53 protein-coding genes (1 of these 53 running past the window's edge) are annotated in these 56,133 nt (G+C 70.1%); 13 read left to right on the top strand and 40 right to left on the bottom strand.

The annotated features are described in order from the left end of the window. Positions 1-85: 85 nt before the first annotated feature. The 15 genes from QSK39_RS35610 to ddaH all read right to left on the bottom strand — a co-directional run bounded on the left by QSK39_RS35610 (position 86) and on the right by ddaH (position 19,477). Positions 86-733: a phosphatase PAP2 family protein gene (locus tag QSK39_RS35610; RefSeq protein ID WP_502873337.1), complete on the bottom strand. Its 648-nt coding sequence runs from the start codon at positions 731-733 to the stop codon at positions 86-88. Then, a complete protein-coding gene (locus QSK39_RS35605) occupies positions 730-1,905 on the bottom strand; it encodes a glycosyltransferase (RefSeq protein ID WP_285482247.1) in 1,176 nt (391 codons plus the stop codon). Before QSK39_RS35605 ends, QSK39_RS35610 begins: the two co-directional genes overlap by 4 nt. Next, entirely contained in the window at positions 1,902-3,155 is a 1,254-nt protein-coding gene (locus QSK39_RS35600) for an O-antigen ligase family protein (protein WP_285482246.1), read from the bottom strand. The genes QSK39_RS35605 and QSK39_RS35600 overlap by 4 nt, the downstream gene beginning before the upstream one ends. A gap of 1 nt (position 3,156) precedes the next feature. After that, a complete protein-coding gene (locus tag QSK39_RS35595) occupies positions 3,157-4,680 on the bottom strand; it encodes a right-handed parallel beta-helix repeat-containing protein (RefSeq protein ID WP_285482245.1) in 1,524 nt (507 codons plus the stop codon). A gap of 9 nt (positions 4,681-4,689) precedes the next feature. After that, the gene (locus tag QSK39_RS35590; protein WP_285482244.1) at positions 4,690-6,636 is read right to left on the bottom strand and encodes a heparinase II/III family protein; all 1,947 of its coding nucleotides are present in this window, start codon (positions 6,634-6,636) and stop codon (positions 4,690-4,692) included. After that, the gene (locus QSK39_RS35585) at positions 6,633-8,810 is read right to left on the bottom strand and encodes a bi-domain-containing oxidoreductase (RefSeq protein ID WP_285482243.1); all 2,178 of its coding nucleotides are present in this window, start codon (positions 8,808-8,810) and stop codon (positions 6,633-6,635) included. The genes QSK39_RS35590 and QSK39_RS35585 overlap by 4 nt, the downstream gene beginning before the upstream one ends. Beyond that, positions 8,807-10,717: an asparagine synthase (glutamine-hydrolyzing) gene (gene asnB / locus QSK39_RS35580; protein WP_285482242.1), complete on the bottom strand. Its 1,911-nt coding sequence runs from the start codon at positions 10,715-10,717 to the stop codon at positions 8,807-8,809. The genes QSK39_RS35585 and asnB overlap by 4 nt, the downstream gene beginning before the upstream one ends. 34 nt (positions 10,718-10,751) lie before the next feature. After that, a complete protein-coding gene (locus QSK39_RS35575) occupies positions 10,752-12,515 on the bottom strand; it encodes a Wzz/FepE/Etk N-terminal domain-containing protein (protein WP_285482241.1) in 1,764 nt (587 codons plus the stop codon). After that, positions 12,512-13,870 (bottom strand): GumC domain-containing protein, encoded by a 1,359-nt coding sequence (locus tag QSK39_RS35570; RefSeq protein WP_285482240.1) that lies wholly within the window; start codon positions 13,868-13,870, stop codon positions 12,512-12,514. Before QSK39_RS35570 ends, QSK39_RS35575 begins: the two co-directional genes overlap by 4 nt. A gap of 108 nt (positions 13,871-13,978) precedes the next feature. Then, entirely contained in the window at positions 13,979-15,160 is a 1,182-nt protein-coding gene (locus QSK39_RS35565; protein WP_285482239.1) for a glycosyltransferase family 4 protein, read from the bottom strand. Next, a complete protein-coding gene (locus QSK39_RS35560; protein ID WP_285482238.1) occupies positions 15,150-16,460 on the bottom strand; it encodes a nucleotide sugar dehydrogenase in 1,311 nt (436 codons plus the stop codon). Before QSK39_RS35560 ends, QSK39_RS35565 begins: the two co-directional genes overlap by 11 nt. Positions 16,461-16,644: 184 nt before the next feature. Further along, on the bottom strand, positions 16,645-16,908 hold the full coding sequence (locus tag QSK39_RS35555) for a helix-hairpin-helix domain-containing protein (protein WP_285482237.1): 264 nt from the start codon (positions 16,906-16,908) through the stop codon (positions 16,645-16,647). 64 nt (positions 16,909-16,972) lie between these two features. Next, a complete protein-coding gene (locus tag QSK39_RS35550; protein ID WP_285482236.1) occupies positions 16,973-17,668 on the bottom strand; it encodes a glycoside hydrolase family 75 protein in 696 nt (231 codons plus the stop codon). Between the two features lie 222 nt (positions 17,669-17,890). Then, a complete protein-coding gene (locus QSK39_RS35545; RefSeq protein ID WP_285482235.1) occupies positions 17,891-18,544 on the bottom strand; it encodes a polysaccharide deacetylase family protein in 654 nt (217 codons plus the stop codon). 87 nt (positions 18,545-18,631) lie between these two features. Further along, entirely contained in the window at positions 18,632-19,477 is an 846-nt protein-coding gene (gene ddaH / locus QSK39_RS35540; protein WP_353051104.1) for a dimethylargininase, read from the bottom strand. Positions 19,478-19,551: 74 nt separating this feature from the next. Between ddaH and QSK39_RS35535 the strand changes: the two genes are divergently transcribed. Beyond that, complete coding sequence (locus QSK39_RS35535) at positions 19,552-19,998, top strand: Lrp/AsnC family transcriptional regulator (protein ID WP_026468878.1); 447 nt, start codon at positions 19,552-19,554, stop codon at positions 19,996-19,998. A 54-nt stretch (positions 19,999-20,052) separates the two neighbouring features. On the opposite strand, the gene QSK39_RS35530 is transcribed toward QSK39_RS35535, so the two are convergent. Next, complete coding sequence (locus QSK39_RS35530) at positions 20,053-20,421, bottom strand: hypothetical protein (RefSeq protein WP_285482233.1); 369 nt, start codon at positions 20,419-20,421, stop codon at positions 20,053-20,055. A 22-nt stretch (positions 20,422-20,443) separates the two neighbouring features. On the opposite strand from QSK39_RS35530, the gene QSK39_RS35525 reads away from it, so the two are divergent. The 4 genes from QSK39_RS35525 to QSK39_RS35510 all read left to right on the top strand — a co-directional run bounded on the left by QSK39_RS35525 (position 20,444) and on the right by QSK39_RS35510 (position 24,865). Further along, the gene (locus QSK39_RS35525; RefSeq protein WP_285482232.1) at positions 20,444-21,199 is read left to right on the top strand and encodes an enoyl-CoA hydratase; all 756 of its coding nucleotides are present in this window, start codon (positions 20,444-20,446) and stop codon (positions 21,197-21,199) included. A gap of 262 nt (positions 21,200-21,461) precedes the next feature. Continuing rightward, positions 21,462-23,378, top strand: coding sequence for a 2-oxoacid:acceptor oxidoreductase subunit alpha (locus tag QSK39_RS35520; protein WP_285482231.1), 1,917 nt, complete (start codon positions 21,462-21,464; stop codon positions 23,376-23,378). Next, entirely contained in the window at positions 23,375-24,439 is a 1,065-nt protein-coding gene (locus tag QSK39_RS35515; RefSeq protein WP_285482230.1) for a 2-oxoacid:ferredoxin oxidoreductase subunit beta, read from the top strand. Before QSK39_RS35520 ends, QSK39_RS35515 begins: the two co-directional genes overlap by 4 nt. A gap of 96 nt (positions 24,440-24,535) precedes the next feature. Continuing rightward, entirely contained in the window at positions 24,536-24,865 is a 330-nt protein-coding gene (locus QSK39_RS35510) for a VOC family protein (RefSeq protein WP_285482229.1), read from the top strand. A 45-nt stretch (positions 24,866-24,910) separates the two neighbouring features. Here QSK39_RS35510 and QSK39_RS35505 read toward each other — a convergent pair whose 3' ends face one another. The 3 genes from QSK39_RS35505 to QSK39_RS35495 form a co-directional block, all read right to left on the bottom strand. After that, positions 24,911-26,170 (bottom strand): sunset domain-containing protein, encoded by a 1,260-nt coding sequence (locus QSK39_RS35505; RefSeq protein ID WP_285482228.1) that lies wholly within the window; start codon positions 26,168-26,170, stop codon positions 24,911-24,913. A 16-nt stretch (positions 26,171-26,186) separates the two neighbouring features. Continuing rightward, positions 26,187-27,239: a polyprenyl synthetase family protein gene (locus QSK39_RS35500; RefSeq protein WP_284747852.1), complete on the bottom strand. Its 1,053-nt coding sequence runs from the start codon at positions 27,237-27,239 to the stop codon at positions 26,187-26,189. A 116-nt stretch (positions 27,240-27,355) separates the two neighbouring features. Continuing rightward, the gene (locus QSK39_RS35495; RefSeq protein ID WP_285482227.1) at positions 27,356-27,679 is read right to left on the bottom strand and encodes a DUF6204 family protein; all 324 of its coding nucleotides are present in this window, start codon (positions 27,677-27,679) and stop codon (positions 27,356-27,358) included. Positions 27,680-27,850: 171 nt separating this feature from the next. Between QSK39_RS35495 and QSK39_RS35490 the strand changes: the two genes are divergently transcribed. The 5 genes from QSK39_RS35490 to QSK39_RS35470 all read left to right on the top strand — a co-directional run bounded on the left by QSK39_RS35490 (position 27,851) and on the right by QSK39_RS35470 (position 31,663). Further along, on the top strand, positions 27,851-28,507 hold the full coding sequence (locus tag QSK39_RS35490; RefSeq protein ID WP_285482226.1) for a hypothetical protein: 657 nt from the start codon (positions 27,851-27,853) through the stop codon (positions 28,505-28,507). Positions 28,508-28,723: 216 nt separating this feature from the next. Beyond that, a complete protein-coding gene (locus QSK39_RS35485; protein ID WP_502873336.1) occupies positions 28,724-29,086 on the top strand; it encodes a hypothetical protein in 363 nt (120 codons plus the stop codon). Then, a complete protein-coding gene (locus QSK39_RS35480; RefSeq protein WP_285482224.1) occupies positions 29,086-29,706 on the top strand; it encodes a DUF3558 domain-containing protein in 621 nt (206 codons plus the stop codon). The genes QSK39_RS35485 and QSK39_RS35480 overlap by 1 nt, the downstream gene beginning before the upstream one ends. A gap of 17 nt (positions 29,707-29,723) precedes the next feature. Next, the gene (locus tag QSK39_RS35475; protein ID WP_285482223.1) at positions 29,724-30,971 is read left to right on the top strand and encodes a PPE domain-containing protein; all 1,248 of its coding nucleotides are present in this window, start codon (positions 29,724-29,726) and stop codon (positions 30,969-30,971) included. A 2-nt stretch (positions 30,972-30,973) separates the two neighbouring features. Next, complete coding sequence (locus QSK39_RS35470) at positions 30,974-31,663, top strand: ESX secretion-associated protein EspG (RefSeq protein WP_285482222.1); 690 nt, start codon at positions 30,974-30,976, stop codon at positions 31,661-31,663. 30 nt (positions 31,664-31,693) lie between these two features. On the opposite strand, the gene nuoN is transcribed toward QSK39_RS35470, so the two are convergent. From nuoN to QSK39_RS35385, 17 genes are all read right to left on the bottom strand, one after another. Next, on the bottom strand, positions 31,694-33,265 hold the full coding sequence (nuoN, locus tag QSK39_RS35465) for an NADH-quinone oxidoreductase subunit NuoN (protein ID WP_285482221.1): 1,572 nt from the start codon (positions 33,263-33,265) through the stop codon (positions 31,694-31,696). Positions 33,266-33,267: 2 nt separating this feature from the next. After that, on the bottom strand, positions 33,268-34,818 hold the full coding sequence (locus QSK39_RS35460; protein WP_285482220.1) for an NADH-quinone oxidoreductase subunit M: 1,551 nt from the start codon (positions 34,816-34,818) through the stop codon (positions 33,268-33,270). Then, positions 34,818-36,719 carry an NADH-quinone oxidoreductase subunit L gene (gene nuoL / locus QSK39_RS35455; RefSeq protein ID WP_285482219.1) on the bottom strand — a complete coding sequence of 634 codons (1,902 nt, stop codon included), beginning with the start codon at positions 36,717-36,719 and terminating at the stop codon, positions 34,818-34,820. Before nuoL ends, QSK39_RS35460 begins: the two co-directional genes overlap by 1 nt. A gap of 10 nt (positions 36,720-36,729) precedes the next feature. Continuing rightward, positions 36,730-37,029: an NADH-quinone oxidoreductase subunit NuoK gene (gene nuoK, locus QSK39_RS35450; RefSeq protein ID WP_003081840.1), complete on the bottom strand. Its 300-nt coding sequence runs from the start codon at positions 37,027-37,029 to the stop codon at positions 36,730-36,732. Continuing rightward, the gene (locus QSK39_RS35445; RefSeq protein WP_285482218.1) at positions 37,026-37,886 is read right to left on the bottom strand and encodes an NADH-quinone oxidoreductase subunit J; all 861 of its coding nucleotides are present in this window, start codon (positions 37,884-37,886) and stop codon (positions 37,026-37,028) included. Before QSK39_RS35445 ends, nuoK begins: the two co-directional genes overlap by 4 nt. Beyond that, a complete protein-coding gene (gene nuoI, locus QSK39_RS35440; RefSeq protein ID WP_086863135.1) occupies positions 37,883-38,407 on the bottom strand; it encodes an NADH-quinone oxidoreductase subunit NuoI in 525 nt (174 codons plus the stop codon). Before nuoI ends, QSK39_RS35445 begins: the two co-directional genes overlap by 4 nt. Beyond that, entirely contained in the window at positions 38,394-39,743 is a 1,350-nt protein-coding gene (gene nuoH, locus QSK39_RS35435; protein WP_285482217.1) for an NADH-quinone oxidoreductase subunit NuoH, read from the bottom strand. The genes nuoI and nuoH overlap by 14 nt, the downstream gene beginning before the upstream one ends. Then, positions 39,740-42,223 (bottom strand): NADH-quinone oxidoreductase subunit G, encoded by a 2,484-nt coding sequence (locus QSK39_RS35430; RefSeq protein WP_285482216.1) that lies wholly within the window; start codon positions 42,221-42,223, stop codon positions 39,740-39,742. The genes nuoH and QSK39_RS35430 overlap by 4 nt, the downstream gene beginning before the upstream one ends. After that, a complete protein-coding gene (gene nuoF, locus QSK39_RS35425; RefSeq protein ID WP_285482215.1) occupies positions 42,220-43,515 on the bottom strand; it encodes an NADH-quinone oxidoreductase subunit NuoF in 1,296 nt (431 codons plus the stop codon). The genes QSK39_RS35430 and nuoF overlap by 4 nt, the downstream gene beginning before the upstream one ends. Next, positions 43,515-44,393: an NADH-quinone oxidoreductase subunit NuoE gene (nuoE, locus tag QSK39_RS35420; RefSeq protein ID WP_285482214.1), complete on the bottom strand. Its 879-nt coding sequence runs from the start codon at positions 44,391-44,393 to the stop codon at positions 43,515-43,517. Before nuoE ends, nuoF begins: the two co-directional genes overlap by 1 nt. Further along, entirely contained in the window at positions 44,390-45,721 is a 1,332-nt protein-coding gene (locus QSK39_RS35415) for an NADH-quinone oxidoreductase subunit D (protein WP_285482213.1), read from the bottom strand. Before QSK39_RS35415 ends, nuoE begins: the two co-directional genes overlap by 4 nt. Next, positions 45,718-46,467: an NADH-quinone oxidoreductase subunit C gene (locus QSK39_RS35410; RefSeq protein ID WP_285482212.1), complete on the bottom strand. Its 750-nt coding sequence runs from the start codon at positions 46,465-46,467 to the stop codon at positions 45,718-45,720. The genes QSK39_RS35415 and QSK39_RS35410 overlap by 4 nt, the downstream gene beginning before the upstream one ends. Positions 46,468-46,471: 4 nt before the next feature. Then, complete coding sequence (locus QSK39_RS35405; RefSeq protein WP_020643101.1) at positions 46,472-47,020, bottom strand: NuoB/complex I 20 kDa subunit family protein; 549 nt, start codon at positions 47,018-47,020, stop codon at positions 46,472-46,474. A 4-nt stretch (positions 47,021-47,024) separates the two neighbouring features. After that, positions 47,025-47,444 carry an NADH-quinone oxidoreductase subunit A gene (locus QSK39_RS35400; RefSeq protein ID WP_284750520.1) on the bottom strand — a complete coding sequence of 140 codons (420 nt, stop codon included), beginning with the start codon at positions 47,442-47,444 and terminating at the stop codon, positions 47,025-47,027. A gap of 478 nt (positions 47,445-47,922) precedes the next feature. Continuing rightward, positions 47,923-49,209, bottom strand: coding sequence for a geranylgeranyl reductase family protein (locus tag QSK39_RS35395; protein ID WP_285482211.1), 1,287 nt, complete (start codon positions 49,207-49,209; stop codon positions 47,923-47,925). 10 nt (positions 49,210-49,219) lie between these two features. Beyond that, complete coding sequence (locus QSK39_RS35390; RefSeq protein WP_086838659.1) at positions 49,220-49,909, bottom strand: demethylmenaquinone methyltransferase; 690 nt, start codon at positions 49,907-49,909, stop codon at positions 49,220-49,222. 9 nt (positions 49,910-49,918) lie between these two features. Further along, positions 49,919-50,464: a DUF4386 domain-containing protein gene (locus tag QSK39_RS35385; RefSeq protein WP_285482210.1), complete on the bottom strand. Its 546-nt coding sequence runs from the start codon at positions 50,462-50,464 to the stop codon at positions 49,919-49,921. A gap of 53 nt (positions 50,465-50,517) precedes the next feature. Between QSK39_RS35385 and QSK39_RS35380 the strand changes: the two genes are divergently transcribed. Next, a complete protein-coding gene (locus QSK39_RS35380; protein ID WP_285482209.1) occupies positions 50,518-50,985 on the top strand; it encodes a MarR family winged helix-turn-helix transcriptional regulator in 468 nt (155 codons plus the stop codon). On the opposite strand, the gene QSK39_RS35375 is transcribed toward QSK39_RS35380, so the two are convergent. Next, on the bottom strand, positions 50,972-52,081 hold the full coding sequence (locus tag QSK39_RS35375; RefSeq protein ID WP_285482208.1) for a glycosyltransferase family 4 protein: 1,110 nt from the start codon (positions 52,079-52,081) through the stop codon (positions 50,972-50,974). The genes QSK39_RS35380 and QSK39_RS35375 overlap by 14 nt on opposite strands. 1 nt (position 52,082) lies before the next feature. Then, entirely contained in the window at positions 52,083-53,153 is a 1,071-nt protein-coding gene (locus QSK39_RS35370; RefSeq protein WP_285482207.1) for a glycosyltransferase family 4 protein, read from the bottom strand. Between the two features lie 176 nt (positions 53,154-53,329). On the opposite strand from QSK39_RS35370, the gene QSK39_RS35365 reads away from it, so the two are divergent. Together QSK39_RS35365 and QSK39_RS35360 are read left to right on the top strand one after the other, a co-directional pair. Beyond that, positions 53,330-54,166, top strand: a complete 837-nt coding sequence (locus tag QSK39_RS35365; RefSeq protein ID WP_285482206.1) for an inositol monophosphatase family protein — start codon at positions 53,330-53,332, stop codon at positions 54,164-54,166. Between the two features lie 30 nt (positions 54,167-54,196). Next, complete coding sequence (locus QSK39_RS35360; protein ID WP_285482205.1) at positions 54,197-54,748, top strand: GNAT family N-acetyltransferase; 552 nt, start codon at positions 54,197-54,199, stop codon at positions 54,746-54,748. Here QSK39_RS35360 and QSK39_RS35355 read toward each other — a convergent pair. Together QSK39_RS35355 and QSK39_RS35350 are read right to left on the bottom strand one after the other, a co-directional pair. Continuing rightward, positions 54,720-55,169, bottom strand: coding sequence for a DUF3592 domain-containing protein (locus QSK39_RS35355; RefSeq protein ID WP_285482204.1), 450 nt, complete (start codon positions 55,167-55,169; stop codon positions 54,720-54,722). The two genes, QSK39_RS35360 and QSK39_RS35355, sit on opposite strands and share 29 nt — an antisense overlap. A 22-nt stretch (positions 55,170-55,191) precedes the next feature. After that, positions 55,192-56,133, bottom strand: the 3' portion of a protein-coding gene (locus QSK39_RS35350) for a M1 family metallopeptidase (RefSeq protein ID WP_285482203.1). The gene runs 579 nt beyond the window's last position; 942 of the gene's 1,521 nt are visible here — the last part of the coding sequence; its start codon lies off the right edge, out of view; it ends in the stop codon at positions 55,192-55,194.

The following is a 56,133-nucleotide window of genomic DNA, read 5'->3' as shown; positions in this document are numbered from 1 at the left end:
CCCGACCCACCGGGAGCCCCGCCGAACCCCGGCATCACAGCCGCTCAGCCACCCGACCCACCAGAAGCCCCGCCGAACCCCGGCATCACAGCCGCTCGGCCACCCGGTCCACCAGCCAAGCCGTCGCCGGGACCGCTGCCAGCGCGGCGCAGAACCCACCCACCGCATCCGTCGGGTAGTGCGCCCCCAACGCCACCTCGGCCCATCCCATCGCCACCCCGGCCACCACAGCCAACCCGAGGACCACCACCACCGCCGCGACCCGGCCGAGCCCCAGACGGTCGGCCAGCAGCAAAGCGATCACCAACGCCAGCGCCGTCGCCAATGCCGTGTGGCCACTCGGATACGAAAGGAACTCGCCATGAATCGTGCGGCCGATGGTCGGCTTCAGCAGTGTTGTCACCGCCACCGTGACCACCACGCCGAGCACCGTCAACACCGCCGCGCGGATGCGGTGGACCAGAAAGCACACCACCGCGAGCACCGCGACCAGGATCGTCGACCCCACCGGCTCGCCGCCGAAGTCGAACACCAGCGCCACGTACCGCCAGGGCGGCTGGACCCCGTCGATCGACGGGAGCACCGCCGCGTCGATTCCCGTCAACCCCGAGTCGTGGAAATGGAGGATGCCGAGCGCGATCAGCACCGCCGTCGCCAGGGCGGACGTCATGGCCAAGGGGGCACGCAACGCGGCCGGCAGAGCCGCGGGTGCCGTCCGGACCAGCTGCCTCACCCGCGCGCCTCGATCGCCGCTTCGTACCCGGCGATCAACCGATCGAGCCCGACCGCCGGGGTGAAGTCCTTCTCGTACCGGACCCGGGCCGCGTCGCCCATCTCGTGGTTGCGGTCGCCGACCACCTCCCGCAGCCGGTCCGCCAGCGAGGCCGGGTCGTTCGGTGCGTGCAGGAGGCCGGTGACGCCGTCGTCCACCAGCTCCGGGAACGCGCCGTGGGACGCCGCCACCGTCGGGACCCCCGCGGCCATCGCCTCGACGACCACCAGGCCGAACGCCTCCAGCCACGTCGACGGCGCCACCACCGCCACCGCGTCGGCCGTCATGGCGCGGCACTCCGCCTTGTTCTGCAGGCCCACGTACGACACGTCGGCGCGGCCGGCCGCCCAGGTCGCGACCTCGTCCTGCATCGGGCCGGTGCCCGCGATGACCAGCGGCACGCCCAGGGCTCCGCCGAGGCGGTCCCACGCCCGCATCAGCAGGCCGACCCCCTTCTCCTCGGTGACGCGGCCGAGGAAAAGCACGTGCTTGCCGTCGCCGGTGCGGCGGACGCCGGGGTCGGTGACGAAGTTGTGTTTCACCGCCATCCGTTCGCCGGGCATCCCGGCCGACACCAGGAGGTCACGTTGGGCCGCCGAAATGCAGAAGAACCGGGCGATGCCCGTCCACCACCGGCGCCGGTTCGCGGCCGTGCTCGCCGCCATCGGGAGCGTCGCCACGCGTGAACCGCGGTAGCAGCCGTGCTGCACCGCCGGCAGCGGTGCGCCGCCGACGCACTCGGTGCAGATGTGGCCGTCGCGGTGGAGCGTCCCGGGTGGGCAGACCATCCCGTAGTTGTGCAGCGTCGCGACCGCGGGCACCCCCGCGTCCGCGCACGCCGCGACCACCGACGGCGACAGCAGCGGGAACGTGTTGTGGATGTGCACGACGTCCGGGCGGGACGCGCGCAGCCGGGCGGCGAGTTCCTTCCGCACCGCCGGGTTCCACGGCACCGTCAGCGGCACCAGGGCCTTGCGGGGCGCCGGCATCGACGCGATGTCGTCGCTGCGGCGTTCGAACAGCGACACCTGGTGCCCACCCTCGGAAAGGAGCGTCACCTCGGCGTCGACGACGTTGTTCTCGCCGCTCGGCTGCTCGGACCGGTACCGATTGTGCACCACGAGCACCTTCACGTGCCTATCCCCTTCGCCGGGATGAATGCTTGTTCGTCGGACTGCGGCACCCCGCGGACCAGCAACGACGCGGCCAAGGCCAGGTGCAGCAGGTACGGCGACGCGTCGCCGAGACCGGCTTCGGTGTAGGAGGCCGAAAGGCAGTAGGTGATCAGGAAGATCGCGCACGCGCGAGCCAGCGACGGCGGCCGCAGCACGGCCACCACGACCAACGTGAGGAGGAACCCCGCCACCAGCGCGATCCCGACGAATCCCTGCTCGTGGTAGATCGCGAGCCAGCTGTTGTCGATCGGCAGGCCATCGTAGGACTTGTCCGTCAGCCCGACCCCGAAGATGTACTCCGACGTCGTCCGCGGGGCCTCCAGCAGCGCGTCCCACACCTTCGCGCGGCCGGTCAGGCTGGAGAAGTTGTCGGCGCTCTGCCCGCGGAGGAACCACGCCTGCAGGGCGCCCGCCAGCACCACGCCGGCGACCCCGCCGACGCCGACCGTCCAGGCGAACACCTTCCGCGCGCGGGCGCTGGTCAGCAGCATGGACAGGAACGCCACGGCCAGCCCGGCGACCAGGCCGAGCGTCGCCGTGCGGGTGTGCGTGAGCAACAACAGTCCCGATGCCGGCACCACGATGTACAGCGCGCTGCGCCAACTCGTCCGGCGCCCGAACCAGAGAAGGAGCGTGAGCCCGGAAATGACCGCCGCGTACTGGCCGATCTGCGGCGGGGTCAGCGGCCAAATCGCGCCCGAGAGGCGGCCGCCGTACTCCTCCGGCATCGCGTTGCCGGGCGAGACCACGAGGCCGATCGCCACCGAGACGAGCACGACGGAGTACGTGCGGATGTGGGCCCGGACGAACGTGAACCCGCCGTCCCACCAGCGGGTCAGCAACCAGAGCGTGGAGACGAACACCGTGAGCCGGAAGCACCGGAACAGCGCGCCGGCGCCCTCCTGCAGGTCGGCGCTGGACAGGATGCTCGACACCAGCAGCAGCGTCAGCAGCAGCAGGTACGCGCTCGGCCGGATCCGCAGGTGCTTGTTCAGCACCAGCGCGATCACGAACGCCGTCATCAGCGAGCCCATGGTGACCAGCTGGCTGACCGAGCGCGGCAGCGGGATGACCGTCTTCGCGCCGGTCGAGCCGAGCGTGTTGATGATCAGCAGGGCCCACGCGAGGGCCGCCCACTTCGGGGTCGCCGACGCGGGCTCGGCCGCGGTGTCGCCGCGGATGCCCGCGATGCCGGTGTGTGCCGCCATGTCAGCCTCCGCCCTGTGCGGTGTACGTGCTGCCGGTGTCCTGCGAGTACGGCGAGCCTTCCCACTCGCCGACCTCGAGGATGCGGTCGGTCGTGTAGGCGATGAAGGTCCACGGGCCGGCGTAGCTGTTGTCGTGCCAGCGGTTGTCCTGCTTGTACGTGATCGCCTCTTGGACGACGTTGCCCTTGTACGGCGACCAGTCCGGGTAAGTGCCGAAGTTCGAGAGCAGGCCCATCCGGCCGCACGACGCCTGGCAGCCGACGACGGCCGGGTCCAGGACGAACTTGTTGTCGTGGATGTCGACGTGCTGGGTCTTCCAGCGGCAGTCGCTCAGCAGCGGCCCGCTCGCGATGGCCGGGTCCGCGCACGTCTTGACGTCCGGCACCAGCCGGGTGCAGTCGCCGGAGCTGGTGTTGGCCGGGCTGTTGCAGTAGCGGTCGGCGTTCTCCCACAACGTGATCCCGGACCAGTTGTTCTCCAGGTAGTTGCGGGAGATCTCGAGCTTCGCCGTCCGCGCCTTGATCCGCGGCTCGCCGCCGGACTCGGAGATGTAGATCGCCGGGGTCGGGAAGTTGTCGCCCTTGTCGGCGTACCTGCGGCCGTCGACCCAGTTGTTCTTGCGGATCGTGTTGTCGCGGATGATCGCGTTGTAGCTGATCTCGTAGATCAGCGCGGCGCTGTCGTTGTTCTCGATGAGGTTGCCCTCGATGAGGAAGTCGTTGTTGTTCGTGTCAGCCCACAGCCCGGTGCCGTGGTTGTCGTGCACCCAGTTGCCGCGCACGTCGGCGCCGTTGACGTCCCAGAACTTGACGCCGCCGGTGCAGCCGCAGCCGTCGATCTTCGCTTCCCAGTCGCCGGTGTTGTTGCCGGCGATCTCGTTGCCCTCGACGACCAGCGCGGTGATCGGGGTGCTGCCGGAGAAGGCGTTCATCCCGTACTGGCCGTTGCGGCGCAGGCAGTTGCCGCGCACCTGCTGGCGCGCGCCCGCCATCAGGCCGGCGCCGTCGTTGTCCTGGATGGTCGAGTGCTCGATCACCCAGCCGTCGCCGGAGTCGTGGTTGACCACGCCTTCGTCGCGGGGCGCGGCGAAGCCCTGGACGGTCAGGTAAGTGAGCTTGACGTTCGTCGCGTGGCCGGTGAACGCGTACTGGTTGATCTTCCGGCCGTCGACGACCGCGCCGGGGGCGCCGATGTAGACGTCACCGTCCTTGGGCGACACCTGGTCGTACTTGTCGTCGCCGAGGATGTGCTTGCCCGCCTTGAGCCAGAACGTCGTGCCGGGGCCGGCCGCGCGCGTCTTGGCGGCGAGGTCGCCCGGCACCGCCGGATCGACGGCGACCGCGCCCGCCGGGGCCGTCGCCGGGCCGGCCGGTTCCTTGTCGCAGACCGCCGCGACCGATCCGCTGGGGGCCGGGGTCGCCTGAGCCGGGCCGGTGGAGTCCGGGCTGCTGGAGCACGCCGCGACCGTGAGGAGGACGCCGAGCAGCGGAGCGGCACGGCGGAGTCGGGAACGGCGGGCTGTCACGGGCGGGTCCTAACTGAAGTGGAGCAGGGTGGCGAGGAGTCCGGGAGGGCCGGAGCCGACGAGTGTGGTCGAAGGCTCCTTGCGGCCGAAGCCCGCGGAGTACCAGCCGAGGGGTGGGTCGAGCTCACCGCGATGGGCCGTCCACGACAACGCGGACGGCAGTTCCATGGCGGCGGTGTGCACCGGGGCCACGGACCCGGTGGAATGGCCCGGCCAGCTGAGGTGCGCGACGTTCCCTTCGAGCCGGACGGTGACCGCCGGGCCCAGGTGGAACGCCAGGCGCGCGGCCGGGCGGCCGTCGCCGAGCACCTCGTCGACGATCTTCAGCACGTCGCCGTCGAGCTCGACCGTGCGGCGGTGGACCGCGGGCGCGTAGCCGTCGTGGGCGGCCGTCCAGCGGGAGGGTCCTTCGTCGGGGGTGCGCACTTCGATCACCTTCGTGACCGCGTGGCGCGTCCACAAGAACGGCCCGCCGGACACCGACTGGTCGGTCCCGGCCAGCTCGAGGGTGTTGTGGCCGAGTGTCGACCGGAAGTACGACCGCCACTGCGGCTCGCCGTGGTAGCAGAAGGTGCCCGGGTCGGCCAGGATGTCGACGCCGTCGTGGCGGACCTCCACCGACAGTGCGTCGGCGTGGGCGTGCGCGGCGATCGACAGGAAGCCGTGCGGCCCGCCGTCGCAGCGGGCCCAGATCCGACCGGACCGCAGGATCGTCATGCCCGCGTCCCGCAGGTGCGCGGGACGGCGGGCGGCGCGGACGCCCGAAGCGCGAGGCGTCCGGGACGCCAGCGAAGCGAACAGCGGTGTGCGGACGTCCTCGCCCGGGTTCGGCGGCCACCAGTCGAGCCGGCCGAACAGTGCTTCGCCGGTCGCCAGCAGCGACGCCCAGCGGTCGGTCTCGAGACCGTCGACGATCAGGCCGAAGCCGTCGTCGGCGTCGCCCTGTCGCGGCGGCCGCAGTCGATTGTCCACAATGGACGCCAGGGCGTCGGTCATCCGGAGCAGGACGTCCCAGGTCGAGTCCGGTACCGGCGTGCCCGCCGCGTCGGCCTCCACCGCGGCGGCGAGCCCGAGTTCCAGGACCAGGCCGTGGTACTCGGATGCCAGTTCGGCGTTCAGCCCGGAGTCGAACGTGTTGCGGCCCAGCTGGACGTCCAGCGAGCGCATCGCCTCGGTCCGCCAGCGCGGCGACTCCGGGAACCAGCCGAACGCGCAGGCCGCGGCCAGCAGCCCGGCGTCTTCGGCGATGACGTGGTTGTTCGCCGACGAGCCGTGGCTGCGCAGGGTGGAGAGCCAGTTCTGGTGGTGCCAGAGCTGGAGCTGGAAGTCCGGGTTGTCCTCGAACAGGTCGCCGACGCCGGCCCAGCCGTCGAGCAGGCGGCGCGTCCAGACCCACGACAGCAGCCGGATGCCCAGCTCGATGCCACTCACCCAGTGCGGCCCCCGCAGCGGCGGGTTCCCGGCCCACCACGAACGCAGGTGGGCGGCGACGCGCGCGGCGTAGTCCGAGTTGCCAGTGAGGGCGTAGGCCGCGGCCAGCACGGTGAGGTGCTGGTGGCGCGACGGCTCCCAGATCTGCTTGATGTCACCGACCGTGTCTTCCGACCGGTACGGCACGTCGAAGGCGTAGACGTCGGAAGGTGCGCGCCGGCCGGTCTTCGGGTCGAGGAACCAGTCCGGCGACTCGAAGTCCGTGCGGACGACACCGAAGAACTCGGCGCGGCCGGCCATCAGCTCGTCGGCGGTGGCGAGCAGCCGCTTGACGGCCTCGCCGGGCACCTTGTCCAGGGTCCCCGAGGGCAGGGCGGCGGCGAACCGCGGGTGCGACGGCCAGTCGGGCGGCGTGGGCAGCGCGCTCCGCCACTGCCGCTGAACAACGGCATGCCGAGCACGCCCGACGACCTCCGCCGGCCCCATCCGGGAGAGTCGGCGCAGGTACCAGCCGGGACCCATCATGCCGGGGCACCCGCCTTGCTCGGCAGCTCGATCCGGACCGGCGCCGCGTTCGACACACTGGCCTGCGCCGCCAGCGTGGCCAGCGTCGTCGCGGCCAGTGATGACACCGGGATCGGCATCGGGCCGCCCGTGCGGACCGCCGTCAAGAACGCGTCGACCTCGGCCGCCTGGCCCTTGTCGCGGCCCTTCGGGATCCGGGAGCTCGCCCACTTCTTGCGCGAGTACACCGATGCGCGGACGAAGTCGTCGAACTTCAAGACCTTGCCGTCGGCCGTGAGGTCCAGGGTTTCCTTCGGGAAGCCCGACGAACCCGTCTCCGCGTACGTGATGACCGCCGTCGAACCGTCCGGGTAGCCGAGCGTCACCTGGAGGTCGCCCGTCGCGTACACCGAGACCGGGTCCGCGTCGAGCAGCCAGCTCACCGTGTCGATGAAGTGCCCGCCCTCGCCGGCGAAACGGGAGCCCTCGGTGGCCGTCTGGTTGTACCAGCTGCCGTGGTCGAGGCGGCCCGCGTTGACCAGGTAGCGGACCGTCGCCGGGCCGACTCGCGGGCCGAACTGGCCGCGGGCCTCGTGCAGCAGCGGGGCGAACCGGCGGTTGAAGCCGACCTGCAGGCGGTCGTTGCCGGACTCCTCGATCGCGTCGAGGACCTTCTGCAGCTCCTCGGCGGACAGCGCCAGGGGCTTCTCGACGAACACCGACTTGCCCGCCAGCAACGCCTGACGCGTCAGCTCGGCGTGCGAGCTATGCCGCGTCACAACGAACACCGCGTCGATCGACGAGTCGCCGAGGACGTCGTCGATGTCGGTGGACGCCGCGGCGAAGCCGAACTTGCGCCGCGCGTTGGCACCCGACAGCGCCGAGGTCGTCGAGACGTGCTTGAGCTGCACGTCCGAACGCTCGACCAGGTGCGGCAGCAGCATCGACGACGCGTAGTTGCCCGCGCCGATGAAGCCCAGGCGCACGGGCTGCCCGGCCGGCAGCGGCGCCGCCTTGTGCTCGATCAGCCCGACGCGGGCGGACGTGACCACGGGCTCCGTGCGAGCGACCGCGTCCGGGTAGCGGAACAGCACCGCGACGGCCTTGAGCTCGCCCTCGTTCAGCGACTTGTACGTCGAAACCGCGTCGGAGAAGTCCGAGACGTGCGTGATCAGCGGCTCGACATCAAGACGGTCGCGCGCGATCAGGTCGAGGACGCACTCGAGGTTGCGGCGCTCGGTCCAGCGGACCTGGCCGATCGGGTAGTCGCGGCCTTCGAGCTCGTACGACGGGTCGTAGCGGCCCGGGCCGTACGAGCGGGAGAACCGGACGTCCAGTTCCTTCTCGTAGTACGCGTTCCACGGCAGGTCGAGCTTGCACTTGCCGATGTCGATGACGCGGCCGCGGTCACGCGACAGCTTCGCGGCCAGCTCGACCGGGTCGTTCGTGTTGCCGCCGGCGGCGAGGTAGGTCTGGTCGACGCCCGCGCCGTGGGTCAGCTCGTCCACGGCCGTGTCGACGATGCCGGACGCCGGGTGCGCGCAGGTCAGCGCGCCGAGGCTCTCGGCGAGCTTGCAGCGCTCCGGGTCGGGGTCGACGCCGACGACGCGCACGCCGGACGACGCCAGCAGCTGCACCACGAGCTGCCCGATCAGGCCGAGGCCGATGACCAGGGCGACGTCGCCGATCTGCGGCTCGCCGCGGCGGACACCCTGCATGGCGATCGACCCGACGGTGCCGAACGCCGCGTGCCGCGGGTCGACGCCGGCCGGGACGCGCGAGTAGAGGTTCTTGGGCACCCAGTTCAGCTCGGAGTGCAGTGCGTGCTCGTTGCCCGCGCAGGCCACGAGGTCGCCGACCGCGACGTCGGTGATGCCGTCGCCGACCTGCTCGACGATGCCGCACAGCGAGTAGCCGAGCGGGGTGTAGGAGTCCAGTTTGGACGTCACCTTGCGGTAGGTCGCCGAGAGGCCGTTGGTGGCGACGCTCTGCATGACCTTCGCGACCTGGTCCGGGCGGGCCTTCGCCTTGCCCACCAGGGACAGGCTGGCCTCCGACACCTTCATCATCTCGGTGCCGGTCGAGATCAGCGAGTACACCGTCCGCACCAGCACGCCGCCGGGCTTGCAGGCGGGTTCGGGGACCTCGAGGAGCGCCAGTTCCCCGCTCTTGTAGTTCTGGACTACCTGCTTCACTTCGCTCCCGCTCCAGACATCGCGTTCCGGTACCAATACTCAAGAGTCAAGACGTGCCAGAGGTGCTTGCCGCGGTCCTCCTGGCCGGCGGCGTCCTCGGCGACCATGCGCTGCAACGCCTCCCGCTGCAGGAAACCCGACGAAACGAGCACCCCATCGTTGACGACCTCACGCACCAGCGGCGCCAGGTCGCGGCTCATCCACGCCCGCAGCGGCGCGCTGAACAGGCCCTTCGGCCGGTGCACGATCTCGCTGGGCAGGATGTTCAGCGCCGCGTTCTTCAGCGCGACCTTCCCGGCGCGGCCGACGATCTTCTTGTTGCCGGGGACCCGGAACGCCGCCTTCACGACCTCGACGTCGACGAACGGCGTCCGCACCTCGGTGGACGCCGCCATCGTCGAACGGTCGGTGTAGGTCAGGTTCAGCCCCGGCAGGAACATCCGCGAGTCGGCCAGGCACATGCGGTTGACGAAGTCGTCGAGCGCCTGGTCGTTGTACGTGTCCGCGTGCTCGGTCAGGACGGCGTCGACGTCCGGCGCGAAGTCCGGGTTGACCAGGTCGAGCAGCTCCGCGCGGTCGTACATCGTGTAGCTGCGCCGGAACGCCGTCTCCTCGGGCAGGCCCGCGAAGGACAGGAACCGCTTGGCGAACCGCACCGACCGGTACCCGCGCTTGGCCGAGGCGACCGGCAGCCGGTCCACCAGGGACTCGACGGGACGGCGGACCGCGCCCGGCACCTTGTGGTAGCGCAGGGCGATCAGGTTCGCGAGGTGCTTGCGGTAGCCGGCGAACAGCTCGTCGGCGCCCATCCCGGACAGCATCACCTTGACGCCGGCCTCGCGCGCGGCCGAGCAGATCAGGAACGAGTTGATCGCCGCCGGGTCGCCGATCGGCTCGTCGAGGTGGTGGATCATCTTCGGCAGCAGGTCGAGCACCTGCGGCGCGATCTCGATCTCGTGCAGGTCGACGCCGAACTGCTGCGCCACGATCCGGGCGTACTTGAGGTCGTCCGGCATGGCCTCGAACTTGGCGTCCTCGGCGCGGAACCCGATGGTGTACGCGGAGATCCCGGGCTGCGAGCGCGCGGCCAGCGCCGTCAGGTAGCTGGAGTCCAGCCCGCCCGAAAGGAACGTCGCGACCGGGACGTCGGAGAGCAGGTGCTTGGCGGTCGACTCGGAGATCACCTCGTGCAGGTCGACTTCGCCCTCGTAGGCGGCGCCTTCCTCGGCAACCTCGCGCAGCGACCAGAACCGGCCGCGGTCGAGCTGACCGTCCGGACGGCAGCGCAGCCACGTACCCGGCTGCAGCTTCTCCACGCCCTGGTAGGCGCAGCGGCTGTCCGGCACCCAGTAATAGAGCAGTGACGCGATCAGCGCCGCGTTGTCGACCTGCAGCGACCCGCCCAGCTCACCGGCCAGCGCCTTCAGTTCGGAGGCGAAGGCGACCCCGCCGGCCCGCGGCACGAAGAACAGCGGCTTGATGCCCAGCTGGTCACGGACCAGGAACAGCTCGCCGGTGCCTTCCTCGAACATCGCGAAGGCGAACATCCCGCGCAGCTTCGGCAGGCAGTCCGTGCCCCAGCGCCGCCACGCCTGCAGCAGCACCTCGGTGTCGGACGTCCCCCGGAATCGGACGCCGGCCGCGGAAAGCTCGGCGCGCAGCTCCGGGGCGTTGTACAGCTCGCCGTTGTAGCTGAGCGCGAGGCCGTCGAGGACCATCGGCTGGGCGCCGGTCTCGGACAGGTCGATGATCGACAGCCGCCGGTGCCCCAGGTGGACCGAGCCCGCGCCGACGGCGTGGTCGTAGCGGCCGGAGCCGTCCGGCCCGCGGTGGGCCAGCGTCTTGGTCAGCCGGTCGGTGAGCGGCCCGCCGTCCGGCCAGAGGTAGGTGCCTGCGATGCCGCACATCTCGAGTGGGGTCCCCTTCGTCGCGGCGCGGGGGTCAGGAGACCTCCGCGCTCTTTTCTGGCTCGAGCTCGGCGTTCAGTTCGCCTTTGTGCGTCGGCTCGCCGTGGTCGCGCTTGAACGGCGTCGGCCGCTTCGGCTTGACCGGGGCGAACTTCTTCGTCGGCGCGTCCAAGTGGTCGACGCTGACCTTCCCGGGTTCCGGCAGCGGGGTGGCCGGAGGCTTGGCCGGCGCCGGTGGCGGGCCGACCGGGCGGACCGGCGCGATCCGCCGCGTCGGCGGCTCCGCGACCGCGACGCGCTCGGCGATGCGGGCGGCCAGTTCGTCGATGCGGTCGTGCCCGACGACCGAGGCGCGGTGCTCCGCGGGGGCCGTCTTCGCGCGGCCGCGCAGCGCCGTGTGCAGGCCGTCCCACAGCGTGCCGTCGGACTTGTCGCGCGGGTCCGGGTCGACCAGCACCACGCCGATGATCGGGATCTGCTGGTCGGCGAGCTGCCGCGCCACGGTGTGCAGCCACAGCGTGTTCGCGTGCCCGGCCTTGACGACCAGCACGGTCTCCTGGCCGAGGTGCTCCAGGTCGGTCCACGCCGTGCCCGGTGAAACCGTGCCGACGCCGACCCGGCGCTCGTCCGGCTCGGCGTCCGGGTCGCCGGCCCCGACGACGGTGACCTCGCTGTTCGTTTCGCCGGCCAGCTTGCGGACGTCCTCGTTCGGCAGGTCGTCGAGGACGCTCGCCTTGCCGTCCGCGGCCAGCTCCCCGGCGATGTCGAGGGCCAGCGCGGCGGCGAGCTTCGGTGCGCCGAGCTCCAGCAGCGACACGGCGGGCTTGTCCTTCTTGATCGCGCGCACGAGCGTCGTCGCAACGCGCCGGCGTTCGGTCACCGCCCGGGAGCGCCGCCACAGCCGCGCCGGGCCCCGGCGCTTCGACGGCAGCTGGGCGAGCACGGACGCGCCGAGGTGCGTGGAGATTTCGCGGCGCAGCACCGGCCGGTCGCGCGAGACCGCGCCGATGGCGGCGATCGCGATCCCCAGGGCCAGGCCGAGGGCGAAGCCGATGCCGCCGTTGGTCGCGGTGGTCTTGAGGAACGCCTTCGGCAGCGCGCGGGCCGCGTCGACGACCTGGGTGCCCGCGGCGACCTGCGGGCTGCCGATGCCGGCCTGCTGCGCGCGGGAGTCGAAGTCGGAGATCTGCGACGCGAGCGCCGCGCGGCGGCCGTACATGCCTTCGAGGGTGCTGGCGTTGGCGTTGCGGCCCTTGCCGGTCTCGTCGGCGATCTGCTGGTCGACCGTGGCCAGCTCGTCCTGGGCGTTCTTCCGCTGGTCGAGGATGGCCTTGGACTGCGCGGCCGCGGCGGCCTGGCTGCGCTGGACGTGGTCGGCGATGAAGGTGTCGGCCAGCGCCTTCGCCTGCGCCACGGCCTCTTCGGTGGTCTTCGCCTTGACGGTGATCTGCATGACGTTGTTCGTCAGGCCCAGCCCGGCGTAGTTCTTCATGAACTCTTCGGGCGATTCGGTGCTGTTGATCTTCTTCAGCGCGCCTTCGGCGATCTGGGTCGTCGACAGCACGGCGACGTCGGTGCGCATCAGCGTGCCGCTGTCGGTCGGCGAGTCGTCCTGGTGGACGACGATCACCTTGGTGACGGCGGTCGGCGGCGTCGGCAGCACGATCGCCACCAGCGCCCCGGCGATCAGCCCGAGCAGCCCGGTGGCCAGCCAGAGGCGCTTGCGCCGCCGGATCGCGACGAACAGCCGCTGGAGATCCAGCAGCGGGGCGGCCTGAGTTTCGGAGGTAGTCGTCACGCCGAACCTGCCAGGGCTTTCTCGGGGGCGTCTTCCGCCACGGGTTCGGCTTCCGGCTCGGACGGCCGGACGGGATGGGTGAGGACCGCGCCGACGATCTCCTGGCCCGCGTCGTTGCAGGCCTCGGCGAGCCGGACGAGCTCCCACGCGGTGCGGGAGCCGGCGCTGAGCACCACCAGGACACCGGCGTCGGGGCCGGCGTCCGGCACCGTCGGCCGCCCGGCGGTGAACTCGAAGATCCGCAGCGGCACGGACAGCCGGTCGGCCAGCTCGGCGAGCTGCCCGGCGGCCAGCTTGCCGGTCTCGTCGTCGTCGGCCACGAGCGCCAGGACGTCGGCGGGGCCGGTGGCCAGCCGGGCCAGCACGCGGCGGTAGCGGATGTCGCGGTTGACCTCGTCGGCCGAGGTCGCGATCGGCGGCAGCAGCCACGGCCGGTCGCCGCCGAGCAGCCGCCGCACCTTGCCGTAGAGGCCGGTCGCCGGGAGGCGGTCGCCCTGCGGCGTCGTGACGTCGACGCCGGCCAGGATCGGCGAGCCGAGCGCCGAAGCGATCTCCGGCTCGCCGCGCAGCCGCCGATCGGCGCGCGCGGCGAACAGGTGGCCGAACACGCCGATGAGGAAGAACAGGACCGCGCCCCCGGCGACGAGCTGCACCAGCGTCGGGGCGGCCGGCCCGCTCGGGCGCTCGGACGGCCCGAGCACGACGGTGTTGCCGATGCCGGTCGCGAGGTCGGCCTGGTTGAGGTCGTTGATGGCCTGCTCCAGCGACGTCCGGAGACCTTCGAGCTGCGTGCGGACCTGGACGCTCTCCACGGTCAGGTCGCCGCCGACGGTCTTGGCGAGGTCGCTGATCTTCTGCGTGGTCAGCTGGACTTGCTGGCGCAGCGACTCGCGCTGCTCCTGCGCCAGCTGCACCGACGCGTCCGCGGAGTTGCTGGCCAGCTGGCCGGAGTACTTGACGAACTGCTGCGCGACCTGGTCCGCGAGCTGCTGCGCGTGCTCGGCGGTGTCGGCCGAGACGGTGATCGTCACGACGTTGCCGTTCGCCACCGACGTCGTGACCTGCTTCTTCAGGTCCGCTCCGTTGGGGTGCCACGGGAGCACGGCGGCGGCGCGGTCGAGGACGACCGAGCTGGTCGCGACCTCGGCCTGGGTGAGCAGCTCGTCTGCCTGCCGCGGTCCCTGGAGCAGCACGCTCGACGAGGTCTGGTAGCCGGGCGAGAACAGCACCGACGCGCCGGCGCCGACCGCCGCGCCCAGGACGGCGAGGGCGACCAGCAGCCGCCAGCGCCGTCTGAGGACCTGCCCGATCAAGGCGAGGCGCACCGTGTCGTCAGTCAACGGCGGTATCTCCATTCCTGAGCGGGTACGCCGAACGGGGTCACAAGATCGGCCGGTTACCCGATCCGTCGTCGGACCGGGGACATTGGTTACACGTCCGGTGAGTTCTTGACCTAACGGCGATCAGGACTTCACGGCGTGCTCATACGCGGCGAGAAGGTTCTTCGCCGAGTTCTCCCACGAGAGGGCGCCGGCGACCCTCGCCTGGCCGAGCTTGCCCATCCGGACGCGCTCCTCCGGGTCGTCGAGCAGCTGCGAGACGAGCTTCGCGAACGCCGACTCGTCGTTCGCCGGGGCGTAGACCGCCGCGTCGCCCGCCGAAACGCGCGCTTCGCGCAGTTCGAACGAGACGATCGGCTTGCTCATCGCCATGTACTCCATGACCTTGTTCATCGTGGAGACGTCGTTGAGCGGGTTGAGCGGGTCCGGCGACAGGCAGACGTCGGCGGTGGACAGGTAGCGGACCAGGTCCTCGTCGGGGATCCGGCCGGTGAACTCGACCTGGTTGGCGAGCCCGAGCTTGGCGGAGAGGGCGACCATGTCGTCGAAGGCGTCGCCGGAGCCGACGAACACCGCGTGCCAGTCGGTGCGCCCGATCTCGTCCCGCAGCTTCGCGAGCGCGCGCAGGGCGTAGTCGACGCCGTCCTGCGGGCCCATCACGCCGAGGTAGGCCAGCAGGTGCGGCTTGCCCTTCTTCAGCTCGGGCTCGACGGGGACCTCGTGGAACCGCTCGACGACCGGGGCGCTGCGCACCACGAAGACGTCCTCGGGCTTCTTGCCGCCGCGGATCCGGGCGACCTGCTTGTAGCTCTCGTTCGTCGAGATCACGACGTCGGCGGCGCGGTAGGTGGCGCGTTCGAGCGCGCAGACCCCGCGGTAGAGGAGGTCCTGCCCGCGGTCGAACCGCGAGAGGTACAGCTCGGGGCACAGGTCGTGCTGGTCGAAGATGAACCGCGCGCCCTGCCGCTTGAGGACCTTCGCGACCAGGTAGAGCAGGTCCGGCGGGTTGCAGGCGTGCACGACGTCGACCGGCCCGACCTTGCGCGCCAGCCGCAGCGTGTGCCACAGCGCCGTGCCGTACTCCTGCAGGTAGCCGGCGGGCCCGCCGGTCGCCGCCTTCAGCGGGTACCGGTGGATGTGGACGCCGTCGACGACGGCTTCGGCCTCGGTGTCGCGCTTGGTGCCCTGCGGGCAGATCACGTGGACTTCCCACCCGGCGTCGCGCAGGGTCGTGGATTCCTGCCACACCCGCCGGTCGAAGGGGACGGAGAGGTTTTCGACGAGGATGAGCGCTTTACCAGGCAAGGCCGGCGTATCCCTCTTCAAGGCGACGCGTCTCGGCGTCGGGCAGGCGGACGAGGTCGACGATGATCCGGTCGTGCGGCAGGGCCGCCAGCACGTCCGGGTCCTTGGTGCCGACGAGCAGGACGTCGGCGTGGTCCATGACTTCTTCGACGGACCCGGCGAGCAGCTGGCCGAGGTGCGGCAGCCGGCCCTCGATGTACTCGCGGTTGGCGCCCATCAGCCGCGACAGGCTGACGTTGGCGTCGTAGATCTTGAGGTCGAAGCCCTTGCCGAGCAGCTTCTCGGCCAGCTCGACCAGCGGTGACTCGCGCAGGTCGTCGGTGCCGGGCTTGAACGACAGCCCGAACAGCCCGACCTTGCGCTTGCCGGTGCGCGCGACCAGGTCGAACGCGCGCTGCAGGTGATCGGCGTTGGACGCGAGCACGTGCGACAGGATCGGCACGCTGACGTCGTTGCGGTGCGCCGCGTAGACCAGCCCGCGCAGGTCCTTCGGCAGGCACGAGCCGCCGAACGCGAAGCCGGGCTTGAGGTAGGCCGGGCTGATGTTGAGCTTGGTGTCGGCGAGGAAGACGTCGATCACCTGGTGCGAGTCGAGCCCGAGCGCCCGGCAGACCGCGCCGAGCTCGTTCGCGAACCCGATCTTCAGGCCGTGGAAGGAGTTGTCGGCGTACTTCGTCATCTCCGCCACCGGGATCGGCACGCGGAAGACCGGGCCGGGCAGGCCCTCGTACAGCGCCGCGACGGCGTCACCGCTGGCCGCGTCGATCTCGCCGATCACGGTCTTCGGCGGGTCGAAGAAGTCGCGGACGCTGGTGCCCTCGCGCAGGAACTCGGGGTTCACCGCGACGCCGAAGTCGACGCCGGCCGTGCGGCCCGAGGACTTCTCCAGGATCGGGATCAGCAGGTCCAGGCAGGTGCCCGGCAGCATCGTGCTGCGGAAGACGACGGTGTGCCGCTCGCTCTTGTTCGCGATCGCCTCGCCGATCTCCTCGGCGACGCGCTCGAGGTACACCGTCGAGAGGCTGCCGTTCGGCGCCGACGGCGTGCCGACGCAGACCAGCGAAATCTCGCTGTCCGCGACGGCTTCCGCGACGTCGGTCGTGGCTCTCAGCGCGCCACTCGCGACGACTTCGGCGGTCAGCTCGCCGATCCGCTCCTCGACCACCGGGGCCTTGCCCTGGGTGATGAGGTCGATCTTGACCGGGTTGACGTCCACGCCGACCACCCGGTGCCCCTGCCCCGCCAGGCACGCGGCGGAGACACAACCGACATAACCGAGCCCGAAGACACTGATCCTCACGCCAAAACCTCCGCTATTCCGCGCGACCCTCAAGTTGGTCGCCGCGCTCCCCTGGATCGTTACCGCCGGGGTGGCGAACGGGGTAAAGCGTGAGACGGCCGTTAGGCGTAACGGTTTTCGCGTAAAAATCGGATCTCGAATTGCATCTTGCAGTGGGTGGGCAACGCGGTCGTCGCGGTTCCGGTCAGCGGGTCCCGAGAAGGCGTTTCCGTTCCGGGGTGTAGGTCCACCACGGCCGCGGCGGAGCGCCGTCGGCTTGGTCGACGGCGGACATGAAGGTGTCGAGCACGCAGGGGTCGTGGCGGACGCCGTCGAGCTCACACAGCCGCTCGTACAGTTCGACGGCGTCGCGGCCGGCGAGCTGCGCGGGTTCGGTGATGCCGAGCCGCGCGAAGTCGCGGACCATCGCCGGTCCGATATTGGCGAGTTTCAGCAGTTCCTTGCTCATGCCCCCAGCACAGCAGCCGGGGCCGATCCCGTCTTGAACGGATCGGCCCCGGCGCGCGCGTCGTTCAGTTGTTGTTCACGAAGGTGGTGGCGAGGCCCTCACCCTTGCTCACCGCATTGGCGTGGTTCTCGATCGGGGAGACCGTCGAGTTCTTGAAGCAGATGTACGTCACACCGGAGTCGGTGCCGCCGTTGGACGGGTCGGGGTTGATGCCGAGGTCCTTCGCGGTGGCGTAGGAGGCTTCCCCGATGATCTGCGTCGGGCCGGTGTCGCCGATGACCGCGTACTCGACCTTGCCGTTGTAGATCACCGCGCAGGAGCCGCCGCCCTTCAGCTGCGACGACGAGTACTTCCAGATGCTGCTCGAGCTCGGCACGACGATGTAGGGCAGCTTCGCGGCGTTGAGCGGCTTGCCGTCGGACTGGTGGAACGCCGTGTCGTCCTGGTAGCAGCAGTCGGTGTCCTCGTTGCACTGCGTGGAACGCTGGCCGTCGCAGTCGATGTCCATGTCGGCTTTCCAGAACACGGCACCGTTGGCGTCGCAGACGGCGACCGTCTTGGCCGAGACGTCCTCGTCGGTCTTGTACTTGCCGTTGGAGATCTGCTTGCAGCTGTTCGTCTTGGCGAGCAGCTGGGCCGCGGTCGGGGCGGCCGCGGTGGTGGCCGGCGACGCGGCCGGGGCAGGCGCCGCCGACGCGAGGGCCGAGGGCAGCACGGCCGCGGCGAGCGCCATGGTCGCGAGCAGGATCAGTTTCCGCATTCCTGGTGCTCCCTTTAGTTAGGAAACTTTCCTTACGGCGGCGAGGCGACCAGGATGCACCCGTGACGAAGGCCGGTACAAGACCTGACGGTGCGAGAATTTCCCATCATGCGGGCCCGGTTGACGAAAAGGCTGCTCACCGGTCGCCCGCCCGGGGAAATCGATCCCGGCCCTGTGCCGATGACCGGGACCACACCCGATCCGGCAAAAGCGCTTGCGACGTCAGCGAGCGGGGCGCCGGAACACCCGGCTCACCCAGTTCCCGGCCCGCCGGCGCCCGGCGACGAGCACGTCGTCCAGCCAGGCGCCGTCGAGGTCGTGCCGGAGCTCCGTCCGCGCCTGCAGCCACCCGTCGTGGCTCGCCGCGCCGCCGTCGCTCGTGTACACCCGGGTCGCGCCCGCCTGCCGCAGCCGGGTCAGCACCTGCCGGTCGTACGCGCCGAACGGCAGCGAGAACCGGCGCACCGGACGGCCGCACAGGTCGCCGAGGAGCTTCGGCGCGTCGGTCAGCTCGCGGCGGGCGTGCCGCTCGTCGAGCCTGCGCCAGTCGCGCGGCTCCCATCCGTGCGAGCCGATCTCCATGCCCGCTCGCGCCAGCTCGCGCAGGGCGTCGCGGTCGAGGTAGCCGCGCTGGCCGAGGCGGCCGGCGAGCGGGAAGAACTCCGCCTTCAGGCCGCGGTCGACCAGCCGCGGCAGGACGACCTCGACGTCGGACTCGTTGCCGTCGTCGAAGGTGAGGTGGACGTCGTCGCGTTCGCCGACGGCGTCCAGCACCCGCTCGAACTGCTCGACCGTCACCCAGCGCTCGTCCTCGCCGGGGTCGAGCTGGCGAGCCGGCCGCCCGATCCCGTGCACGGCGAGGTTCACGGTCACCATTCCCCACCGCCTGCCACCGCGAGTAGTCGATTTGTTACCTCGATTAATCGCCATGGCAAACGGGTGAGTTACAGGTTTTCCGGAAAATCAGCCCTTCCGGATTTCCAGGGTGCAGCACTTCGGCCCGCCACCGGCTTTCCGCAGCTCGGAGATGTCGACGTACACCGGCTCGTACCCCCGATCGGCGAGGAGTTCACCCAATCGGGTGGCCTCGACGGGCAGGACGACGTTGCGGCCATCGGACACGCCGTTGAGGCCGAAGCACTCGGCGTCTTCCTTCGTCGCGAGCACGGCGTCCGGGAAGAGCCGCTCGAGCACGCGGCGTGAGCCGGCCGAGAAGGCCTCCGGGTAGTAGACGATCTGCGCGCGCGTCGTGTCCGTCGCTTCGGCGAGCACGAACAGCGCCGTGTCGAGGTGGTAGTAGCGCGGGTCGATCAGGTGCAGCGAGACGACCGGGACGCCGAGGACCTCCTGCGCTTCGGCGTGCGCGGCCGGGTCGGTGCGGAAGCCGGTGCCGGCCAGCAGCAGCGTGCCGGTCCAGGCGAAGTCGCCCTCGGCCTCGTTGATCTTCTCGGGCATGGTGATGTCGCGGTAGCCGTGCTCGACGAACCAGCGGCGGAAGTGCTCGGCTTCGGCGGCGCGCTGCGGCGCGCGGAACCGCGAGCCGAGGACGCGGCCGTCGACGACGGTGCCGGAGTTCGCGGCGAAGACCATGTCGGGCAGGCCGGGCTGGGCGTCGATCTCCTCGACGGTGTGGCCGAGGCGGCGGTAGGTGTCGCGCAGCTCGGTCCACTGCGCGACGGCGACGTCGGCGCTGACCGGCTGGGTCGGGTCCATCCAGGGGTTGATCACGTAGTCCACCGCGAAGTGGCGCGGGGGGCACATCAGGTATCGACGGGTGGTCGGTACGCGCATTGGCGATGATCCCTGCATGATTGCAGGGTAAGGCGCGCCTAAACTCGCAATCAATCGCTGTTCGCTGCGCGTATCTGTGCTAAGTGTTGCGTGTGAACACCATCGACCAGCGAATCGTTTCGTGTCTCGTGGCGAACGCCCGCTCGAGCTACGCGGAGATCGGCAAAGTGGTCGGCCTGTCCGCCCCGGCGGTGAAGCGGCGGGTCGACCGGTTGCTGGAGACGGGCATCCTGCGGGGCTTCACGGCGGTGGTCGACCCGGAGGCGCTGGGCTGGGGCACGGAGGCGTTCGTCGAGGTCACGTGCCAGGGCAACATCACCCCGGCCCGGATCAGGGCCAGGCTGGAGCCGCTCCCGGAGGTGGTGGCGGCGTATACGGTCTCGGGGGCGGCGGACGCGATCGTCCACCTGCGGGCGGCGGACATCCACCACCTGGAGACGGCGCTGGAGCGGCTGCGCGGGCTGGAGATCGTGGACCGGACGGTGTCGACGGTGGTGCTTTCACGGCTGCTGGAGCGGCCGCCGACGCCGGAGGAGTGACGCCTCCGGCCCCCGTTTTCCAGCTTATCGGCGGGCACCGACGATTTCGGGACCTCAGCCCGCGAGGGCCCGCAAGACCAGCGGGGCCTCGTCCGGGTGCAGCCGCAGCTCCGTCCGGCCGCCCGCCGCGTGGAACGTCACCGACTGCTTGTCCACCGCCTGCATCGTCAGCTCGCCCGGGTCGAACGGCACCGGCTCGGAGCCGGGCGTGCGCCACGTCGCCGGGCCCTCGCCCACCGCGATCCAGCCACGCCGTTCGCGACCGGACGTCGCCTCGTCGTCGCGCAGTACGCACGGGAACTCCACCCGCGAGCCGCGGGCGGCGGCCGCGGCCCGGGCGCGGCGACGGCGAGCGCCGAACAGCTCCGACATGTCGATCATCGTCAGCAGGTTGCCGACCAGCACCACCAGCAATTCCCCCATGCACCACTAATACCCTGACCCGATGACCGACAGCATCGTCAGCGAGCACACCGGCGGCGTCGCGCTGCTGACCGTCGACGCGCCCGGCAGCCGCAACGCGCTCACCCTCGACCTCTCCGCCCAGCTCGCGGCCGCCGTCGAAGCCGCCGAACAGGACGAAGACGTCCACGCCGTCGTCATCACCGGCACGCCGCCCGCCTTCTGCGCCGGGGCCGACCTGACCGCGCTGGGCAGCGCCGACGAGACCGGCCTGCGGGCCATCTACGAGGGCTTCCTCGCCGTCGCGCGGTGCACGCTGCCGACCATCGCCGCGGTCGGGGGCGCCGCCGTCGGGGCCGGGCTGAACCTGGCGCTCGCCGCCGACGTCCGGCTCGCCGGGCCGCGCGCGAAGTTCGTCGCCCGGTTCCTCGAGCTCGGGCTGCATCCCGGCGGCGGGATGACCTGGATGACGCAGCGGCTGGCCGGCCCGCAGCAGGCCGCCGCGATGACGTTGTTCGGGCAGCCGCTCGACGCCGACGCCGCCGTGCGCGCCGGCCTGGCGCTCAGAGTGGTCGAAGGCGACCTCGTCGCCGCCGCGAAAGAGCTCGCCGCCCCGGCCGTCGCCGCGCCGCGGGCGGCGCTCCTGGCCACCAAGCGCAGCCTCCGGACGACCGCCTCGCTGGCCGCGCACGCCGACGCCGTCGACGTCGAGATCCAGCCCCAGCTCGCGTCGCTGGCCTCGCCGGAGTTCGCCGACCGGCTCGAGGCCATGCGGGCGCGGATCCGGTCCCATTCCTGATCCCACCAAGTGGACACCCCTACGCGAGACTCGGGTCACAGCGAGGACAGGGGTTTACCCGTTACCATCGGTCACACATATTTGTCGGACCAGCACAGAAGAAGCGGTAGCGCAGTAATGAGGTCGTTCCGGACGGCGGGAGTCTAGGAACATCGTGGTCGGACGCGAGCTAACCTCGTGGTAGGGCCTGGTGATCCGCCTGTCACGACACCGGGCAGGTGACCGATGGCCGCAACGTCGGGAGAGAGGGAATCCCTGACCCATGAGCACGAGTGCGAACGGCAACGGCGCTGGTCACGGCTCGCTCGCCGCGACCAGGCACACCGAGATCAGCAAGCTGGACCGGGTCGTGATCCGGTTCGCGGGCGACTCGGGTGACGGTATGCAGCTGACCGGCGACCGCTTCACTTCCGAGGCTGCCGCGTTCGGCAACGACCTGTCGACGATGCCGAACTTCCCCGCCGAGATCCGGGCTCCGCAGGGCACCATCCCCGGCGTCTCCTCGTTCCAGGTGCACTTCGCCGACTACGACATCCTCACCCCCGGCGACCGCCCGGACGTGCTGGTGGCGATGAACCCGGCCGCGCTCAAGGCGAACCTCGGCGACGTCCCGCACGGCGGGACGATCATCCTCAACACCGACGACTTCATCAAGCGCAACCTGACCAAGGTCGGCTACGCGAACGACCCGCTCGACGACGACACGCTCACGCCCTACCAGGTCCACCGCGTCGCCATGTCGACGCTGACCCAGGGCGCGCTCGCCGACACCGGCCTCGGCAAGAAGGACGCCGAGCGCTGCAAGAACATGTTCGCCCTCGGCCTGCTGTCCTGGATGTACCACCGGCCCACCGACGGCACCGAGCAGTTCCTGCGCGAGAAGTTCGCCAAGAAGCCGGACATCGCCGAGGCCAACATCCTGGCCTTCCGGGCGGGCTGGAACTACGGCGAGACGACCGAGTCGTTCGCGACGACGTTCCAGGTCGCGCCGGCGAAGCTGGCCCAGGGCACCTACCGGCAGATCACCGGCAACACCGCGCTCGCCTACGGGATCGTGGCCGCCGGGCAGCGCTCCGGCCTGCAGATCCTGCTCGGGACCTACCCGATCACGCCGGCGTCGGACATCCTCCACGAGCTGTCCAAGCACAAGAACTTCGGCATCATCACCTTCCAGGCCGAGGACGAGATCGCCGGCATCGGCGCCGCGCTCGGCGCCTCCTACGGCGGCGCGCTCGGCGTCACCTCGACGTCCGGCCCGGGTGTCGCGCTGAAGTCCGAAGCCGTCGGCCTCGGCGTGATGGTGGAGCTGCCGCTGGTCGTCATCGACGTCCAGCGCGGCGGCCCGTCCACCGGCCTGCCGACCAAGACCGAGCAGGCCGACCTGCTGCAGGCGATGTTCGGCCGCAACGGCGAGTCGCCGGTCCCGATCGTCGCGCCGCTGTCCCCCGCGGACTGCTTCGACGCGGCCGTCGAGGCCACCCGGATCGCACTGAAGTACCGCACGCCGGTGCTGCTGCTCTCGGACGGCGCGATCGCCAACGGCTCCGAGCCGTGGCTGATCCCGGACGTCGAGACGCTGCCCGACCTGCACGTCGACTTCGCGTCCGAGCCGAACGCGGACAACGACTCCGGTGAGTTCTGGCCCTACGTGCGTGACCCCGAGACCCTCGCCCGCGCGTGGGCCGTCCCGGGCACGCCCGGGCTGCAGCACCGCATCGGCGGGCTGGAGAAGGCCGACAAGACCGGCCACATCTCCTACGACCCGGCCAACCACGAGAAGATGGTCCGGCTGCGGCAGGCGAAGGTCGACGGCATCGACGTCCCGAACGTCGTGGTCGACGACCCGTCCGGCGGCAAGGCACGCGTGCTGGCGCTGGGCTGGGGCTCGTCCTACGGCCCGATCGGGGCCGCGTGCCGCCGGGTGCGCAAGCTCGGCCTGCCGATCGCGCAGGCGCACCTGCGCCACCTCAACCCGCTGCCGGCCAACCTCGGCGACATCCTGCGCAGCTACGACAAGGTCGTGGTGCCGGAGATGAACCTGGGCCAGCTCGCACTGCTGCTGCGAGCGAAGTACTTGGTCGACGTCCACAGCCACACCAAGGTCGCGGGCATGGCCTTCAAGGCCGAAGAGCTTCAGGACCTGTTCGCGGAGATCATCACTACGGAGGCGGCGAAATGACCGCGATCGACATCGGGCTCCCGACCGTCGGCGGCCTCGACCTTGTGCCGACGACCGACGAGCCGCAGAAAGCCAAGGACTACAAGTCCGACCAGGAAGTCCGCTGGTGCCCCGGCTGCGGCGACTACGTCGTGCTCAACGCGGTGCAGTCCTTCTTGCCCACGCTCGGCCTCAAGCGCGAGAACATCGTCTTCATCTCGGGCATCGGCTGCTCGTCGCGCTTCCCGTACTACCTCAACACCTACGGCATGCACTCGATCCACGGCCGCGCGCCGTCGATCGCGACCGGCCTGGCGACCACGCGCCCGGACCTGTCGGTGTGGGTCGTCACCGGTGACGGCGACGCGCTGTCCATCGGCGGCAACCACCTGATCCACGCGCTGCGCCGCAACGTGAACATCAAGATCCTGCTGTTCAACAACCGGATCTACGGCCTGACCAAGGGCCAGTACTCCCCGACGTCGGGCCAGGGCATGGTCACGAAGTCGACGCCGATGGGGTCGGTGGACACGCCGTTCAACCCGCTCTCGCTGGCGATCGGCGCGGAGGCGTCGTTCGTGGGCCGGGCGATGGACTCCGACCGCAAGGGCCTCACCGAGGTCCTGCAGGCGGCGGCGCAGCACCGCGGGTCGGCGCTGGTGGAGATCTACCAGAACTGCCCGATCTTCAACGACGGCGCGTTCGACGTCCTCAAGGACGCCGACGAGGCCGCCGCCCGGCTGATCCCGCTGCGCGCCGGCGAGCCGATCCGCTTCGGCCCCAACCAGGAGTTCGGCGTCAAGCGCGGTGAATGGGGCGGCCTCGACGTCGCGAAGGTCGCGGACATCGGCGAGGACAACGTCGTGGTGCACGACCCGTCGATCCACGACACGTCGTACGCGTTCGCGCTGTCGCGCCTCGGCGACCAGAGCCTCAACCACGTCCCGACGGGCATCCTCCGCCAGGTCGAGCGCCCGACGTACGACGACGGCGCCCGCGCCCAGGTCGAGCAGGCCCGCGCGGCCCGCACGCCCGACCTGCAGGCGCTCCTGCGCGGCAAGGACACCTGGACGGTCGCGTAGTTCCCGCTCTTCCGAAGGCCGCCACGCCCAGCGCGTGGCGGCCTTCGGCGTTTCGGGGGTTGCCAGAGTTAGGACACGTGTCCTAAGTTTTGGGTCATGCGACCTTTCGTGTTCTTCGACGTCCGGACGTCCGATGCGGACGGCACCAAGCGGTTCTTCGCCGACCTGCTGGGCTGGCAATCGTCCGGCGCCTTGCTGACCGACGACGGTGCGCCGTGGGGCGGCCTGACCGAGCTGGCGCCGGACGACGACCGCGCGCCGCAGTGGCTGCCCTACGCGCCGGTGTCCGATGTGGACACCGCGGCGGCGAAAGCCGTGGAGCTGGGCGGAAAGATCGTGCGGGAGCGCACCGATCTGCCGGTCGGCTCCCTGGTGGTGGTCACCGATCCCGGCGGCGCGGCCATGGTTCTGTTCCAAGCGGCCTGAAACGACGAAGGGCCACCCGGAGGCGGCCCTTCGTCACGGAGAAACTCAGCTGAGCGGCCGGAACCCGACCCGCTCGGCGTCCTCGGCGGTCCGGAACCACACCTCGGCCACCATCTTCGGGAACTGCGCCGATTCCTCGGTGCAGTACCGCAACGCCGTCACGCTCGCCTTCACCTCGAACCCGTCACCGGGCCGCCCGCCACCGGGACGCGGCATCGCCGAGCCGGGGCCGAACGGGCCGGGCGGGACCGCGTCGCCGGCCACCTGCCGCGCGGGCGGCGGTTCCGGTGCGGCCACTGCCGCCTGGTTCGGCTGCACCGACGGCTCGAACAGCGAGCCGCTGTGCGCGCCGGAAACGTCGGTCTCCCGCCGCTCGACGGTGCGCATCGACGGCTGGATCGGTTGCGGCGCCTCGAACCCGCCGCGCAGCGCCTCCCGCGGCTGCCGCTTCGGCAGCACCTGCGTCGCCTCGGCCGGGGTCTCCGGCGGCACGTCCAGCTCGCCGTTGGCCCCGGAGTCATCGCCGGCGAACGCGTACTGCGGCGCCTCTTCCGGCTCGGACTCTTCGGCCTCCTCGACCTTTTCGCCGCCGACCGAGAGGTAGCGCGTGCGCTCCATCGGCTCCTCGAACGCCGACCGCTCGGACGGCGGCTCGTGGTCGAACCAGTCCGGCGCCGGCGCGTGCGACTCCTCGGCCGGGGGCTGGAACAGCGAACCGGCGGCGGGTTCCGCGTCGAGCTGCTGCTCGAGCCGCGAAAGCGCCGGCGTGGCCGGCTCGAGGTCGTCCTCCGGCGCCAGGTATTCGCTCGCGGCCGTGCGGTACGGGTCCTCGTCCTCCGGCTCGGCGACCGGAGCCATGACCTGGGTCTCCGAAGCCCGGTACGAAGCGTCGTCCTCGGGCTCGTGCTCCGGCCGGAAGGCGTCGTCGGGGTCCGGGTGCGCCCCCGGCGGCACCTGCGAATCCAGCTCGGCGAAGTCCGCGTCGATGTCGTCGTGGACGTCGTCGCGGTTGAGCGGCGCCGCGGCGACCAGCGTGCCCGGGTACGACGTCTCCTGCCGCGACGGCGCCGGCTCCGGCCGCGGCTCGGGCCGGCGTTCCGGCCGGGAGAAGACCTCGGTGCCCGGCGCGGCCAGCCCGGCGGCGTTCGCGGGGGTGCGCGCGGCGTCGGCGTGGGCCTGCGCCAGCGAACTCTCCAACTTGCGAACGCTCTTGCGGAGCGGCAGCACCAGCACCAGCCAGGTGAGGAGGACTCCGACGAAGAACGCGGCGAGGCTCCACAGCCAAACCTGTCCGAATATGGACATCTATCCCTGCCCCTGTTTAGTGCGTGCGCGCGACCAGGTAGTCGGCGACCGACTCGCACGCGTCCCGGGCGGGTGACGCGGGCAACGCGGCAAGCTCGGCTCGCGCGCGCTGAGCGTAGTCGGAAAGGGTGACGCGTGCGCGTTCGAGTCCGCTACTCGCCCGCAGCAGCTCCAGCGCCTCCTGGACGACGGCGTCGTCGGCGATCGGGCCCGAAAGCAGCTCGGTGAGCCGCGGATCCGTGTCCGGATCGGCCAGTGCGTACAGCATCGGCAGCGTCCGGACGCCTTCGCGCAGGTCGGTGCCCTGCGCCTTGCCGAGCTCGTCGGACGGCGAGGCGATGTCGATGATGTCGTCGGAGATCTGGAACGCGGTGCCGATGATGTCGCCGAACCGGCGCAGCGCCTGGATGTGCTCCTCGGCGGCGCCGGACATCATCCCGCCGAAGCGGCCGGACGTCGCGATCAGCGAGCCGGTCTTCTGCGCGATCACGGTGAGGTAGTGCGCGACTGCGTCGTCACCCGGTCCGGGGCCGACGGTCTCGCGCATCTGGCCGGTGACCAGCTCGCCGAAGGTCTCGGCGATGATCCGCGCCGCGTCCGTGCCGAGGTCGGCGACCAGGCGCGAGGCGTGGGCGAAGAGGAAGTCGCCGGTGAGGATGGCGATGGTGTTGTCCCAGCGCGCGTTGACGCTCTCGGCGCCGCGGCGCATGTCCGCCTCGTCCATGACGTCGTCGTGGTAGAGCGTGGCGAGGTGCACCAGCTCGACCGCGGCGGCGGCGATCACGACGTGGTCGTCCTGCTTCGGGCCGAACTGCGCCGACAGCAGGGTGAACAGCGGGCGGAAGCGTTTGCCCCCCGCCTCGACCAGGTGCAACGCGGCGTCGTTGACGGCCTGGACGTCGCTGCGGACGACGTCGCGCAGCAGCTTCTCGACGTCGGCCAGCCCGGTGGCGATCGCGCGCAGCAGGGTCTCGTCGGCGATCTGCAGGCCGACCGACGCGCGCAGGTCCTCGAGGGCGCCACCCGGCGCAGCGGGGAGGGATCCCGCCCCGGGGGCTGGGGAAGGCACAGACACGTCGGCTCCGCTCTACTCGTGCACCGGTCGGGTTATGCCTTTGAGCGTAGTGGCTACCCCGCGCGGTCGTTTACCCGCTGTCCTGCGGAAACGGTGACGAACATGACACCTCAGCGGCGCTTGATCCGGATGTCGTCCATGCAGGTCGAGCTGACGGTGAGGTCGCGGTGCGGATAGCCCTCCCGCTCCAGCAGTTCCATGGCCATCAGCTCGGCTTCGTCGTGGGCCCGCTGCGTGGCGTCGTCACCGGGAGCGACGTCGACGGCGACCCGGAAGCTGAAGCCGCCCAGGTGGTGACTGTAGGTGAGCGTGCCTTCCGGGCTGAAGAGCTGCCCGCCGAGGTCGTCTTCTTTGAGGGCGCTCAGCAGCTTCTCGCGAGTGGCCTGGGTGGGCCGGTCGAACTTGCCCCGGACGAGGACGCGGTAGGTCGGCATGCGCGGCAATATACAGAGCTGTATCCGGATACCGCAGGGATTATCCGATGGGTGGTTCATGATCCACGAAGGGGTGATCAGCGGTTTCGGGCGCAACGGACGTCTCCGGCGGGCGGATATTCAGGTTCGAGGAAGAGCGTCGCTCTCCCCGGTCGGCAAGGAGGACGCGACATGCGCAACACGATCGCGAGGCGGGGTGCGCTCGCCGGAACACTGATGTTGGCCGGTCTCGCCGTCACGGCGGCGCCGGCGCAGGCCGCACCGCAGCCGGGCGTGGCCCAGATCGGCTCGGCGGACTTCACGAAGGGTGACGCGGCGGTCAAGGTGCCGGTCCAGGCGAAGTGCTCGATCGACGGCCCGACGAGCGCAACGGCCCCGAAGGTGACGAAGACGGGCATCACGTTCGGCGGCGGCACGTCGTCCTGCACGACAACGGTGACGGACCCGGACACGGACACGACGTCGACGAAGTCCACGGCAACGGGCAAGGCGTTCGAGCTGTCGGCCCTGGTGAGCGCGGGCGGCCCGCGGATCAAGCTGTCGACGTACACGGTGACCTGCGCGGCAACGCAGACGCAGACGAGCGCGAACTGGAGCTACGGCGGGATGTCGGGCATCCCGAACCCGCCGAGCCCGGTCCCGGTGGGGTACACGGCGCCGCTCAAGAAGTCCAACGGGACGGTGCTGGCGAACGCGGTGTTCAACATCCAGAACCTCCCGGGCGACGGCAGCATCGGGTTGACGATGCTGCGGATCGATTTCCTCCCGGCATCGGGAATCAGCGGCCAGGTGGTGCTGGGGCATACGTCCTGTTCACCAACCCCGTAGCGAAGTGGAGGGCCGCGGCCGAGGGGGCCGCGGCCCTCGTTCTTTCCCGGCTTTGGGGGTGTGGGAACCCTGGTAGTGTGTCCGCCGTCGGATACGCAGGGTGCCCGGGGCGGAGCACACTGCAAGCTAGGGGAGAGCTGATGACGACGGGGTTGAGTAATGCCTGAGGGTCCGGTTTACGACCCGCACGGGACCAGGCGGGCACCGCTGAGGCCGGTGACCCACCATGCGGGGTCTTATGGGGGCGAGAGCCCGGCTGGGGCTGGCGGGTTCGAGTACGACGAGGCGACGCTGCACGAACTGGTCAAGGAGTGGCGAGACCTCGCGCGCGAGTTCCGCGCTGACGTAGCACAGGCAGAAACACTAGGGCGAGCGCAGGGGCCCGGCCTGGAATACGCGAGTGCAGGTAACGCCGAACTGGTTCGGGCCTCAGGAAAGGCCTTGACCGAGACTTTGCTACAGCGGGCAAGGTACTGCGAGGCGATGGCCGACAAGTTTGTTGCCGCACTAGGCAAGTACGCGAATGCCGAAGAGTCCCACGCCACCGAAATCGGCAACACCACGAAAGGTACCCTCTAGTGCGCCGCGTCCTGCTTTTGGCTTGCGTTGGGTCGTTGATTCTCTCGGCATGTTCGCCCGAGACGTCAGGTACGGCGTCTCCGGCGAACACGCCGAGTTCGCCCGAGGCCCCAAGCACGGGGCAGGAAGTCCCCGGTCCGGGCGTACCGAAGGTCGAAAACCCGATCGATACAACGCGTTTTGCTTCTGAGCCGTGTTCCGCGTTGACCGATTCTCAGGTCAACGATGTCTTCGGTCGCTCGGTGATTCCCAAACCGGATCTAAAGGCGCCGGCGGGCCCGACCTGCGGATGGGATCCAGCTGACGGTTCCGGGGCCAGCGTCAACGTCATTTTCGCGACGGTCGATGACCTCGGACTGACTGGTGTCTACCGCGCACGCGGGACCAACTACAAGCTGTTCGAGCCGCTGGGACCGATCGAGGGCTATCCCGCGGTCATCTATGGGACCTCAGATTACCGGTCGGAGGGCGTGTGCTCCTTGGCTATCGGAACGAGCGACCGCTCTACGGTCGACCTGACGGTTACGCAGTCTCGCACAAAAATCGGACAGATCGATCCCTGCCAAGCGGCCCAGACTGTCGCATCCAAAGTGATGACTTCTTTGAAGCGGGGAAAATGATGCCTGCAGAAGGACCCTTGACGGCGGCAGAAATATTTCAGCAGATCACCGGCGGTGAAGGTACCGGTTCGCTGGCCGATGCGCACGACAGTGCTACCCAGCTGACCACTCGGATGGTTGAGCGGGCTCAGCGGATCAGCTCCCTCCGTGCCGAGACCATGTCCGGCTGGCAGGGTGGCGCCGGGAACTCTGCCGCTGATGCCACCCTTCCCCTTGTTCAAGCCGCCGCTGATGATGCTGTTCATCTTGAGACTGCTCGGACTGCTGTTGGTGCTCAAATGGATGCCTTTGGGACTGCCAAGAACTCCGTCAAACCCGTTGCCCCTCAGCCTCCCGAGATCACTCCTGTCGATGTTCTTCATGCCATCAATGGGGACGGCCTCGGCTCCTACACCACCAAAGTTGCCGGCTGGCAGGCTGATAGCCAGGCCAATATCGATGCCTTCAGCGCCTATCACTCCGCCAGTGGCACCAATGGTGGGCAGATGCCCGCGCAGTACGCTCAGCTTGCCGGTTCCGGGGCGCCCGTTGGCATGACCACTTCGCGGGATGACGCCGGGCGTAAGGCTGGCCCCACCGATACCGGTGAATGGGCTCGGAAGCCGCAAGTTCCCGCGCAGCAAAGTCGGCAGACTGTGCAACCCGGACAGAGCCAGGTTCAAAACCAGAACCAAACGCAAAACCAGTTCCAGAACCAAAATCAGGTCCAGAACCAGGTTCAACAACCCAGCAACCCGGACAGCACCCACGCCAACAGCTACGTCCCCAAGCCCGTCATGCCTCCCGCCGCTCAAGGTGAGTATCAGTTCGGGCCCACCGGGCAGTTCGGCGGCGAATCCGGCGGGAACGCCTTCGGACCCGGTACCGGGGGCTACTCCGGCGGCGGCTTCGGGCCCGGCACCGGTGGCTACGGAACCAACCCCGGAACAGGCACCGGCTACCGCCCGGGAACAGGAACAGGAACAGGCGCAGGAACAGGCTCAGGAGCAACACCAGGCTCAACCATGCGATCCCCCGGAGTGAGCACCGGCTCCCGCATGCCGGAAGAGCGACTCGGCGGCGCCACCCGTGGCACACCCGGCGCTCGCGGTGCCAACGGTATGCCCATGGGCGCCCCCGCCAACGGCCGTGGTGGCAAAGAAGAAGACAAAGAAAAGAAGTCCGCCGCCTACCTGCGCAACCCCGACCCCGACGAAACCTTCGGCGGGTTCATCGAAAAGCCGATGCCTCCGGTGATCGGCGAGAACCGGCCCAAGAACCAGTGACCATGCTCAACGCCGAACTCACCCTGAACACCCTGCTCACCGCCCTGCGCAACGTCGGCTGCGGCGACCCGCACCCGGTCTTCGCGCAGGGACTCCGGTACATCCCGCCGTCGGCCAAGAACGCCGTCGATCGCGAAGCCTTCGAAGAACTCAGCCACTACGGCTTCACCCAAGGCGACGGCTTCACGCCCGAATTCGAAGACGTCCTGCACCTCATCGACCGCCCGGCGAACGAGTTCTACGCCTACGCCCGCGACACCGAAAGCCAGATCGGCATCCTCGTCGCCGCCCGGAGTCGGACCGCTGTCAGCGTTGTCTGCCGGGGTGAAACGGTCGAACTCGCCGGTGTCTCCCCCGACACCCACCCCGCCGACGCCCTGGTCGCACGGCTGCCACCGTGGCGAAGCGCGCCGATCAAGCCCTTCTCGCTTCCCCAGGATGACTTCAAACCGCAGGAAGAAAGCGACATCTTCGACGACGCCCCCGCCCGCAGCCGGGAAGCGCAGGAGCTCGACGCCCTCTTCCAGCAGCCCCACTTCGGCATCGGGCAGCTCTACGCCGGGACCACGACCGTCAACTACCTGGACGTCGAAGCCGGACGTGTCGGGATCGCCCTCGCCGACGGCTACATCAGCGTCCTGCCCGGTGATCCGAAACAACTCGGCCACAAACTAAAGGCCGCCACCCCCTGACAAAGGGAGTGGCGGCCTGAAGAACCGGACTCAGGAAGCGAAACCGCCCGCGCCGGCCCAGCTCAGCGCGAACGCCGGGACCAGGCCGAGGATCAGCGTCACCGCCGTGCCCAGGAAGATCGCCGCTCCCGTGCCGAAGCCCGGGACCGAGACCGACGGGCCGTCGGCCGCCGGCTCGGAGAAGTACATCAGCACGATCACCCGCAGGTAGAAGAACGCCGCCACCGCGCTGAACACCAGGGCCACCACCACCAGCGGGGCCATCCCGTCCGACAGCGCCGCCGAGAACACCACGAACTTGCCCACGAACCCGGACGTCAACGGGATCCCCGCCAGCGCCAGCAGCAAGAACGTGAAGACCCCGGCCACGAGCGGCGACCGCTTCGCCAGCCCGGCCCACGCCGAGAGGTGCGTTGCCTCACCCGAGGAATCACGCACCAGGCTGATCACGCCGAACGCCGCCAGCGTCGTGAAGCCGTACGCCAGCAGGTAGAACAGCGTGCTGGACAGGCCATCGCGAGTCATCGCGATCGCGCCGATCAGCAGGAAGCCCGCGTGCGCGATCGACGAGTACGCGATCATGCGCTTGACGTCCGTCTGCGTGAGGCCCAGCACCGCGCCGATCACCATCGAGATGATCGCGACGGCCCAGAGGACACCGCGCCACTCCCAGCTCGTCGAGCCGAACGCCACCGACAGCACCCGCAGGATCCCGCCGAACGCCGCGACCTTCGTGCACGCCGCCATGAACGCCGTCACCGGCGTCGGGGCTCCCTGGTACACGTCCGGGGTCCACGTGTGGAACGGGCCGACCGACCCCTTGAACAGCAGGCCCACCACCAGCAGGCCGAGGCCCGCGAACAACAGCGTGTCCGACCGGTCCGAACCCGCCGCCGCGGCCGCGATGTCCGCCAGCTTCACGGAGTTCGCGTAGCCGTACAGCAGCGCGAGTCCATAAAGGAAGAACGCCGAGGAGAACGCGCCCAGCAGGAAGTACTTGACCGCCGCTTCCTGCGACAGGAGCCGGCGACGCCGGGCCAGGCCGCACATCAGGTACAGCGGCAGCGAAAGCACTTCCAGCGCGATGAACATCGTCAGCAGGTCGTTCGACGCGCAGAACGCCATCATGCCGCCGAGCGCGAACAGCGTGAGCGGGAACACCTCGGTCTGCATGACCGTCGCCGTCTGCGCGCGGTCCTGGACCGTGCCCGGGCGGATGCCGGCCTGCGCGACCAGCGCGCCGCCCGGCTCGACCACGCGGTCGGAGATCAGCAGCACCGCGCCGACCGCCAGGGCCAGCAGCGTGCCCCAGAGGAACAGCGCCGGCTTGTCGATCGAGATCGCGCCGCTGAACGTCTTCACGCCGCCCGCGGGCGCGTCACCGGTCGCGTAGAGGAACAGGCTGACGCCGGCCGCGACGATGGCCGCCAGGCTCAGCCCGACCTGCAGGCCGAAGCGCGAGCGCTTCGCGGCGAACGCCTCGACCAGCACGCTGACGCACGCCGCGCCGAAGACGATCAGCATCGGCAGGACGGCCGGGTAGTCGATCGACGGCGTCGCGATCGGCGGCTCCGGCGCCTGGGTCAGGAGGATGTCGAGCACGATTACTTGCCTCCCTGGACCGCGGACAGCGTCTGCTGCACCGTCGGGGTGACTGTGTCGAGCACCGGCTTCGGGTAGAAGCCGAGGAAGAGGACCAGCACGACCAGCGGCGCCAGGATCGCGATCTCACGGCCGCTCAGGTCCCGGATGGCCTTCTTCGCGCCCAGCTCCGGCGCCATCGCGGTGCCGGGGCCGCCGCCGACGCCCACCAGGGCGTCTCCGCGGACCGGCCCCTGCATGACGCGCTGGTAGAGCCACAGGACGTACGCCGCGGCGAGGACCATGCCCACCGTGGCGAGGATCGTGTACACCGGCTGGTCCACGAACGCCCCGATGAGCACCAGGAACTCGGAGACGAACGAGTTGGTGCCCGGCAGCGAAAGCGTGGACAGGCCGGCGAGCAGGAACAGGCCCGCCAGCAGCGGCGTCACCTTCGCCATGCCGCCGTAGTCGGAGATCTTCGAAGACCCGCCGCGCGCGATCACCAGGCCGATCACCACGATCAGCATGCCGGTGGCGATGCTGTGGTTCAGCATGTACGTCGCCGAGCCGACCATCGCCTGCTCGTTGAACGCGAAGATGCCGAGCGAGATGAAGCCGAAGTGCGCGATCGAGACGTAGGCGATGAACCGCTTCATGTCCCGCTGGCCGGCCGCGAGGATCGATCCGTAGAGGACACCGATCACCGAGAGCACCAGCACCAGCGGCGCCAGCGTCTTGCTCGCGTCCGGGAACATCGGCAGGCAGTAGCGCAGGAACCCGAACGTGCCGACCTTGTCCAGCACGCCGACCAGCAGGACGGCGACGCCGATGGGCGCCTCCCCCGCCGCGTCCGGCAGCCAGGTGTGGAACGGCACCAGCGGCGCCTTGATCGCGAACGCCAGGAAGAACCCGAGGAACAGCCAGATCTGCGTGGACAGCGGGGCGTCACGGACGACCGTGACGAGAGTGGCCCAGTCGAACGTGCCCTTGCCTAGCTTGTCCGACGCCAGCGAGTACGCCCCGATCGCCGAGGCCAGCATGATCAGGCCGCCGAGGAACGAGTAGAGGAAGAACTTGACCGCCGCGTACTGCCGGTTCCCGCCGCCGTAGCCGCCGATCAGGAAGTACATCGGGATCAGCATGATCTCGAACAGCACGTAGAACAGGAAGACGTCGGTCGCGGCGAACACGCCGATCGTGAGCGCTTCCTGCAGCAGGATCAGCGAGAGGAACCCGCCCGCGCTGCGGCCCGGCGGCAGCTTGTCCAGCGTGCCGAGCCCGCCGACGACGATCGGCACCAGCAGCGCGATCACCGCGATCATGATCAGCGAGATGCCGTCCGTGCCGAACGCGATGTGCACGCCGAAACTCGGGATCCAGTCGAAGCTCGACGTCTGCTGCAGCCGCGCGCCGGACGGCGAGTAGCTCGCCCAGAACGGGATCACGAGCAGGAACTCGAGGATCGAGAACCCCAGCGCGGCCAGCACCGCGGCGCGGTCGTTCCCCTTGAGGAACGCCAGCACCAGGGAACCGGCGAGCGGCACCAGGATGAGGATGAGCAACCAGGTCATCAGGAGAACCTCACCAGCAGGAGAGCCGCCAGAAGCAGGAACGCGCCGCCCAGCATCGAGAGCGCGTAGGACCGGACGAAGCCGGTCTGGAGCCGCCTCAGCCGGCCGGAGCCGCCGCCGAGGGAGGCGGCCAGGCCGTTGACCGCGCCGTCGACGCCGCGGTTGTCGACGAACACCAGCGCCCGCGAGAGCCAGGTGCCCGGACGGGCGACCAGCGTCTCGTTGAGGACGTTGCCGTAGAGGTCCTTGCGCGCCGCGCGGGTGACGAACGAGACCCGCTGCGGCTGCTCGACCGGGATGTCACGGCGGAAGATCAGGTACGCGATCAGCACGCCCAGCACCGAGAACACGATCGCGGCGACGGAGATCACCCAGGCGTCGAACGGCGCGTGGTGGGCTTCCTCGAGCTTGCCGACCGAGGGAGTCAGCCACTCGGCGAAACGGTCGCCGAGGGCGAAGAACGCACCGGCGCCGACCGAACCGACCGCCAGCACCGCCATCGGGATCCACATGATCGCCTTGGACTCGTGGGGATGGAAGTCCCGGCCGTCGGAGGACTTGATGTCCTTCCAGCGCTCCTTGCCGAAGAACGTCATCACCATCAAGCGCGTCATGTAGAACGCGGTGAGCCCGGCGCCCAGCAGCGCGGCGCCGCCCATCACCCAGCCGCGCCAGCCGCCCTGGCCGAACGCCGCTTCGATGATCGCGTCCTTGGTGAAGAAGCCCGACAGCGGCGGGATGCCGATCAGGGCCAGGTAGCCGAGGCCGAAGGTGATGAAGGTGATCGGCATCTTCTTGCGCAGGCCGCCGAACTTCCGCATGTCGACCTCGTCGTTCATGCCGTGCATGACCGACCCGGCCCCGAGGAACAGCCCGGCCTTGAAGAAGCCGTGCGCGACCAGGTGCATGATGCCCAGCGCGTACGCGATGGGCCCGAGCCCGACCGCCAGCATCATGTAGCCGATCTGGCTGACCGTGGAGTACGCGAGGACCTTCTTGATGTCGTCGTACGCGCAGCCGATGATGCACCCGAGCAGCAGCGTCACCGTGCCGACGAGCGTGACGATCAGCCTGCCGTCCTCGGTGGCGTTGAAGATGTCCTTCGAGCGGGCCACCAGGTAGACACCGGCCGTGACCATCGTTGCCGCGTGGATCAGGGCCGACACCGGGGTCGGGCCCTCCATCGCGTCCGGGAGCCAGGCCTGGAGCGGGAACTGGCCGGACTTACCGCAGGCGCCCAGCAGGAGCAGGATCGCCATCGCGGTGATCGCCGCCGGCGAGAACTTGCCGTCCGCGACCGCCTGGAAGACCTGCGCGTAGCCGGTCGAGCCCGCGTACTTGAACATGATGAAGATCGCCAGCGCGAGCCCGACGTCACCGACGCGGTTCATCAGGAACGCCTTCTTCGCCGCGGTCGCGGCGGACGGGCGGCCCTGGTACCAGCCGATGAGCAGGTAGGACGCGAGACCCACGCCTTCCCAGCCGAGGTACAGCGTCACGAAGCTGTTGCCCAGCACCAGGATCAGCATCGACGCGACGAAGAGGTTCAGGTACGCGAAGAAGCGGTACCGGCCTTCGTCGTCGGCCATGTAGCCGATCGAGTAGTAGTGGATCAGCATGCCGACGCCGGTGATGAGCAGCACGAACGTCAGCGACAGCGCGTCGATCCGCAGCCCGAAGTCCACCTGCAGCTGGCCGACCGGAATCCACGAATAGACCTTGGTGTCGGTCGTGGTGCCCGTGTCGGCGGTGAAGAACAGGATCAGCCCGTAGACGAAGGCGAGGGTGACGGTGGCACAGCCGAGCAGATGCCCCCAGGCCTTCGCGCGCTTGCCCATGAGCAGCAGGACGAGCGCGCCGACGGCAGGGAGGGCCACCAGCAGCCACGATGATGCGGTCACTCGGTGTCTCCTAGTACTTCAGCAGGTTGGTGTCGTCGACCGAAGCCGAGCGCCGGGTGCGGAAGATGGCCATGATGATCGCCAGGCCGACCACGACCTCGGCGGCCGCGACGACCATGACGAAGAACGCCATGATCTGGCCGTCGAGCCCGCCGTTGATCCGGGCGAACGTGACCAGCGACAGGTTCACGGCGTTGAGCATCAGCTCGATGCACATGAACACGACGATCGCGTTGCGCCGCACCAGCACGCCGACCGCGCCGAGCGCGAACAGCAGCGCCGACAGCAGCAGGTAGTACGTCGGGGTCATTCCTTCTCCCCTTCCGAAGCACCCTCGGAGCCGACCAGTGCGTGCGCGTCCGGGTGCTCGACGTCGTCCGACACGAGCTTGCGTTCCTTCGCCAGCTCGATCGCCGAGGTGGACTCGATGATCGCCGAGAGCGACTCCGGGGCGACCGAACCGTCGGGCAGCAGCGCCGGCGTCGCCACCGAGTTGGCGGTGGCGAAGACACCCGGGCCGGGCAGCGGCGAAGGCCGGTCGTGCTCACCGCGGAAGCGGGCGACGACCAGTTCCTTCTGCGTCTGCTTGCCGCCCTTGCCGTGCCGGTCGGTGAAGGCCAGCACCATCGCGCCGACCGCGGCGGTGATGAGCAGCGCCGACGTCAGCTCGAACGGGAACAGGTAGTCGGTGAAGATCAGCTTGCCGAGGCCCTTGGGCCCGCCGCCGGCCGATGTCGTCGAGTCGAGCGGCGTGGCCGGGGTGACGTTCGCCAGCGCCCGGTAGATGCCGGTGGCCAGCAGCGCGGCCATCCCGATGCCGAGCACGGTGGCGGCGAGCCGCTGTCCACGCAGGACCTCGACGACCGAGTCGGAGCTCTCGCGGCCGACCAGCATCAGCACGAACAGGAACAGCATCATGATCGCGCCGGTGTAGACGATGATCTGCGTGAAGCCCAGGAACGGCGCCGACTGGATCATGTACAGCGCGCCCAGGCTCAGCATCGTGAGCACCAGCCACAACGCCGAGTGGACGGCGTTGCGGGAGAAGATCATGCCGAGGCCGCCGAGCAGCGAGAGCGGGCCGAGGATCCAGAACGCGATCGCCTCGCCGGTCGTCACGCCCGCGGCGGCGCCGGTCGGGGCCTGGGCCAGAAGTGCGGAGATCACTTCGGGGCCTCCCCACGCGCCAGCTCCGGACCGTTCACGTAGTAGTCCTGCTCGTTCTCGCCGAGCCGCATCGGGTGCGGCGGCTGCTCCATGCCGGGCAGCAGCGGCGCGAGGAGGTCTTCCTTCGTGTAGATCAGCCGCTGGCGGTCGTCGTCGGCCAGCTCGTAGAAGTTGATCATCGTCAGCGACCGCGTCGGGCACGCCTCGATGCAGAGGCCGCAGCCGATGCAGCGCAGGTAGTTGATCTGGTAGTCCGCGCCGTACCGCTCGCCCGGGGAGTACCGGGCTTCCTCGGTGTTGTCACCGCCCTCGACGAAGATCGCGTCCGCCGGGCACGCCCACGCGCACAGCTCGCAGCCGACGCACTTCTCGAGGCCGTCCGGGTGGCGGTTCAGCTGGTGCCGGCCGTGGTACCGCGGGGCGGCGGGGGCGCCGGCCTCGGGGTACTCCTCGGTGGCGACCTTCTTGAACATCATCCCGAAGGTGACGCCGAAGCCCTTGACGGGATCAAGAAACCCCATCTTGCGCTCCTTCCTTTGCGGTACCGACGGCAGCCGGCTTGCGCCGGGCCGCCTTCGCCTCGGCCTTGGCCAAAGCCTTCTGACGCGGGGTGGTCTGCGGGACCTTGAGGTCCAGCGGCGGGACCGGGAAACCGCCGCCGGTCACCGGGATGGTCTCGCTCTCCTCTTCGCGGCCCGACGCGCGGACGTAGAAGAACAGGGCGATGACGATGAAGAGCGCGACCGCGGCGATGATGATCGACGCGGTGTTCCAGGCGATGACCTTCGCGAAGGTCACCATGATGATCCACACCAGGTTCAGCGGGACCAGGACCTTCCAGCCCAGGCGCATGAACTGGTCGTAGCGCAGGCGGGGCAGCGTGCCGCGCAGCCAGATGAACCCGAACAGCAGGATGAACATCTTCGCGAAGAACCACAGCACCGGCCACCAGCCGGTGTTGAGGACGTTGTTCCCGATCAGCGACAGCGGCCACGGGGCCATCCAACCGCCGAGGAACAGCGTCGTCGCGAACGCCGAGACGATCACCATGTTGACGTACTCGGCGAGGAAGAACATCGCGAACTTCATCGAGCTGTACTCGGTGTGGAAGCCGCCGACCAGCTCCGACTCGGCCTCGGGGAGGTCGAACGGGGCGCGGTTGGTCTCGCCGACCATCGAGATCAGGTAGATCACGAAGCTCGGGACCAGGTAGAGGAACCACGCCTTGTGCTGCGCGCCGACGATGTCGGCCAGGTTCAGCGACCCGGCCTGCAGGATCACCGCGACGATCGAGAGGCCCATCGCGATCTCGTAGGAGATCACCTGCGCCGCGCTGCGCATGCCGCCGAGCAGCGGGTACGGCGAGCCGGACGACCAGCCGGCGAGCACGATGCCGTAGACGCCGATCGAGGAGCAGGCCAGGATCACCAGCGCGCTGACCGGCAGGTCGAGCAGCTGCAGCACGGTCCGCTCGCCGAAGATCGACACCACCGGGCCGAACGGGATGGCCGACAGCGCGATCAGCGAGGGCACCACGCACATGACCGGCGCGAGGAAGTACACCTTGCGGTCGGCGGTGTCCGGGATGATCTGTTCCTTGAACGGCAGCTTGATCGCGTCCGCGAGGGACTGCAGGTAGCCGTTCGGGCCGACCCGGTTGGGGCCGGGCCGGTTCTGCATCCGGCCGACGGCCTTGCGCTCCCAGACGATCAGCAGGATCGTCAGGATCGGGCCGATCAGCAGGACGACCACGCACTTGAGCAGGATCAGCCAGAACGGGTCGTCCGCCAGCAGCGCCGCCCGCGTCGCCGCGTCCGGCACACTGCCCACAGCCGCTTCAGCCAGCAACGGTGTCACTGTTCACCCCCAGCGAGGTTCACCACGGCGCCGTGCCCGGCGCCGAGCGTCTTGAACACGGCGGAGCCGTCGGAGTTGCCCGGCAGCCACACGACGCCGTCCGGCAGGTCCGCGATCTCCACCGGCAGCGTGATCGCGCCGCGTTCGGTGCTCACCTTCACGGTGGCGCCCAGCCCTTCGGCGGTCTTCGCGGACAGCCGCGCGACCGGAGTGCGCTGGGTGCCCTTCAGGTGCGGCTCGCCGTCCTGCAGCGACCCGTTGTCGATCAGCTGACGCCAGCTCGACAGCACCGCCTGGCCGGCACCGGGGGCCGGGGAAGTCACAGTGGCTCCGCCGGTCTCCGCCTCGACGTTGCCCCAGCGCAGTGCCGAGGCCGGGCCGAGCTTCTCGAAGTCGCCGCGGGCGGCAGCCGGCGTCTGCGTGAACAGGTCGGCGTCCATCTCGACGGCGAGGGTGTCGAGCACCCGGCAGTCCGGCAGGGTGCCGACGCCTTCGATGGTGATGTCGAACGGGCGGGTGCGGCCCTCCCAGTTGAGGAAGCTGCCCGCCTTCTCGTCGGTGGCGGCCACCGGGAGCACGACGTCCGCGCGCTCGGTCACCGCGCTGTGGCGGAGTTCGAGGCTGACGACGAAGCCGGCGTTGTCCAGTGCGCGCAGCGCGAGGTCCGGGTCCGGCAGGTCGAACGGGTCGACGCCGCCGACGATCAGGCCGCCCAGCTCACGGCTCGACGCGGCCTGCAGGATGCCGGTGGTGTCGCGGCCCGGCGCGGCCGGGATCGGGACGCCCCAGGCGTTTTCGACGGCGACGCGAGCCGCGTCGTCGCCCACCCGGTGCCCGCCCGGCAGCAGCGTCGGCACGCAGCCGACCTGCAGCGCGCCCCGGTCGCCGGCGCGGCGCGGGATCCACGCGAGCCGGACACCGGTGCGCTCGACCAGGTCGTGCAGCGCGGAGAACAGGCCGGGCACCTGGGCGGCGCGCTCGCCGACCAGGACGACGGCGTGCTCACCGCTCAGGGCCTCGTCGAGGTCCGGCGCGTGCTTGGTGATGCCCTCGATCGCCGCGGCCTCCTGGCCGGGGACGCAGGCGAGCAGCTCACCGAACGTCTTCTGCACCGACGACGTCGTCCACTGTCCCAAGTGGACGACCCGGGTGCGGTTCTTGCGGGCCGCCTTGCGCAGCCGCAGGAACACGATCGGCGCCTCGTCCTCGGGCTCGAACGCCACGCACAGGACCGTGCGGGCCCGCTCGATCTCGGCGAAGGTGACGCCGGACTCCGGCGTCACGCCCACGACGTGCGAGGTGAGGAAGGCCAGCTCCTCGGCCGAGTGCGGCCGGGCGCGGAAGTCGACGTCGTTGGTCCGCAGGGCGACGCGGGCGAACTTCGAGTACGCGTAGGCGTCCTCGACGGTCAGCCGGCCACCGGGCAGGACGCCGACGCCACCGTTGGCGCGGGCCTCGGTGAGACCGGCGGCCGCGGCACGCAGCGCGTCGGTCCAGGACGCCTCTTCCAGCTCACCGGTCTCGCGGTTGCGGACCAGCGGACGCCGGATGCGGTCCTCGGCGCCGGTGTAGCGGAAGGCGAAGCGGCCCTTGTCGCAGATCCACTCCTCGTTGACCTCGGGGTCGTCGCCGGCCAGCTTGCGCTGGACCTTGCCGCGCCGGAAGTCGGTGCGCTCGGCGCAGCCGGACGAGCAGTGCTCGCAGACGCTCGGCGAAGACACCAGGTCGAACGGGCGGGAGCGGAACCGGTAGGCGGCGCTGGTGAGCGCACCGACCGGGCAGATCTGGATGACGTTGCCGGAGAAGTAGCTCTGGAACGGCTGGCCGGACGTCGTCCGCGAGGCCAGGTCCAGGACGTCCGCCGTCTCCGCGGTGCCGATCTGCTGGTGGGCGCCGCGTTCGAGGAGCTCGATGAACGGGTCGCCGGCGATCTCGCGGGAGAACCGGGTGCAGCGCTGGCAGAGCACGCAGCGTTCGCGGTCCAGCAGCACCTGCGTCGAGATCGGCAGCGGCTTCGGGAACGTCCGCTTGGTGTCGACGAACCGCGACTCCGCGCGGCCGTGGGCCAGCGCCTGGTTCTGCAGCGGGCACTCGCCGCCCTTGTCGCAGATCGGGCAGTCCAGCGGGTGGTTGATGAGCAGCAGCTCCATCACACCCTGCTGGGCCTTGTCCGCGACCGGCGACGTCAGCTGCGTCTTGACGACCATGCCGTCGGCGACGGTCATCGTGCAGGACGCCTGCGGCTTCGGCATCGGCCGGCCGCCCATCTCGACCTCGACCAGGCACTGGCGGCAGGCGCCCGCCGGGTCGAGGAGCGGGTGGTCGCAGAACCGCGGGATGACCGTGCCGAGGCGTTCGGCCGTGCGGATCAGCAGCTCGCCCTTGGGGGCGATGACCTCTTCGCCGTCGATGACCAGCTTGACGTGGCCTTCGGGGACCGGCGTTTCCTTGGTCTCGGGCTTGTCGGGCGCGATCGTCATGCCTGCGCTCCCACGAGTTCGGGCTTGGTCTGTTCGTGCCGGTTCTTCTCGCAGAGCGCGAGGAACTCGTCGCGGAAGTACTTGATGCCGCTCTGGATCGGCGACACCGCGCCGTCGCCGAGGGCGCAGAACGACCGGCCGAGGATGTTGTCGCAGACGTCGAGGAGGGTGTCGATGTCCTCTTCGGTGCCGTGGCCCTCGACCATGCGCTCGAGGATCTGCGCCAGCCAGTACGTGCCTTCGCGGCACGGCGTGCACTTGCCGCAGGACTCGTGCTCGTAGAACTGCGTCCACTTCATCACGGCCCAGGGCACCGACACCGTCTCGTTGAAGACCTGGACGGCGGTGGTGCCGAGCATCGAGCCGGCCTCCGCGGCGCCTTCGAAGTCCAGCGGGACGTCGAGGTGCTCGGCGGTGAACATCGGGGTGGACGAGCCGCCCGGGGTCCAGAACTTGAGCGGGATCCCGTCCTTCATGCCGCCCGCCATGTCCAGCAGCTCGCGCAGCGTCGTGCCGAGCGGGCACTCGTACTGGCCGGGCTTCTCGACGTGGCCGGAGATCGAGTAGATCTTCGGGCCGGGCGACTTCTCGCGGCCCATCTCGCGGAACCAGCTGGAGCCGCCGTTGACGATGAACGGCGCGCTCGCGATGGTCTCGACGTTGTTGACCGTGGTCGGCGCGGCGTACAGGCCCGCGGCGGCCGGGAACGGCGGCTTGAGCCGCGGCTGGCCGCGACGGCCTTCCAGCGAGTCGAGCAGCGCCGTCTCTTCACCGCAGATGTACGCGCCGGCGCCGGCGTGCACGGTGATCTTCAGGTCGAAGCCCGAGCCGAGGATGTTCTCGCCCAGGTAGCCCGCCGCTTCGGCTTCGCGCACGGCCGCGTTGAGGCGGCGGATGCAGTGCAGCGCCTCGCCGCGGACGTAGATGAAGCAGTGGTTGGACCGCATCGCGTACGAGGCGATGATGCAGCCCTCGATGAGCGAGTGCGGGTCCGCCATCATCAGCGGGATGTCCTTGCACGTCCCGGGCTCGCCTTCGTCGGCGTTGATCACCAGGTAGTGCGGCTTGTCGAAGTTCGGCGGCATGAACGACCACTTGATGCCGGCCGGGAAGCCCGCGCCGCCGCGGCCGCGCAGGCCCGAGTCCTTGACCAGCTGGACGAGCTGCTCCGGCGTGCCGGCGAGCGCCTTGCGGATGGCCGTGTAGCCCTCCAGCGCCTCGTACGTCCCGATCTGCCAGGAGTTCGGCGACAGCCAGCGCTTCGTGAGGACCGGCGTAATGGGATCAGCCATTACTTCTTCTCCCCCTCTTTATCGGGCAGAGTCGGCAAGGGGACGTCCTGGGCGACCGGGGCGACCCAGCCGCGCTCCTGCGCGATCTGCGCGCCCCGCAGGGTTTCGACGGCCTGCGAAGGACCGTCGACGTCGGTGCGGTACTGGCGCTCGTCCTCCGGGAAGAACCCGGCGAGCTGCAGCTCGGCGCCCTTGAAGCTCGACAGCGGGGCACCGCGCGTCGGGGCCGGCTTCTTGCCGGCCTGCAGCGCGTCGACCAGCGCGACGGCCTTGTCCTCGGTCTGGTTGTCGAAGTACTCGTAGTTGACCTGGATGACCGGCGCGAGGTCGCAGGCCGCGAGGCACTCGGCGTGCTCGAGGGTGATCGAGCCCGGCTCGTTCGGCGTGCCCGCGGTCTCGTTGTGCCCCAGCGGCTTCTCCTCGGAACCGAGGTGCGTCTGGAGCTTCTTGTAGATCGCGTCGCCACCCATGGCCGCGCAGAGCGTGTTGGTGCAGACGCTCACGAGGTGCTCGCCGCACGGCTTGCGCTTGTACATCGTGTAGAACGTCGCGACCGCGCTGACCTCGGCGTCGGACAGCTCGAGCTGCTTCGCGCAGAACGCGATGCCCTCCTGGCTGACGTAGCCCTGCACCGACTGCACCAGGTGCAGCATCGGCAGCAGCGCCGAGCGGGACACCGGGTAGCGCGCGATCAGGTCCTGCGCCCGCGCGACGACGCCTTCGTCGAAGATGTCTTCGAGCGGCGTGTCTTCGATGATCCCGGCGGCGACCTCGGGGTCGGGCGCGATGGCGATCACGTCGACGTCGCCACCTGCGGCAGCGTGCGTCCGGTCGGCCGCGTTCGGCCCGGGTTCGGGCACTGCGGTGGAAGAAGTCATCGGTCCACTCCCCCCATGACGGGGTCGATCGAGGCGATCGCGGCGATCACGTCCGCGACCAGGCCGCCTTCGGCCATGGCGGGCATCGACTGCAGGTTCACGAAGCTCGGTTCGCGCACGTGGACCCGCAGCGGCCGCGTGCCGCCGTCGGACACCAGGTGCGCGCTCAGCTCGCCGCGCGGCGACTCGACCGAGGTGTAGACCTGCCCGGCCGGCACCTTGAAGCCCTCGGTGACCAGCTTGAAGTGGTGGATCAGGGACTCCATCGACTGGCCCATGATCTTCTTGACGTGCTCGAGCGAGTTGCCCATGCCGTCGCTGCCGATCGACAGCTGCGCGGGCCAGGCGACCTTCTTGTCCTCGACCATGACCGGGCCCGGCTCGAGCTTCTCGAGGCACTGCTCGATGATCTTGAGGCTCTCGTGCATCTCGTGCACCCGGATCAGGTAGCGCGACCAGCAGTCGGCGCCGTTGTCCACCGGCACGTCGAAGTCGAACTCGTCGTAGCAGGAGTACGGCTCGGTCTTGCGCAGGTCCCACGGGAGGCCGGCGCTGCGCAGCACCGGGCCCGTGACGCCGAGCGCGAGGCACGCGTCGACCGGCAGGTAGCCCACGCCCTTGAGCCTGTTCCGCCAGATCGGCTGCCCGGTGAACAGCTTGTCGTACAACGGAAGGCGCTGCTTCATCGTCTTGATGAATTCGCTGACCTTCTCGTGGTAGTCCTCGGGCATGTCCTGCGCGAGGCCGCCGGGGCGGATGAACGCGTGGTTCATGCGCAGGCCGGTCAGGTGCTCCAGCAGGTGCAGCACCTCTTCGCGCTCGCGGAAGCCGAGCGTCATCGCGGTGGTCGCGCCGAGCTCCATGCCGCCGGTGGCGATGTAGACGAGGTGCGAGCCGATCCGGTTGATCTCCAGCAGCATCACGCGCAGCAGCTGCGCGCGGCGCGGGGCCTCGATCTGCAGCAGCTTCTCGACGCCGAGGCAGTAGGCCATCTCGGTGGAGAGCGGCGCCAGGTAGTCCATGCGCGTCACGAAGGTGACGCCCTGGGTCCAGGTGCGGTACTCGCAGTTCTTCTCGATGCCGGTGTGGAGGTAGCCGATGACCGACCGCAGCTGCGTGACGGTCTCGCCCTCCATCTCCAGCACGAGCCGGAGCACGCCGTGCGTCGACGGGTGCTGCGGGCCCATGTTGATGACCATGCGCTCGTCGTGCGCCGCGTCGGCGATGACGTCGTCCCAGTCACCGCCGGAGACGCTGTAGACGCGGCCTTCTGTCGTGTCGCGCGAGTCGGCTTCCGGGACTTCCGTCGTGTCGTCGTTGATGGTCACGAGTACGACCTCCGCTGGTCCGGCGGCGGGATCTCCGCGCCCTTGTATTCGACCGGGATCCCGCCGAGCGGGTAGTCCTTGCGCTGGGGGTGGCCGTCCCAGTCGTCCGGCATGAGGATGCGGGTGAGCGCCGGGTGGCCGTCGTAGACGATGCCGAACATGTCCCAGGTCTCCCGCTCCTGCCAGTCGGCGGTCGGGTACAGCCCGACCAGCGACGGCACGTGCGCGTCCTCGATGTCGAGGGTGACCTCGAGCCGGATCCGGCGCCGGTAGGTCAGGGACGTGAAGTGGTACACCGAGTGCAGCCGCTGCGGGACGTCGACGCCGTAGTCCACCCCGGACACCGAGGACAGCAGCTCGAAGCGGAGGCCGCCGTCGTCGCGCAGCACCTTCGCGATCGCGACGAGGTGCTCGCGGGCGACGTAGAAGGTGATCTCGCCGCGGTCGACCGTCGTCTGCAGGATCGCTTCGGCGGGGATCTTGTTGTCCGACAGGGCCGCGTAGAACTCGTCGGCGAACTGGTCGAACCAGCCGCCGTACGGGCGCTCGGCCGGCGCGGGGCTGTAGGCCGGGAGCCGGACGCCGCCGTAGCCGGAGGTGTCGCCGGTGCCGTGGACGCCGAACATGCCCTGGCGTTCGCGGCCGGTGACGACGGACTCGGCGGGGCGGGCGCCGCTCGGCTCGAGGCCGCCCTCCGGACGGTCGGCGCTGGACTGCTCTTCGCCGGGTTGGGGGTTCTCAGTCATCGCTCTACTTCTTCGCGTACTTGATCGACGACGCGACGAGCTCGGTGCGGGCCCCGCTGGCGGCGCGGATGGCGGCGCGGCGGGCGTTGATCGGCTCGTCCTGGATCTTGGCGTGCAGCTTGAGGATCGCGTCCAGCAGCATCTCCGGCCGCGGCGGGCAGCCGGGCAGGTACATGTCGACCGGCACGATGTGGTCGACGCCCTGGACCACGGCGTAGTTGTTGAACATGCCGCCGGAGGAGGCGCAGACGCCCATGGCGAGGACCCACTTGGGCTCGGCCATCTGGTCGTAGATCTGGCGCAGGACCGGGGCCATCTTCTGCGTGACCCGGCCGGCGACGATCATCAGGTCGGCCTGCCGCGGCGTCGCGCTGAAGCGCTCCATGCCGAAGCGGGCGATGTCGTAGCGGGAGCCGCCGACCGTCATCATCTCGATCGCGCAGCAGGCGAGCCCGAAGGTGGCCGGCCACATCGAGTTCTTCCGCGACCAGTTGACGAGACCTTCGAGACTGGCCAGCAGGATGCCGTTGGGGAGTTTCTCTTCGAGGCCCATGGGTCTAGTTCCAATCCAGGCCGCCGCGCCGCCACACGTAGGCGTACGCGAAGCCGACCGTCGCGATGAACAGCAGGATCTCCACCAGGCCGAACGTGCCCAGCGCGTTCGCCTGCACGGCGAACGGGTAGAGGAAGACCATCTCGATGTCGAACAGGATGAACAGCATCGCGGTGATGTAGTAGGCCACCGGCATCCGCCCGGCGCCGACGAGCGGCTGCGGGGACGGCTCGATGCCGCACTCGTACGCCTCGAGCTTCGCCTTGTTGTACCGGCTGGGGCCGACGAGCGGGCCTAGCAGCACCGACAGCACGGCGAAGCCGAGCGCGAGGACGAACAGGATCACGATGGGCAGGTAGGGCTTCAGGCTGGGGGCCTCTTGCGCCAGCTGCACCGTGTCGGTTCGGGTCAGCAACGTCAGCACGGGGTCTTCGCCATCCTTTCCGCGCCGATGCGGTTGTGCTTGTGGTGGGAACCGCTTGGCCTCGTCGGCACCCTAAGGGACCTGGGTCACACCGCCGAGGGTCAGGGTCTCCTTACGGCCCGTGGCCGGGCCGGGTGGGGGAAAACAGAGTGCTTGTGAAATAGTTCACAAGCCACTCGTCGCGGATGTGAAGGGATTCACAAAGCATGGGGGGAGTGTAGGACGCGACTCACATTCTTGTCCCTAGCCCCCCGTGTTATAAGGGTGCCCTAACTTCCGGCGCCAACGTTGTCACGACGAGGCAACGGTGCGCGTTCGACCTGCGCGAAGGCCCCTCAAGATCGCGAAACGGCCGGACAAACAGGGCGCTGACCTGTGACCTATCCCACTGACCGCACGGCCAACTTGTTGGGCCACCCGTGTGTCCGCGCGCGAAAAGGGCGGCACTTCACGGGGAAGTGCCGCCCTTGACCAAGAGTCAGCGCGGGCTGGGAGCGGCCTTCGCGAGAGCCGAGATGAGCCGGTCCACGCCGTCGCCGCCCTTGGCGTCGTAGCAGCCCGAGAGGCCCTTGTAGACCAGCGGCAGGATCTTGTTGATGCGCAGGCCGTACTTGGTGCACGCGTGCATGATCTTCGGCTTGCCGATGATCTTCGCAAAGACGTTGCCCAGCTGGTAGTAGCCGCCCATCAGCTCGCGGACCGCGCGCGGGTACGCCTCCAGCGCCCGCTCGCGCGAAGGCCCTTCACGGCGGGCCAGGGCCTGGACCACGACCTCCGCCGCGATCTGGGCGGACTCCATGGCCGCGGAGATGCCTTCGCCGTTGAACGGGCTGACCATGCCGCCCGCGTCGCCGAGCAGCAGCAGGCCGTCGCGGTAGTGCGGGGTGCGGTTGAAGCCCATCGGGAGACCGGCGCCGCCGACCTTGCCGATCGCGTTCTCCTCGCGGTAGCCCCACTCCTCCGGCGTCCCGTCGAGCCACTGGCGCAGCAGCGCGCGGTAGTCGGTGTTCCGGAACGACGCCGACGTCGAGAGCATGCCGAGGCCGACGTTCACCGTGCCGTCGCCGAGCGGGAACGCCCAGCCGTAGCCCGGCAGCAGCTTCGGGTCACGCGGGTCGGACTTGTCCCACAGCTCGAGGTGCCCCTCGATGAACGGGTCGTCGTGGCGCGGGCTCTTGTAGTACTGGCGCACGGCCACGCCCATCGGGCGCTTCTCGTTCTTCTGGATGCCGACGCTCAGCGCGAGCCGGGCGGACACGCCGTCGCAGGCCAGGACCAGCGGCGCGCGGTACTTCACCGGCGTCCGCTCGGGGCCGACCTTCGCCTCGACGCCGACCACGCGCCCGGTGGCGTCGGTGATGGCGCTGGTGACGGTGGTGCGCTCGTACAGCCGCGCGCCTGCCTTCACCGCGAGCTTCGCGAGCAGGTCGTCGAAGTCGTGCCGGGTGCGGGAAACGCCGTACGGCGGGTAGCTCGTCAGGTCCGGCCAGTCGAGCTCGAGCGTGAGGTCGCCGGTGAGGATCCGCAGGCCGCGGCTGTGCACCCAGCCCGCGTCCTCGCTGGTGTCGATCCCCAGGTCGATGAGCTGCTTGACGCCGCGCGGGGTCAGGCCGTCGCCGCAGACCTTCTCGCGCGGGAACTCGGTCTTCTCCAGCAGCAGGACGTCGACCCCCGACCGGGCGAGGTAGGTCGCGACGGTGGACCCGGCCGGTCCGGCGCCGACGACGATGACTTCGGCGTCCTGGTCAGGGCTACGACGGCTCATAGACGCGAGTTTAGGCAGGCTTGCGCGCGCGGTGGATCGCCACGACGCCGAATGTGAGGTTCAACCACTCCACGTCGGCCCAGCCCGCGCTCGCGATGATCTCGCCGAGCGTGCGCTGGTCCGGCCAGGCCAGCATCGATTCGGCCAGGTAGGAGTAGGCCTCGGGGTTGGACGACGTCCGCTTGCCGACCCACGTGAGCAGCTTCAGCATGAACCGCCGGTGGATGAACCGGATCGGGGCGAACGGCGGCGTCGAGACCTCGCAGATCACCAGGCGGCCGCCCGGCTTGACCACGCGGGCGATCTCGGTCAGCGCCGCCTTCGTGTCGACGAAGTTGCGCAGCGCCAGCGAGATCGTCACGGCGTCGAAGCTCTCGTCGGCGAACGGCAGGTTGAGCGCGTCCGCGGCGACCATCGGGACCTTGCGGTGCAGCCCGGCACGCAGCATGCCGAACGAGAAGTCCGCGGCCAGGCACCAGGCGCCACCGCGGGCGTACTCGACGGTGGACACCCCGGTGCCGGCGGCGAGGTCCAGGACCTTCTCGCCGCGGCGAGCGTCGAGCACGCGGGCGGTGGTGGTGCGCCAGCGCCGGTCGAAGCCGAAGGTCATGAACGAGTTCGCCCGGTCGTACCCGTCCGCGACGCCGTCGAACATCGCGGCGACTTCGTGCGGGTCCTTGTCCAGGCTTGCGCGTGACATGGCTTGAGATTAGTCGCGGGGCTTCAGGAAGGTCGCGAGCACCAGCCAGATGAGGCCGCCGAAGCGTCCTACCGGGATCAGCGGGTAGAGCACGTCGGTCAGCATGCCGAACGCCGAAAGCCCGGCCAGCGCGGCGATGACGTACCCGGTGACGGCCAGCCACTTTCGTTCGGTGCGCGCTACGACCGCGATGAGCAGCGCGAGGGGCACGGCGAACCCGAAGGCACCGCTCGCGAAGGCCAGCGAGGTGAAGGCGCGGGCGAGGTCCGGGTTCTGGGCGGCCGTCCAGGTGGCGAGCCCGCTCAGCACCAGGCTCCCGGACGCGAGGAGGCCGCCGGCGAACCCGAGCTGCGGCGGTCTGGCGGCCGCGGTCCAGGTCGCGAGGGACAGCCCCGCCCCGAAGACGACGAGGGCCAGGAGCTGGACCAGGCCCTGGTGGGTGGCGTCGTAGGCCGCGACTTCGGCGGCGGAGGAGCCCGGACGGGTGCCGGTGGCGCCGAGGACGCCCCCGGCGACGGTGAACAGGCCGTAGGCGGTGATCGCAATTCGTTTCATACCTTAAACGATTACACTGGTGTAATCGATTGTCAACGACTATCGTTCCGGCCATGGAAGCTCCCCGGTTCGGCAGCGCGTTCCTGCTCGCCCAGGTCGGCGCGCACGCGGCGCAGCGGTTCACCGAGCGCATCGGCGAACTGGACCTGACGCCGCCGCAGGTCGGGCTGCTGCGGCTGGTCGCGTCGCGGCCGGGGCAGAGCCAGCAGGCGCTGGCGAAGCAGCTCGGCACGCCCGCGACGCGGCTGGTCCCGCTGGTCGACGGCCTGGAGAAGCGCGGCCTGATCGAACGGCGCCGCAACGCCGAGGACCGGCGGCTCTACGCGCTGGAGCTGAGCCCGTCGGGCCGGGAGCTGATGGGCCGCGTCGCGCAAACGGCGGTGTCCCACGACCGCACGATTACCGCGGTGCTCACCGAGGACGAACGCGCGACGCTCCACGCGCTCCTGACGAAGATCGCCGACGACCAGGGCCTCACCCCCGGCGTCCACCCGGGGTACAGCCGCCTCAAGAGTTCGTGAAAGCGGCCAGCATCCCCGCCACCGAGGCGGGCCAGGTGAACTCCTCGGCCCGCGCCCGGGCGGCCGCGCGGCGCAGGTCCTCCGGGCTCTCGAGCAGGTCCGTCACCGCCGTCGCGAACGCCGGCGCGTGGTCGTCCACCGCCGCGCCGCAGCCCGGCCGGACGATCTCCCGCAGCGCCGACGACGCCGACACCACCACCGGCGTCCCGGACGCCAGCGCCTCCAGGGCGGCGAGCCCGAACGTCTCGTGCGGGCCGGGCGCCAGGGAGACGTCCGCGCTGGCCAGCAGCTTCGCGACGTCGCCGCGGCCGGACAGGAACCCCAGGAACGTCACCGGCAGGCCGCGCGCCCGGCGCTCCAGGGCCCGGCGGCGCGGCCCGTCGCCCGCCACCACCAGCCGGACCCGCGCGCCCGCCTCCGTCAGCTCCGCCACGGTGTCCACACTGCGCTCGACGTGCTTCTCCGGCGACAGGCGTCCACAGTGGACGAGCAGCGCGTCCGCTCCCCCGGCGAGATCCGAGCGCCAGCCGGCGTCGCGCATGGCGGGCCGGAACGTCGCCAGGTCGACGCCGAGCGGCACGCGGTGGACGTTCGGCGCCTCGATCCGGTCGAACTCGGCGCGTGCGAACGCCGTCGTGCAGACGACCGTGTCGTAGCTCGCGGCCATCCGCCGGTTCGCGACGTCGGCGACGCGGCGCGCCACCGGCTCGGGCAGCAGGAACTGCTCCAGCAGCCGGTCGAGGCGCTCGTGCGAGATGACCGTGCTCGGGACGCCGTGGCGCCGCGCCCAGCCACCCATCCCCCGCAGCGTCAGCCGGTCCGACACCTCCAGCCGGTCGGGTTCGAGCCTGCGCAGGACCGCGCGGACCCGGTGCGGGTCGACGGCCCGGTAGCCGCCGGTGCCCGGGATCTTCGGCGCCGGCAGGGAAAACCGGCGCACGCCGGTGGGCAGGACCTCGTCGGCGTACCGCGTGCCGGGCACCACCAGCGTCACCTCGTGCCCGCTCGCGACGTACCCCGCGCCGAGGTGGTGCAGCGCCGTGCGAAGCCCGCCCGAGCGCGGCCCGTAGAAGTTCGCGAGCTGGACGATGTGCATGTCAGGCCGCGCGGGCGGCCCGGCCCTGCACGGCTTCGTAGTGGCCCATCAGCTCGCGGCAGACGGCGGGCCAGGTGCGGCCCAGCACCACCTTGCGCGCCTTCTCGCCGAGCCGCGCCCGCAGCGCGGGATCGCGCAGCGCGCCGACCTTCTCGACGAGCGCCGGGCCGAACGCCTCGCGGTCCGCGGGCAGCAGGTAGCCGGTGCGGCCGGGCAGGACGAGGTCCTTCGGGCCGCCCGCGTCCGGCGCGAGCACCGGCAGGCCGGACGCCATCGCCTCCTGCACCGCCTGGCAGAACGTCTCGTGCGGACCGGTGTGGACGAAGACGTCGAAGCTCGCGTACGCCTTCGAGAGCTCGTCGCCGTACTTCGCGCCGAGGAAGGCCGCGCCGGGCAGCTGCTCCCGGAGGCTTTCGAGCTCGGGCCCGTCGCCGACCACGACCAGGCGGATCCCCGGCATCCCGGCCAGCGCGGCCAGCCGGTCGACCTCCTTCTCGGGCGCCAGCCTGCCGACGAACCCGACGAGCAGCTCGCCGTCGGGTGCCAGCTCGGCCCGCAGCGCCGCGTCGGCGTGCTCCGGCGAGAACCGCTCGATGTCGACGCCCCGCGCCCACCGGTGCACGCGCGGGACGCCGTGCAGCTCGAGCTGCGCGACCGAGTCGCTGGACGGCGCCAGCGTCCGGTCGGCCCGCGAATGCAGCCGCCGCACCCAGCGCCACGCGGCCCGCGCGGCGATGCCGAAGCCGTACGCGGCGGCGAACCCGGCGATGTCGGTCTGGTAGACGGCGATCGACGGGACGCGCAGCCGTCTCGCGGCGGCCAGCCCGCGCGCGCCGACGACGAACGGCGAGGCCAGGTGCACGACGTCCGGGCCGAACGCGGCGAGCGCGGTGAGCACCGTGCGCGTCGGCAGGCCGATCGGCAGGGAGTTGACCCCGGGGAAGTCGAGCGCGGGGATCCGGACGACCGGGGCGCCGCGGTAGGAGTCCGGGCCGGGCCCGGGGGCGATGATCAGCACGTCGTGGGCGCGTTCGCGCAGGTGCTCGACGACCCGCAGGACGGAGTTGGTCACGCCGTTCACCTGGGGCAGGAAACTCTCGGTGACTATGGCGACTCGCACGTTCCGACCATCGCACCCGATCCTGGCGGCCGCGTGACACCGCGGCCAACGCTGCCGGAACAGATCCGCCACGACATGTCATCTCAAGGTCGTGTCCCGGAAACCAGCGGGGCCCAGACTAAGCAGGCATGACCCTCTTGTCCTCCCGGCCGCCGCGGCCCGTCGAGCCCGGCCTGCTGTCGAGGGCGCTCGAAGTGGCCGGACGGCTGGCCAACGACGCCACCGACGTGATCACCGCGACCGCCGGCCGCGGCGCCCACCCGTCGACGCTGGACTCGCCCTTCGACTGGGTCACCGACACTGACCGGATCCTGGAGCGGCACACGCGCCGCGTCCTGACCGCGGAGTTCCCGGGCATCCCGGTGGTCGGCCACGAGTTCGGCGCGGACCACGGCGCGGACGTCGCCGAGTACCGCTGGGTGGTCGACTCGGTGGACGGCACGGCGAACTACGTGGCGGGGGTGCCGTGGTGCGCGTACAGCCTGGCGTTGGTCGACGCGGCGGGGCCGGTGGTGGGCGTGGTGGCGGACCCGTACCGGGCCCAGATCTACGCGGCCGCGCGCGGCCGCGGGGCCCGCGCGAACGGCAAGCCGGTCAAGCTGACGGACCGCTGCGTGACGGCGGGCGCGCTGGTCTGCACGGAGTTCGCCCGCCAGGGACCGTGGCCGGGCATGGGCGGCTTCATCGAGCGCGCGGCGGCAGCACACACGGGGGTGCGGGTGCTGGGCTCGGCGGCGTTGTCGATCGCCCAGGTGGCGCTGGGGCACGCGGCCGCGGCGGTGCTGCACAGCTACCACGAGTGGGACGTGGCCGGCTCGGTGGCGATGGCGATCGAGGCGGGCGCGGTGGTCCTGGACCGCCACGGCGACGACACGGCGTTGCCGACGGACGGCCTGCTGGTCGCGGCGCCGGGCGTGGCGGACGAGGTGCTGGGGTGGTGGCAGGAGACGGCCCACGCGGGCTAATCGGGTTGCGCGCGCTGTGAAGATCGGGGCATGCCCACCCTCCACACGCCGCGGCTCACGCTCGTGCCCCTGGCCGATGAGCACCTCGAGCTGGAGTACGAGCTGGACTCCGATCCCGAGGTCATGCGCTACCTCACCGGCCGGGCCGCGACCCGGGACGAAGTCGCGCAGGCCCACCGTCGGAGGATCGCCGTCGCGCCCGGGTTCGGGTTCTGGATGGGCTTTGCCGGTGACGACTTCGTCGGCTGGTGGATCTTGCGCCCGCCGCACGGCCCCGACCAGCCGGACGTCGAAGGGGAAGCCGAGCTCGGCTACCGGTTGCTGCGCCGGCACTGGCGGCAGGGCTACGCCCGCGAAGGGTCACTCGAGCTCATCCGGTACGGCTTCGAGGTGCTGGGCCTGGACCGCGTCTTCGCCCAGACGATGGCCGTCAACACCCCGTCGCGCGCGACGATGACCTCGGCCGGGCTCACGTTCGCGAGGGCGTTCACCTCGGCCGAGGACTACGACGACCCCATCGACGGGGCCGAGCAGGGCGAAGTCGAGTACGAGATCACGCGGAAGACGTGGCTGGCGCGGTAGCCCGCTTGTCCAGCCGCCGGATCCACCACAGCAGCGGCCCCGCCACCAGCCACGTGAAGAACACGAAGCTCCCCAGCGGCAGCAGCGTCAACGCCGCCGACCGGCCGGCCACCCGGGCCAGCTCCGGATCGGACGCGTCGTACTCGATGCGCACCAGCTGGCCCGCCGCCAGGCCGTCCGGGTAGAGGACGCCGTTGGCCGGGCTGTGGACGATGCCGTCCGGGGTCTCGAAGTGGATGATCGTGCGGTCGAACGCCACCGAGTCCACGGTCGCGTTCGCCGTGCCGAGCTGGGCCGCGATCGCGCCGTCGTTGCGGATCGCCGCGAACAGGAGGCACACGCACATGACGGTGAGGAGCGAGGCGACGCCGAGGGCGGTCCACCACCCGACGCGCCTCACCCGCTCACCTCTCGTGCTCACGCGGCGAGCGTAGCGGTCTCGCTCAGTGCGTGTGTTCCGCGGCGAGATTCCGGTGGTTCGCCTGGATCTGGTCGAACGACTTCGGCTTCGCGACAGACGCCGAACGCGCCGTGAACGCAGCCGGCGCGGCGCCGTTCGGGCCCACCGCCGGCTTGCCCGCCGTGTACAGCCAGGTCTGGAACAGGTCGTACAGCGGCTTGCCCGAGACCTTCTCGGCCAGCGCGATGAACTCCTGGATGCGCCCGTTCGACCCGCCCTTCTGGGCCTGCCACGTCTGCAGGATCTTGAAGAACGCGTCGTCGCCGACGGCCGTCCGCAGCGCCTGCAGCGTCAGCGCGCCGCGGTCGTACACGGCGTTGTCGAACTGGTTGTCCGCGCCCGGGTCGGCCGGGACGAGCTTCCACAGGTCGCCGTCGGCCGGGTTGGAGTCGTAGGTGTACTGCGCGAGCTCGGCGACCGTGCCCTCACCCTCGTGCTCCGACCACAGCCACTCGGCGTAGGACGCGAAGCCCTCGTTCAGCCAGATGTCGCTCCAGCGGCCGAGCGAGACGTTGTCGCCGAACCACTGGTGGGCGTTCTCGTGCGCGATCAGCGTCGTGTTGGAGCCCGCGCGGAAGTTGCGCGCACCGTAGGTCGGCCGGGTCTGGTTCTCCAGCGAGAAGGTGATGCCGCTGGTCACGACGCCGCCCTCGGCCTCGAACGGGAACGGCCCGAACTTCGTCGCCAGGAACGCGTCGATCTCCGGTGTGCGCTCGACGCTGGCCTTGGCCGCGTACAGCGAGTCGCCGAGGTCGGAGCCGTACGCCGTGATGAACGGCTTGCCGTCCGGGGTGGTCGACTGGTTCAGCTCGTACTTGCCGACGATGAACGACGTCAGGTAGGTGGCCTGCGGCTTCGTGCTGCGCCACTGCCAGCGCGTCCAGCCGGCGCGGCTCTTGACCGTCCGGACGAGCGTCCCGTTGGT

Source organism: Amycolatopsis sp. NBRC 101858 (genome assembly GCF_030269325.1).
GTDB lineage: Bacteria > Actinomycetota > Actinomycetes > Mycobacteriales > Pseudonocardiaceae > Amycolatopsis > Amycolatopsis ponsaeliensis.
The sequence above is the reverse complement of the archived record's forward strand: the minus strand, read 5'-3'. Positions and strand labels throughout refer to the sequence as shown.

What these genes read in the sequence shown, in the direction of transcription:
- QSK39_RS35600 (WP_285482246.1), bottom strand. Translation starts at nt 3,155, where the DNA reads ATGGCGGCACACACCGGCATCGCGGGCATCCGCGGCGACACCGCGGCC.
- QSK39_RS35590 (WP_285482244.1), bottom strand. Translation starts at nt 6,636, where the DNA reads ATGATGGGTCCCGGCTGGTACCTGCGCCGACTCTCCCGGATGGGGCCG.
- asnB (WP_285482242.1), bottom strand. Translation starts at nt 10,717, where the DNA reads ATGTGCGGCATCGCAGGCACCTACCTCTGGCCGGACGGCGGGCCGCTC.
- QSK39_RS35570 (WP_285482240.1), bottom strand. Translation starts at nt 13,870, where the DNA reads ATGGAGATACCGCCGTTGACTGACGACACGGTGCGCCTCGCCTTGATC.
- QSK39_RS35555 (WP_285482237.1), bottom strand. Translation starts at nt 16,908, where the DNA reads ATGAGCAAGGAACTGCTGAAACTCGCCAATATCGGACCGGCGATGGTC.
- QSK39_RS35550 (WP_285482236.1), bottom strand. Translation starts at nt 17,668, where the DNA reads ATGCGGAAACTGATCCTGCTCGCGACCATGGCGCTCGCCGCGGCCGTG.
- QSK39_RS35545 (WP_285482235.1), bottom strand. Translation starts at nt 18,544, where the DNA reads ATGGTGACCGTGAACCTCGCCGTGCACGGGATCGGGCGGCCGGCTCGC.
- ddaH (WP_353051104.1), bottom strand. Translation starts at nt 19,477, where the DNA reads ATGCAGGGATCATCGCCAATGCGCGTACCGACCACCCGTCGATACCTG.
- QSK39_RS35530 (WP_285482233.1), bottom strand. Translation starts at nt 20,421, where the DNA reads ATGGGGGAATTGCTGGTGGTGCTGGTCGGCAACCTGCTGACGATGATC.
- QSK39_RS35525 (WP_285482232.1), top strand. Translation starts at nt 20,444, where the DNA reads ATGACCGACAGCATCGTCAGCGAGCACACCGGCGGCGTCGCGCTGCTG.
- QSK39_RS35520 (WP_285482231.1), top strand. Translation starts at nt 21,462, where the DNA reads ATGAGCACGAGTGCGAACGGCAACGGCGCTGGTCACGGCTCGCTCGCC.
- QSK39_RS35515 (WP_285482230.1), top strand. Translation starts at nt 23,375, where the DNA reads ATGACCGCGATCGACATCGGGCTCCCGACCGTCGGCGGCCTCGACCTT.
- QSK39_RS35510 (WP_285482229.1), top strand. Translation starts at nt 24,536, where the DNA reads ATGCGACCTTTCGTGTTCTTCGACGTCCGGACGTCCGATGCGGACGGC.
- QSK39_RS35505 (WP_285482228.1), bottom strand. Translation starts at nt 26,170, where the DNA reads ATGTCCATATTCGGACAGGTTTGGCTGTGGAGCCTCGCCGCGTTCTTC.
- QSK39_RS35495 (WP_285482227.1), bottom strand. Translation starts at nt 27,679, where the DNA reads ATGCCGACCTACCGCGTCCTCGTCCGGGGCAAGTTCGACCGGCCCACC.
- QSK39_RS35490 (WP_285482226.1), top strand. Translation starts at nt 27,851, where the DNA reads ATGCGCAACACGATCGCGAGGCGGGGTGCGCTCGCCGGAACACTGATG.
- QSK39_RS35470 (WP_285482222.1), top strand. Translation starts at nt 30,974, where the DNA reads ATGCTCAACGCCGAACTCACCCTGAACACCCTGCTCACCGCCCTGCGC.
- QSK39_RS35460 (WP_285482220.1), bottom strand. Translation starts at nt 34,818, where the DNA reads ATGACCTGGTTGCTCATCCTCATCCTGGTGCCGCTCGCCGGTTCCCTG.
- nuoK (WP_003081840.1), bottom strand. Translation starts at nt 37,029, where the DNA reads ATGACCCCGACGTACTACCTGCTGCTGTCGGCGCTGCTGTTCGCGCTC.
- nuoI (WP_086863135.1), bottom strand. Translation starts at nt 38,407, where the DNA reads ATGGGGTTTCTTGATCCCGTCAAGGGCTTCGGCGTCACCTTCGGGATG.
- QSK39_RS35430 (WP_285482216.1), bottom strand. Translation starts at nt 42,223, where the DNA reads ATGACGATCGCGCCCGACAAGCCCGAGACCAAGGAAACGCCGGTCCCC.
- nuoF (WP_285482215.1), bottom strand. Translation starts at nt 43,515, where the DNA reads ATGGCTGATCCCATTACGCCGGTCCTCACGAAGCGCTGGCTGTCGCCG.
- nuoE (WP_285482214.1), bottom strand. Translation starts at nt 44,393, where the DNA reads ATGACTTCTTCCACCGCAGTGCCCGAACCCGGGCCGAACGCGGCCGAC.
- QSK39_RS35410 (WP_285482212.1), bottom strand. Translation starts at nt 46,467, where the DNA reads ATGACTGAGAACCCCCAACCCGGCGAAGAGCAGTCCAGCGCCGACCGT.
- QSK39_RS35405 (WP_020643101.1), bottom strand. Translation starts at nt 47,020, where the DNA reads ATGGGCCTCGAAGAGAAACTCCCCAACGGCATCCTGCTGGCCAGTCTC.
- QSK39_RS35395 (WP_285482211.1), bottom strand. Translation starts at nt 49,209, where the DNA reads ATGAGCCGTCGTAGCCCTGACCAGGACGCCGAAGTCATCGTCGTCGGC.
- QSK39_RS35390 (WP_086838659.1), bottom strand. Translation starts at nt 49,909, where the DNA reads ATGTCACGCGCAAGCCTGGACAAGGACCCGCACGAAGTCGCCGCGATG.
- QSK39_RS35385 (WP_285482210.1), bottom strand. Translation starts at nt 50,464, where the DNA reads ATGAAACGAATTGCGATCACCGCCTACGGCCTGTTCACCGTCGCCGGG.
- QSK39_RS35380 (WP_285482209.1), top strand. Translation starts at nt 50,518, where the DNA reads ATGGAAGCTCCCCGGTTCGGCAGCGCGTTCCTGCTCGCCCAGGTCGGC.
- QSK39_RS35375 (WP_285482208.1), bottom strand. Translation starts at nt 52,081, where the DNA reads ATGCACATCGTCCAGCTCGCGAACTTCTACGGGCCGCGCTCGGGCGGG.
- QSK39_RS35365 (WP_285482206.1), top strand. Translation starts at nt 53,330, where the DNA reads ATGACCCTCTTGTCCTCCCGGCCGCCGCGGCCCGTCGAGCCCGGCCTG.
- QSK39_RS35360 (WP_285482205.1), top strand. Translation starts at nt 54,197, where the DNA reads ATGCCCACCCTCCACACGCCGCGGCTCACGCTCGTGCCCCTGGCCGAT.